Below are 56,011 nucleotides of genomic sequence, written 5' to 3'. Positions count from 1 at the left end.
CATCCGCTCAGCGCCGCGCCAGCAGACAGCGCGGCCGCCACGCCGACCTTGCCGCCTCCGCCGACGCCGGAGGCCGCGTCCTCGTCATTGACGCCCTCCTCGCCGCAGAAGATCGGCCTGCACTTCACCGAAACGATGGTCGGCACCTATACGCCGGTCGTGGCAGGCGAAGCGGCCACGAGCCCGATCGAGTTCACGCTGACCGTCGAATCGGAAGACCTCGCCGATATGATCAGCAATCCGCAGCATCTGGCGCAAACGGCTGGCACGCTGACCTGCCCCGCGCTCTCCGCGCAGCCGATGACGATCTCCAACGGCACCTTCAATCTGTTCGTGGTCAACGAGTCGGATGTGGACGAGCGCAACATGAATTACCGCATGACGCTCAACGCCACCGAAGGCAAGACGTACTTCCTGAGCGGCAAGAAGATCATCACGCGCACTTCGCCGATCAATCTGTGGGAGCAGACCAACACGCTCTATGCGGAGGTCCGCGAGTCGGCGCAAGCCGATGCGCCGCTGCTCGGCAAGGCGACGCTGATCATCACGCCGGAAAATTTCCTCAAGCAGCAGCGCACGCTCGAAGTCACCCACGCGCCCGATCTGAAGACGCGTCTCGAATGGACCCTGAAGTTCGGCAAGTTTTTCGCGGGCGTGCTGTTCACCGAATACGGCGGCGTGGCCGCACCCTTGCAGTATTTCGACCCGAAAGCGGAGCCGCGTCTGAAGCGCGCATTACGCGCGCCGGCGCCGCAAATCGTGTTCTTCGATACGCCCGACGGCACGAAGCTCAGGCTCACCCGCTATCACGACCCCGCGCGCAAAGCGGCGCGTCCGGTGCTGCTGATTCACGGCTCGGGCGTATCGAGCCGCATCTACTCCACCGACCTGATTGCGACCAACATGGTCGAGTACCTGTTCGCCGCCGGCTACGACGTGTGGCTCGTGGATCTGCGCGTCAGCATCGAAATGCCGAGCGTGTTCGTGCCGACCAACGTGGACAAAGTGGCGCGCGAGGACATTCCGTCCGCGGTCGCCAAAATCCGCGAATTGACCGGCGTGCCGGAGATTCAGGCGCTCGGGCATTGCATGGGCGGCGTGGCGCTGACCATGTCGCTGCTGTACGGACTCGAGGGCGTGCGGTCGGTATTCATTTCGCAGGTGTCGGCGCATCCGGTGCCGGGCACGCTGGAGAAGATCAAGGCCGGGTTGCATATTCCCGACTTCATGGAACATCTCGGCCTGCTGGACGTGACCGCGTATACGGAACACAAGTCGTGGCCACAGAACCTGCTCGATGAAGCGCTCAAGTTCTACCCGCTCAATCACAAGGAAGGTTGCGGCAATCCGATCTGCCATCGAGCGACTTTTCTGTATGGCCTGCTCTACGAACATGAGCAGTTGAACCAGACGCTTCACTCGAACCTGCAGGAAATTCTCGGTGTGCACGACGTCGGCGTATTCAAGCATCTGGCCACGATGGTGAGAGCACACAAGGTAGTCGATGCCGAAGGCAAGGATGTCTATCTCACGGGCACCGACGGCATGAAAGGACTGGAGGGCATGCGCCGGCCGATCGGGTTCATCCACGGCGATAAAAACGAAACCTATCTGCCGATCAGTACGCAACTCACCTTTGACATGCTGGTCAAGCATTTTCCCGAGCAGCCGTACGAGCGGACCATCATTCCCGGCTATGGACATATCGACTGCATCTTCGGGAAGAATGCCGCGGTGGACGTCTACCCCGTGATCGTGAAGTATCTGAACGCGCATTGACGCAGCACGTTGGCGGTACATGAAAGGCGCGTGCAGGTCTTGCGCGCCTTCCTTTCGTGTCGCTCAGAACAGCTTGCCCGGATTCAGAATGCCGTGCGGGTCGAGCGCATGTTTGATCGCCGCCATTGCCGCCAATTCCGCCGGCGAGCGCGAGATCGGCAGGAACTCGCGCTTGAGCAAACCAATACCGTGTTCCGCCGACACCGAACCGTGCAGCGGTCCCAGCATGTCATAGACAAACGCGTACACCGTATGATGATCGACGCCGGGAATGGAATGGCCGTCCACGGTGACATGCAGATTCGAATCGCCGATATGCCCGAAGAAATACGACGCGTTGCCCGGCCAGCGCCGATCGAGCGCCGCACGGCAGCGGTCCACGAAGACGCCGATCTCGCCGATCGGCAAGCTCACGTCGAAGTTGATCGCATCGAGCCGCACCGGAAACTCCGCGGTGCATTCGCGAATCGCCCAAAGCGCGCGCACATCGGCCACCGACTGCGCGATCACCGCGTCGCGGATCGCACCCGCGTCGAGCGCTTCGGTCAGCGCGGCGGAGAAACGCTCGCCGTCGTCGGCCGAATCGAAGCTGGCGTGTTCGATCAGTGCATAGAGCGGATGTGCGTCGGCGAACGGCGAGCGCGTGCCGGTCAGCTTCACGCCGAAGTCGTAGAAGTCCGGCCACATGATTTCGAACGCGCCGATATCGTTGCCGAAGCGCGTCGTCAAACGGCGCAGCAGGCTCACGGCGGCATCGTAGCCGTCGAGCGCGACCAGCGCCGTATGGCGCGCGGCGCGTTGCGGATGCAATCGCAATACCGCGCGCGTGATCACGCCGAGCGTGCCCTCCGAGCCGATGAACCAGTGCTTCAGGTCATAGCCGGTATTGTTCTTGACCATCTTGCCGAGCGACGTCAGCACGTCGCCATTGGCGAGCACGACTTCGAGGCCGAGCACCTGATCGCGTGCGGTGCCCGACTGGATCACCCGGTTGCCGCCCGCGTTGGTCGCGAGATTGCCGCCGATCTGGCAGGACCCGCGCGCGCCGAGATCGAGAGCGAGTTCGAAGCCGGCCTCAGCGGCGGCTTCCTGCGCGGTTTGCAACGTGGTGCCGGCGCGCACGGTCAGTGTGGCCGACGCACTATCGACCTCCTCCACACCGACGAGCCGTTCGAGCGACAACGCAATATCCGTCGCGCGCGCAATCGCGCCGCCTGCGAGGCCGGTCATGCCGCCTTGCGGCACTACCGGCTGACGAGCCGCGTGGCAAATAGCGAGCGCGCGCGAGACTTCTTCGGTGGTGCGCGGCAGCAACAGGGCGGCGGGTCGCGTCGGTTGATGGCGCGTCCAGTCCGTCATGGCGTGTTCGCCGATCTGCTCGCCCACGCGTACGCTGTCTTCACCGAGCGCGGCGCGCAACGCGTCGAGCGTCGCCGAAAGCGGCGCGGCTTGATTCGCCGTGCTGTTGTCTGTCATGCGGTGGTTCCTTGCGCGCCTTGAACGGCGTGTTTCTTCCGATAACCCATCGAGTCGTTGATACGCCCGAGAATATAGTCGCCCGCGGCGACCGGCTGATACTTGAGATCGGCGTCGCTGGTACCGAGATCACGCGGATCGACCAGTGCGCCGTAAGTCGGATCATAAAACGTCGCGATCGAATAGCGCTCGCGCCCCGATGCATTGATCACACGATGCAAGGTGGAGCGGAAGCGGTCGTTGGTCCAGCGCGCGAGCAGATCGCCGACGTTGACCACGAAGCTGCCATCGACCGGCGGCGCCTCCACCCACGTATCGTTTGCAATTTCTCGCACCTGCAGGCCGCCCACCTGATCCTGCCACAACAGCGTGATGCAGCCGTAGTCGGTATGCGGCGCGACGCCGAACTGATCGTCATCCGATTGGGGCGGCTGCGGCGGATAGTAGACCATCTGGGTGCGCTGCATCCGTTTGGTGTAACGCGGCGCGAAGAAGTGTTCGTCGACGCCGAGGCTCACCGCCACCGCGCGCAGCAGATCGGCGCCGCATGCCGCGACCGCCTCGTAGTAGCCATACAGCGCGGGACGCAGCTCCGGCATGAAGTCCGGCCAGTTGTTCGGTCCGCGCAGCGCCTGGCCGGCCAGCACGTCGGGGTCGTCTTCCGGCAATTCGAGGCCGATGCTGAAGAACTCCTTGTAGTCGGGACGTTTGGCCTGATACATGGTCGCGTCGCCGAGCGCATTGAAACCGCGATGCCGCTGATTGACCGCCGCGCGCCGCTTGGTCTCCACCGGAAACGCGAAGAAGCGCCGCGCGGCTTGCGCGGCTGCATCGATCGAGGCTTGCGGCACGCCGTGGTTGACGATGTAGAAGAAGCCGATCGTCGTGCACGCTTCACGGATTTCTTGCGCCACGCGCTGCAAAGCTTGCGGATCGCCCGCGCGAACGCCGGCGAGATCGATGATCGGAATGCGGGTCACGGGCATCGTGCTGCTCCTGGATGGGCGGCTCAATCGGCCGAATCGACTGAATCGGCTGATGAAAATGGCGGTTCAAGCGTTTGCGGGAAGACGCCTTCCCGTCTCGTGCATTGCAGTTGTATATACCGCCAAAAGCACACCTGCAAGGTGCTTCACAGCGCTTCGCGTAAGGGCTTCTCTCTACTCGCCTGTTTATTTATTTCGCACGAAAACTGCGGTATATACTGCCTCGCATGACTCGCGCCGAGTTCGCACCGGACTCGTTTCATGCAGCACTTTCGCGCGACACCGCTTTGCCAACCGGAGAATCTCATGAGCATCCTTGCAGGCTGGAAGTGTCGTTTGGTCATGCTGGCGTTGTGCGCGGCAAGCGTCACCGCCCACGCGGAAGACCAGCTCGCCAAAGTGAAGAAAGCCGGCGAACTGGTAGTCGGCACCGAGATGCAGTTCGCGCCCTTCGACTTCCTCGAAAACGGTCAGCAGGCAGGCTTCAACAAGGACCTGTTCGCCGAAGTCGGCAAGGAAATGGGCGTAAAGGTGCGCTTTATCGACTTGCCGTGGCCGAGCGTGCTGCCGGGTCTCGAAGCCGGCAAGTTCGACATGGTGGGCGGCCCGCTCACCGTCACCAAGGCGCGCATGGAGCGCTATACGTACACGCTGCCCGTCGCGGACGCCACCGACGCGCTGCTCAAACGCGCGAACGATACCTCCGTCAAGCAATCGTCGGATATCGTCGGCAAGACGGTCGGCGCGGGCAAGGGCTCGGCGCAACTCGACCAGTTGAAAGCCTACGTCGCCACGTTGCCGAAGCCGCCTGAAATCCGCGAATATGTCGACAACAATCAGGCTTACGCCGATCTTGCCGCCGGCCGGATCGCGGCGGTCGCGAACTCCATGACCAACATCGCGTACGTGGCCAAGCAGCGCCCGGAAACCTTCGCCGTGGTGCAGCCGCCGTTCGGCGCGAAGGTGTACTTCGCCTACTGCCTGCGTAAAGATGCGGACAGCAAGCCGCTCGCCGATGCGTTCAACGCCGCGCTCGTGAAAATGCATAACGACGGACGTCTCGCCACGTTGCAGAAGAAATGGTTCGGTGTGGCGATGGATGCGCCGACCACCATGCCCACGCCGAACTATTGATCGACGCTCTGATGTCGATGCACATGTCCTGATGCACGCGATGCGGGCGTCTCAACGGCCCGTATCGCCCTCCCCGTTCCAGCGAGTGCGACGCTTATGTTCAGCACGACCGTCTTCCTCCAGGGCTTGCCGCTGCTGCTGCACGCGGCGCTCGCCACCATCGGCATTTCGCTGACGGGTCTCCTGATCGGCTTCTTCGTTGCGATCGGCGTGTGCGCGGCGCGGCTCTCGCCGAACCGCGCGGCGCGCATGTTCGGCGGCGCCTATGTATTCTTCTTTCGCGGTGTGCCGATGCTGGTGCAGTTGCTGCTCGTGTATTACCTGTTGCCGTTCGCGGGCATCAACGTGTCGCCGATCGTGGCGGCGCTCAGCGCTGTGTCGTTATGCTCCGCCTCGTATATCGCCGAGATCCTGCGCGGCGGTTTTCTCAGCGTTCCGCCAGGCCATCTCGAAGCCGCGCGCATGCTCGGGCTTTCGCCGTTCGACATGCTGCGCCGCATTCTCGTGCCGCAAGCGTTCCGTTTGACCCTGCCCTCGCTTGTCAATGAAATGGTGCTGCTGATCAAGGCCTCGTCGCTGATCTCGGTGGTGGGCGTGGCCGAGTTGACGCGCACCGCGCAGAACATTGCGGCCAGCACGTATCGTCCGCTGGAAGCGTACGTCGCGGCCGGGCTGATCTACTTCGTGATCTGCGGCGCGCTCGCGCTCGTCGCGCACGCCGCCGAATACCGCTTGCAGCACGCCTGAGCCCGACATCGACATCACGCCATGCAAACGCTCGATCCCGCCGTCATCACCCACAACCTGCAGCCGATCGCCGCGGGCCTCGCCACGACGCTCGGCACGTGGGCCGCGGGTGTCGCGATCGGCATCCTGATCGGCTTTCTGATCGCCGTGCTGCAACTCTTTTGCGGACGCTGGGTGCGCGGCGTGTTGCGCGTCTATATCGAGCTGTTTCGCGGCACGCCGTTTCTCGTGCAACTCTTTTTGCTGTATTACGGCGGCCCGTCTTTCGGCCTCACGCTCGAGCCGATGACCGCCGGCGTGCTCGGTTTGGGCCTCTACGGCAGCGCGTATTTCGCCGAAGCCTTTCGCTCCGGCTTTCAATCGGTGCCGCCGGGTCATCTCGAAGCGGCGTCGTGTCTCGGCCTTACGCGCTGGCAAGCGGTCCTGCGCATTCAGGTGCCGCAAATGCTCGTGCTGATCGTGCCCGCGCTGACCAATCTGATCATCGTGTTGAGCAAGGAAACGGCCGTGCTGTCCATCGTCACCGTGCCCGAACTCACGTTCGTGCTGACCGGCATCGGCTCGGCCACTTTTGCTTTCGTCGAAACGCTGCTGGTGCTGTGCGTGTGCTATCTCGCGCTGGTCGAACTGACTTCGCGCGCGGGCATGTGGGCCGAAACACGCATCGCGCGCTTCATGGCATAAACGGAAAGAGGACTCTCTTATGAACGCTATCGCCGACATGCCCTCCTCCGCGTCCTCCGCGTCCTCCACCAGCGTCGGACTATCGTCCGGCGCGCCGCTGATCGAAGTGCGCGACCTGCGCAAACGCTTCGGCGAAGTCGAAGTGCTGCGCGGCGTCGATCTCGAGATTGCGCGCTCGGAAGTGGTGTGCATCATCGGGCCATCGGGCTCGGGCAAGAGCACGCTGCTGCGCTGTCTCGCCGCGCTCGAAACCTACGATCAGGGCGACGTGCGCATAGAAGGCGAACTGCTCGGCTACAGCGAGCGCAACGGCAAACGCGTGCGCGCGTCGCAAAGCGAAATCAATCGCGTGCGGCGCAACGTCGGCATGGTGTTTCAGCAGTTCAACTTGTGGCCGCATATGACGGCGCTCGGCAACGTGATGGAATCGCTGCTGCGTGTGCGCCATCTGTCGCGCGACGAAGCGCGCCGCCGCGCCAACGCGATGCTCGAAACAGTCGGCCTCGCGCACAAGGGCGACGCGTATCCGGCCAAACTTTCCGGCGGCCAGCAGCAGCGCGTGGCGATCGCACGAGCCCTGGCGATGGAACCGCATATCATGCTATTCGACGAGCCCACCTCGGCGCTCGATCCGGAACTGGTCGGCGAAGTGCTGCAAGTCATGAAGCAGCTCGCGCGCGACGGCATGACGATGGCGGTGGTCACACACGAAATGGGCTTCGCCGCGCAGGTCGCGGACAAAGTCATGTTCATCGATCAAGGCCGGATCGCCGTGCAAGGCAAACCGCGCGATGTCTTTCACGACGCGGGACAACCGCGCTTGCGGCAGTTCCTGCAAAACTACTTCGACCGCAACGCATTCTGGACGCGTGGTCCCAACGACGCACAGCCGCTATGAACGCGCGCCGCCGGCCTCTTCCTGTCTTATGCGGACACTGACGCAAGAGCCGCCATGTCCTCCACAGTCCGCAGCCGCGCCCACGACAAGCCGCTTTCCGCGCCGGCGCTGAAAGCCGCGCGCGGCGCGGCCGACGCGCCTGCCGCGCGCTACGAACAGGTCAAGAGCCATATCCGGCAGATCATCGAATCGGGCGAGCGCCGCGCGGGCGACCGTCTGCCGTCGGAACTCGATCTGGTCGCGACGCTTGGCGTGTCGCGCATGACGGTCAATCGCGCGCTGCGCGAACTTGCCGAAGAAGGACTTGTGACGCGCGTCTCGGGCGTCGGCACTTTTGTCGCGCAAAGCAAGCCGCAATCCACGCTGCTGATGATCGCCCATATCGGCGACGAGATCCGCTCGCGCGGCCATGAATACCGTTGCGACACGGTCCTGTCGCAACGCGAGACGGCGTCCGTGATGGTGTCGAATGCGTTAGGCCTCGCGCCGGGCGCTTCGGTATTTCATGTGATTTGCGTGCATCGCGAGAACGGCTTGCCCGTGCAGCTCGAGGATCGCTATGTGAATCCGGCTATCGCGCCGGATTTTCTGCTGCAGGATTTTTCGGCGATGCGGCCGTCGGAATATCTGTTCGAGATCGTACCGGCGCACGACGTCGAGCACGTGGTCGACGCCGGCCTGCCCACGCGCGCCGAAGCGGAACTGCTTGAAATTCGCGCGGAGGAACCCTGCCTCACGCTGATGCGCCGCACGTGGACAAGCGGCGTGGCGGTCACGTTCGCGCGTTTCGTGCACCCTGGGTCGCGCTACCGGCTCGGCTGCCGCTTCTCGCCGGAATTGTCGCAACGCCAGGGGTGAAATGCGTTGCGTGTTAAATCGCGTTAGACGTTCCCCGCCAAATGAAAACGCGACGCCGGATGCCATAACTGCACCGACGTCGCCACGTCGTCGCCCACCCACGTGCGGCGCCAGAGTTGCAGACACGGCTCGCCGATATCCATCAGCAGATGCCGGCGCACATAGGCGTCAGGCTTCTGCGCATAGATGCGAAACTCGGCGCGCTGAATCGGCGCCAGCCGCACCATGTAGTGATTCGGCGTCTCGATCGTGAAATCCTGGTTGAGATAATCGGGGAACACCTTCGGGTTGACGTAGCGGTCCTCGTACTGGATCGGCTCGCCCTCCTCGCTGTGCACGATGCACGAATGAAAGGCCGGCCCGCTGGCGAGACCGAGCGCTTCCAGCGCCTGCGGGTCGTCGCTCGGTTCGAGCGTCAGCACGCGTGCCGAATGGCGATGGCCGCGCGCGGCGATTTCATCGGCGATATTGCGGATTTCCAGCACCGTCGATTCGTAGCGCTGCGGCGCGACGAACGTGCCGGAACCTTGCACGCGTGTGAGCACGCGTTCGGTGGTCAATTCACGCAACGCGCGCGAGACTGTCATGCGTGCGACGCCGAACTCCTTCACCAGTTCGGTCTCGGACGGAATCAGTCCGCCGGGTTTCCAGTCCCCTTCGCTGATGCGCCTGATTACATAGCGCTTGATCTGCTCATAGGCCGGCATGGCTTTCGCCGGTGTCTCCTGGCTGCGATCAGGGCGGCCCTGCATCTCCGCGGTTCGCGTGCTTGTAGTTGTGTTCACTCCGACCTCGTGGGTGGTACGCCGGTTGTACCTGGTTGGTACACCATGGCCGGCTTGCCGGCGGATAGCCCGCTCACCGGCGTCGTCTGCGTCATGCGATGTGCGCGGCAGCCTGGCCGTCGTTGACGGCGACGCCCGCCGCCGCACGCACGTGACCCGCGGCCGCCAGATTCACAAGCGTGCCAGGTGCCGCCAGATCCGCGCCGTCGGCGGACCTGAGCGGCCGAGGGCCGATCTTACCAGGGTTCGGCAGCGGTGGCGGCGCCTCGTCGGCGATCATGCGAAAGGCAACGCTCATGTCGTCCGCGAGCGGACGGTCGTCGCGGTAAGTCGGCACGACGCGACGCACGCGCTGCCAGAGCGCGCCGGTGTGCGGCGCGCGTGGCGCGTCGATACTTTGCAGGTCGTAGGCTTGCGCGGCCGCCAGCAATTCGATCGCGACGATGCGTCCGGCGTTGTCGATGATTTCCAGCGCCTTCAACGCGGCGGGCGTCGCATGGCACAAATGATCTTCCTGCAAGGCCGAGGTGATGCCACCGTCGAGACTCGCGGGCAGCGCGAGCCGCCGGTTCTGCGCGACCAGCGACGCCGCCGTGTACTGCGCGATCATGAAGCCGGAACAGGTGCCGCCCGGCTCCGCGAGAAACGCCGGCAAGCCGCTCACCAGCGGATTGACCAGACGGTCGAGGCGGCGCTCGGCCATTGCGGCGACTTGTGCGATCGCGGTGGCGAGGCTGTCCATGGCCAGCGCGATCGAGGCGCCCACTGCGTGCGCCTGCGAATACACGCGCGGCTCCTCCGGCGTGCCGGCGACGATCGGGTTGTCGGTGATCGACGCGAGTTCGCGATTGACCACGTCGGCGGTCGCGGTGAGCACGTCGCGCGCGGCGCCGTGCACGTGTGGAATGGTCCGCATGCTCAGCGGGTCTTGCGTGCGTTGGCCGACCACCGCCGCGAGAATCCCGCTATCGGCCAGCGCGGCGCGCATCCGTCCGCCGACCAGGTTCAGGCCCGGCGAGATACGCAAGGCCAGCGACTCTTCGTCGAAAGCGGCAAGCTGACCGCGCAGATTCTCGAAGCTCATCGAGGCGACCATATCGGTCCAGTCGAGCAGGCGTTCGGCGCGCGCGAGCGCCAACGCGGCGAGGCCCGTGACGCACGGCGTGCCGTTGACGAGACTCAGTCCTTCCTTGGCTTCGAGCACGAGCGGTTCGAGCCCGAGGCGCTGCAGCGCGTCGCGTCCTTTGATCCGCTCGCCGCGATAGCGCGCGTAGCCCTCGCCGATGCAAACGAGCGCGATGTGCGCCATATGGCTCAGATACCCGACCGAGCCGAACGCCGGCACTTCCGGCAGGCAATCCGCGTTGAGCAGCGCCACCAGTTGGTCCGCGACTTCGAGGCGAATCCCCGAATGTCCGTGCGCGAAGTTGTTGACGGCCGCGGCCATGACCGCGCGCGTTTCGGCGGCGCCGAGCGGCGCGCCGACGCCGACCGCGTGGCTCATCAGAATGTTGCGCGACAGCGTGCGCTGCTCGCCCGGCGAGACGACGACATCGCACAGCGCGCCGACGCCGGTATTCACGCCATACGCGCGAATCCCGCGCTCGACGATCTGTTCGACCAGCACGCGCGCCGCCGCGATGCGCGCGCGGGCGTCGGCGGAAAGTTCGAGCGGCTCGCCGGCGGCAACCGCTGCCACCTGAGCCCAGTCGAGAGGACGATTGGAACGGATCACGGCCATGTCAGTGCTCTGCTTGGTAGATTACCTGGTGATGCTGATCAGTTGGTGGTGCGGTCCTGATGGCTCGAAACGAATTGCCGGAAGCGATCGGACTTGCATTCGACGAACACTTCGTCGGGCGTGCCGTCGGCTTCCACTTGCCCCTGATGCAGGAACATCACGCGATTCGATACATGGCGCGCGAAACCCATCTCGTGCGTCACCACCAGCATGGTGCGGCCCTCTTCGGCCAGCGAGCGCATCACGCGCAGCACTTCGCCCACCAGTTCGGGGTCGAGCGCCGAGGTCGGCTCGTCGAACAGCATCACTTTCGGATGCATGGCCAACGCGCGCGCAATCGCCACGCGTTGTTGCTGACCGCCCGACAGGTGCGCCGGATAGTGGCCGCGTTTTTCCGCGAGGCCGACTTTCGCCAGCAGCGCTTCCGCCTCTTCCACCGATTCGGCGCGGCTGCGCTTTTGCACTCGCATCGGCCCTTCGATCAGATTTTCCAGCACGGTCATGTGCGACCAGAGATTGAAGTTCTGAAACACCATGCCGAGTTGCGAGCGCACCCGGTCCACCTGACGGCGGTCGCTCGGTTGCAGTTTGCCGTCGCCGCGGCGCTTCATTTTCAACTCTTCGCCGGCGAGCGAGACCGAACCATCGTCGGGCGTTTCGAGCAGATTCAGACAGCGCAGGAACGTGCTCTTGCCCGAACCGCTCGCGCCGAGAATCGAGATCACGTCGCCCTGATGGGCGTCGAGCGAAATGCCTTTGAGCACGTGGTGATCGCCGAACGATTTGTGAATGTTCTTGACCGACAGTGCAACGGGTGCCGTAGCGTTCATGGGATTCTCCAGATTCATCCAGGATGGGCGGCCGTTCAGGGCGCGGCGCGGCGTGCTTCGGTGGTGGCGGAAACCGGACGGTTCGCCGCGGCCTGCGGACGCGCCGCGCGAAGATGGCGCGACAGACGCGTTTCGAGCATGCCGAGCAGTCGCACGATGACGAAATTCAGGAACAGATAGATCAGCGCGGCGCAGATGAAGACTTCCGTCGTGCGATAGGTTTGCTGAATGATCTGCTGCGCGACGCCGGTGACTTCCCACACGGTGACGAGACTCGCGAGCGCCGTCGATTTGACGAGCAGCACCGCTTCAGTCGAATACGCCGGCAAACACTGGCGCAAGGCAATCGGGCCGATCACGCGGCGCAGCAGCGCGAAGCCCGACAGGCCGATCGAATAACCTGCTTCGATCTGACCGACCGGCACGGCCATCAAACCGCCGCGAATAATCTCAGCGGTATAGCCCGCCGTGCATAGCGCGAGCGACAACACCGCGCACATGTAGGGCTCGCGCAGCACCGGCCACAGGAAGCTCTCGCGGATCACGCCGAACTGGCCCATGCCGTAGTACACGAGGAACATCTGGATCAGCAGCGGCGAGCCGCGAAACACGAGGATGTAAGCGCGTGCGAAGCGATTCGGCAGCCAGTGCGGCGACACGCGCATCGTGACGATCACGAGCGAAAGCAGGCCGCCGAGAATCAGCGAGCAGAAAAACAGGCCGAGCGTGGTCGGCACGGCCCCGAGCAATTGCTTGATCGTGTCGAACAGAAAGTCGAAGTCGAAATGCATGATGGCCGCCCTTGTCAGTTACGCGCGAAGTTGCGCTTGAAGGACCGGCCCACGTGCGCTTCGGCACGGTTGAAGACGCGGTTCGAGATGCTGGTCATGAGCAGATAGAGCGCGCCGCCCACGACGAAGAACGTGAAGTATTGATGCGTGGAACCCGCCGCCACCTGACTCGTGCGCAGCAATTCGGCGAGCCCCGTCACCGAGATCAGCGCCGAGTCCTTCAGGCTCAGTTGCCACACGTTGCCGATACCGGGCAACGCGAAACGCAGCACCTGCGGAATCAGGATGCGGCGCGCCATGGTCAGCGTCGGCATGCCGATCGAGCGCGCGGCTTCGAGTTCGCCGCGCGACACCGCCAGCACCGCCGAGCGGTACACCTCGGCCTGATAGGCGCCCGAAATCATGCCCACGGCGAGCGCGCCGACCACGAACGGCGGCACGCCGACGAAGCCTTCCGCGCCGAACCACTGGCCGACGGTCGTAACGAGCGTCGAGCCGCCGAAATAGAACAGATAGATGACGAGCAGTTCAGGCACGCCGCGAAACACCGTGGTGTAGATATCGCCGATCACGCGCAGCGTGCGAAAGCGCGACAGCTTGGCGGCCGCCACCAGCGCGCCGAACACCGCGCCGACCGCGAGCGCCGCGAGCGTGAGCGCCACCGTCATCAACGCCGCGAGCAGCAATACGCCGCCCCAGCCTTCCGGCCCGAAGCCGAGCATCTGTATCAGAGCCATTTCCTACCTCTTATCCGTTACGGCGGATCGAACCGGCCGGCGCGTGCAGGTTGTCGCCACGCGCCTGCCGTTACCTCTTAACGTGAAGGCGAATCAAGGCGTGACGTCGGTTTTGAACCACTTGTCGGAGAGCTTCTTGACGGTGCCGTCGGCGAGCGCGGCGCTGATCGCGGTGTCGAACTTCGCTTTCAGGTCGGCGTCCTGCTTGCGGAACGCGAGGCCTTCGCCCGGGCCCCAGATCGGGCCGCCGATCTTCGGGCCGGCCATCACGATCGACGCGGTTTCCTTCTTGTCGATGTTGGCGGCGTAGTACGTCACGTCGTCGAACGAGGCGTCGATGCGGCCGTTGGCCAGATCCAGATCGCGCTCGGGCGAGGTCTTGTAGACGCGGATCGTGGCGATGTCCTTGAAGCCGTCATTGATGAACTTGGTGTAGACCGTGCCCGACTGGATGCCGATGGTCTTGCCCTTCAACTGCTTGCGCAACGCGTCGACGGTCGGCTGGTCGGCCTTCGGGTCGCCCGACAGCTTGACGACGCCGGCGCCCGGCGCCGCCTTCGGCAGCACTTTCGCGTCGGCCACGGCGAACGTGGCGGGCGTGGCGGCGTACGGCTTCGAGAAGGCGATGATCTTTTCACGCTCCGGCGTAATCGAGATCGCGTCCATCAGGACGTCGAACTTGCCCGCTTGCAAACCGGGAATCATGCCGTCCCAGTCTTGCGCCACCAGATTGCATTGCAGCTTGATGCGCTCGCACAGGTTGGCGACCAGTTCGGGTTCGAAGCCGCCCAGCTTGCCGCCCGGCAAGGTCAGATTCCACGGCGCGTAGCCGCCTTCGAGCGCGATCGTCACCGTCTTCCAGTCTTTGGCCTGCACCGGTGCCGCGAAAATCGCCGCGGCGCCGAGCACGGCGCCGATCAATGCTTTTGCTGCCGTTGAGCGCTTCACTTTCACGTCGAAACTCCTTTGATTGAGGAAACCGTCGAACCGGATGTTTAATCACTGCTTAATTTGTATAGACAAGTCTGCATGAGTCAAAAAGCGGTCGCAAGAGAATTTGCGAGAAATTAGCGGAATCATCGGGTAAGCCCCTAGTCGACACTGCGCGGCGCGGCTTTGCGGGGAGTTTTTAATGCGGGAAAGATGAATGATGTGCGTTGCGGCGCGAGCGAGCGCGAGCCACTTTGTCTAGACAGGTTGATGCAAGCTGAGCCAATACGCGCGAGGGCGCCTCAGGCCCGTTGCGCCCTACCAGATGAACGGCACGAAGCGATAGCGCACGCGCGTCATGTAATCGGCGTAACCGTCGAGCTGCGCGGCCAATACGCGCTCTTCGCGCACCGCGCGCCAGCCGACGCCGATCACCATGACGGGCACGAAGGCCAGGCCCCACCACGAGCCGAGCAGCAAGGGCGTGCCGACGAACAGCAGCAGCGCCGCGGAATACATAGGGTGACGGACGTGCGCGTAAAGCCCGGTGTCGATCAACTTATGTCCGCGGCTCGCCTGGATCTTCACAACCGGCGCGGCGTAGCTATTGGCCTGGAATACGAAGCGGCACATGAAGAGGCAGAGCGCCACGCAAAGCGAGCCGAGACTGACCAGCGCGACGGGCAATGGTGCGGTCCAGTGAAAGCGCATCGCGTCGAACGCCATCAGGACCAGCCAGGCGCACCATGCCACTGAGACGCTCACCATGAAAATGCGGTCCCAGCGGCTTTGCTGCGCCTGCACGAATGGCGACAGCCGCTCGGCGAGCAGCCCGGGATCATGACGCGCCAGCCACAAACCGATCCACAGGCTCAGCACACCCAGCTCGATCACATACCACCACGCGGCCGGCCACGCAAAGGTGCCCGCCGCGCCGAACAGCAGCGCGCCCATGCCGACCAGCCAGACCACCGTTTGAAAGATGAGGCGCGCGACCATGGCGTTTTAGTTGCTACGTGATTTGCGCCGGCGTGCGCACGCGGTCGAATATCTCGGCGATGTCGAGGTCGCCGGTGTTGATGCCGAACTGATCGCGCAGACACGCCGCCAGTTCGCCGGCGCTCTTGAGTTGCCGTTCGCTGATGAGCCGCCCATCAGCGGCGCGCTCGCTCAGTTGGTCGTTGAGTAGCGCGAGCCGCGCTTGGGGCAACACGCGGCACACGATCAGCGTGCTCGCGAAAATCGCTTCCGGCGAAGTCGACGTGTACCAATTCGAGGTTTCGTAATCGATCCACTCGACCGGATGCAAATCGAAGCGATACACCCGCGCCCAGCTTTCGTCGCGCGCCTGGACTTCAAGATAAAGCGCCCCGCGCGATGCGTCGGCGAGACGGAACGTGCCGAGTTCCGTGGGCTGCGCGAGACCGGCGGTCAGGCGCAGCGGCGCCGTCAGCGTCACGCTGCCGAAGCCCACATCCGCGATCCAGGCTTCATTGTCGATGTCGAGGCGCAACACCATGTGCGTGCGCGGCGGCGGCGGTGTGTCCGATTCCCGGCCCCACAGCACGCGCGCAAGCAACGGCGTGACCGTGAAGCCTAACTGCATCAGCACGTCGGCGAACAGGGCATTCTGTTCGAAACAGTAGCCGCCGCGGTGTTCGGTGACGAGTTTGCGTTCGACCGATTCGAGGTCCAGTTTCACCGCGCGCCGCGTGAGCGGATTCAGGTTCTCGAACGGGATCGCGCGCGGGTGCAATCGGTGAAGCGCCTGAAGCACTTCCAGCGTTGCCGCGCGCGGCCCTTCGTAGCCGATGCGGGCGAAGTAGTTGTCCAGATTCACTGTGTGCGACATCGGCAGGGTTCCGGTGTGGGTTTGCGCGCGGGACGCTTGCTGGCCACGCGTGTCTGTGCGGTTTGGGAGTCGATCATAGCTGCTTTTGCGGTCAACTCGCAGCGGCGGCCTTGACCGGTTTTCGTAGTCGCTGTTCGACGCCGCCGACACCCCGCGTTTTGTCATATCGCCTCCCCTGCATGCCCGTCGTGGTTCGCTCGGCCGCTCTGGATATAACCGCTTCCATTCGTTTTCATTACGTCAATATTCACAGCAAATTACGTGCAAATGCCGCTTAGTACCAGTCCGTAAAGAGCAAAGTTATATGTCAGTAATATTGATGCGAATCGTTCTCATTTGTGTTGACTCACCAAGGTCGCATGCGTACGATCTCGCCATCTACCGTGCCGGGCATCGCGAACCGATACGGCACATCGCGGGCAGGCGGCGACGCGCCGCGATGGTTTAGATCAGTCGATACAACACTAATAAGGATTTCGATGAAGTTCGCCCATTTCAACGGACCTGGCGCAGCAGCGCGTCCGTTTCGCGATTTCGCGACGCGCGCCGATCTCACGCGCCGTTCGCGTTTGCCCTCGATGCGGCGTGCCGCGCTCTGCACGGCGTTCGCGTGGGCGTCGCTGACAGCCGGCGTCGCCATGGCCGAAGCCAATCCCGACGCTGCGCCGGAAGCGCCCGAGGCCGACCTGAAGATTCAGGCGACCCAGACGAACCAGTGGACCGGTTTCTGGAATCGCCAGCAGATGCTCGGCGACATCGGCGGCCTGCGCCCCTGGCTCGGCAAATACGGCGTGACCTTCACGCTCACCGAGACCAGCGAAGTGCTCGCCAATCTGCGCGGCGGTCTCGCGAAAGGCGCCGACTACGACGGCCTGACGACCGGCACCGTGCAATTGGACACGCAAAAAGCGTTCGGCCTGCCGGGCGGCCTGTTCAACGTCAGCGCGTTGCAGATTCACGGCGCCAATCTCAGCGCCAACAAGCTCGGCACGCTGAACACGGCGAGCGGCATCGAAGCGGACGACGCGACCCGTCTGTGGGAATTGTGGTATCAGCAATCGTTCCTGAACAAGCGCATCGACGTGAAGATCGGTCAGCAAAGTATCGACCAGGAATTCATCACGAGCCAGTACTCGGCGCTGTTCGTCAACACGATGTTCGGCTGGCCCGCCCTGCCTTCGTACGACATGCCGTCCGGCGGCCCGGCGTACCCGCTGTCGGACCTCGGCGTGCGCGTGCGCGGCCAGATCACGCCTTCATTGACGGCGCTGGCCGGCGTGTACGACGGCGACCCGCTCGGCAACAACCCGAACAACAAGAGCGGCACCAACTTCAACCTGCACAACGGCACGCTGTTCATCGGCGAGTTGCAGTACGCGATCAACCAGCCGGCCGACGGCGAAATGGTCGGCGCGGGCGGCGGCGGTTTGCCCGGCACCTACAAACTCGGCGTCTGGTACAACAACGGCAGCTTCGCGGACCAACGCTACGACAACACCGGTTTGTCGCTCGCGAATCCGGCTACGAGCGGCATCGCCCAGAATCACCACGGCGACTACAGCATTTACGCGGTGGCCGACCAGATGATCTGGCGCCCCGACCCTGACGAGCCGCGCAGCATCGGCGTATTCGCGCGCGTGATGGGCGCGCCCGGCGACCGCAACCTGGTGAACCTCGCCGCCAACCTCGGCGTGGTGATGAAGGCGCCGTTCGCCGGACGCGACAACGACAGCGTGGGCCTCGCCCTCACCTACATCAAGGTCGGCAACCACGTGAACGGGCTCGACGCCGATACCCGCGCATTCAGCAACGGCCCGTACGGCGTGCGCACCAGCGAAACCGCGCTCGAGGCGACCTATCAGTACCAGGTCAATCCGTGGTGGCAAGTGCAAGCCGACGCGCAATACACATTCAACGCCGGCGCCGGCCAGAATCCGAACGATCCGACGCAGCCGCTGCGCAACACGTTCGTCATCGGCGTGCGGACCACCATCAACTTCTGATGACGTTCGCGCCCAACTCACACGCTACCGACAATATCGAATCCCATGCTTTCGATCATGACCGCAACCACCGCTTTGTGCGCAGGCACGGAGGCTCAATCGTGAACACTCCCACGCGCAGGTTTTCGCCGCGCGCCGCGCGGGCCCTCGCATGGCCCCTGTTTGCCGCCGCCCTCGGTGCGGCCGCATTCGCGACGGCCGGCAGCGCGCAGGCCGAGCCGCAAGGTTTCCTTGAAACCGTCAAGCACCACACCACACTGATCAATACCGTGCCCAGCAACGGCGACCAGAATCCGTACGCGGTGGTGGTCGCGCCGGTCTCGGCCGGCACGGTCAAGCAAGGCGACGTGCTGGTCGGCAACTTCAATAACTCCACCAATCTGCAGGGCACCGGCAGCACGATCATCAACTATCACCCGGACACCAAAGAGATGTCGGTGTTCGCGACGGTGCCGCGCGATCTGAGGGAATGCCCGGGCGGCATCGGCCTGTCGACCGCGATGACGATGCTCAAGTCCGGCTATGTGATTATCGGCAGCACGCCGAGCAACGACGGCACCACCGGCACCAAGGGCGCCGGCTGTCTGATCGTGATCGATCCGCAAGGCAAGGTCGCCTCGACCATCAGCAGCCCGAACATCAACGATCCGTGGGGCAACATGGCGGTCGTCGACAACGGCAGCAGCGCGACGCTGTTCGTCAGCATGGCAGGCTTCGGCGTGGGCGGTGCGGACGGCAATCCGCCGGTGTTCAAGCAGGCCACCGTGTTGCGTCTGGACCTCGACGTGCCGGCCGGCAAGCCGCCGGTCGTGAAGAAAGAAACGGTGGTGGGCAGCGGCTTCGGCGCGCAGGCGGATAAGGGCGTGTTCCTCGTCGGCCCGACCGGACTCGCGCTCTCCGTCGATCAGAAACTGCTGTACGTGTCCGACGCGATCGGCAACCGCATCACCGAAATCGACGAACCGATGACGCGCGACACGAGCGCGGGCGTCGGCCGTCAACTGACCGCCGACGGCCTGCTGCACCGGCCGCTGGCGATGGTGACCGCACCCAACGGCCACCTGCTCGTGACCAACGCGCTGAACGGCCAGATCGTCGAAATCGATCCGGCCAGCGGCAAGCAGATTTACGCGCGCTGGATCGACACCGACAAGGCGCAATCGCCGCCGGGCAACGGCGATCTGTTCGGCCTCGCATTGACGCCTGAAGGCGACGGTTTCTACTACGTGCAGGACGACGTGAACACCCTGGTGCTCGCGAAATAAGCTGACTGTTCCAAAGCCGAACCAAGGTGAAGTAACCATGGCAAACGATCAACCCCCGCAGCCGTCACGGCGCGGGTTTCTCAAGGCCGGCGGCGCCGCGGTCGCGGCGGGCGCGAGCCTCGGCGCGGGTCTGGCGACATCGCAGAACACGCTCGGCAAAACCCAGCCGCATGCTCTTGCCGATCCGCAGATGGCCGTCGAGCCGTTCTACGGCGTGCATCAGGGCGGCATCGTCACGCCGCAGCAGAGTCATACCTATGTCGCCGCGCTCGACCTGACCACGGAGAAGCGCGAGGACGTGATCGCACTCCTGCGCGCCTGGACCGACGCCGCCGCGCGCCTCACGCAAGGCGGCACGGCCGCGCCGTTGCCGACCGGCGATGCGGACCAGAATAAAGCCGCGCCCGATTCCGGCGACGTGCTCGGTCTCGGCCCCAACGGACTGACGATCACGTTCGGCTTCGGCCCCGGTCTCTTCACGCATGAAGGCAAGGATCGCTACGGCCTCGCCGCGCGCCGCCCCGCCGCGCTCGTCGATCTGCCGCGCTTTAACGGCGACCAGTTGATCAAGGAAAAGACCGGCGGCGACCTGTACATCCAGGCCTGTGCGAACGACGCGCAAGTGGCGTTTCACGCGGTGCGTCAATTGTCGCGCATGGCGTACGGCACGGCGGCGATGCGCTGGGGCCAGGCCGGTTTCCTGTCCGGTCCGCGCGGTCAGACGCCGCGCAATCTGATGGGCTTCAAGGACGGCACCAACAATCCGTCCACTGCCAAACCGCCGTTGATGAACCAGTTCGTGTGGGCCGGCGCGAGCGCCGACGCGCCGTGGATGGAAGGCGGCACCTACACCGTCGTGCGGCGCATCCGCATCACACTGGAGCACTGGGACAACACCGAACTGGACTTCCAGGAACAGGTGTTCGGGCGCCATAAGTACAGCGGCGCGCCGATCGGCAAGAAGAACGAGTTCGACGCCGTCGACCTGAAGGAAGAAGACAAGGACGGCAATCCGGTGATTCCGGAAAACTCGCACGTGCGTCTGTCGAATCAGGCGAGCAACAACGGCGCGCAGATTCTGCGCCGTTCGTACTCGTATAACGACGGCACGAACTTCTACATCGAGCGCTGGCCGCCATGGCGCCAGGAAACCGAGTACGACGCGGGCTTGATTTTTATCGCGCATCAAAGCGACCCGCGTACCGGCTTCATCCCGATCAACGACAGGCTCGCCAAGTTCGACATGATGAACCAGTTCACCACGCACGTCGGCAGCGCGATTTTCGCCGTGCCGCCGGGCGCGAAGCCAGGTTCGTATATCGGCGCGGGCTTGTTCGAGACGTAAAGCAGACGCAGTCGACAAAACACAGATCAAAACAACATCACAACGGACTTCTGGATCATGGCTTACAACTCGTTTGGCACGCGTCTGCGTGTCCTGGCCAATACGCTAGGCAGCGCGGTCGCCCTCACGCTGGCCGCTGTCGCGACGGTGCCGTCCGCGGCCGAGGCCGCGTCGATCACGCTGTATAACGCGCAGCACGAGCAGGTCGTCAATCTGCTCGCCAAGGACTTCGAAAAGCAGTCGGGCATCGCCGTGAAGATCCGCAACGGCGAAGGCCCGGCCATGGCCGCGCAGATCGTCGCCGAAGGCGCCGCCACGCCCGCCGACGTGTACTTCACGGAAAACTCTCCGGAACTGATGCTGCTCGAAGAGAAGGGTCTGCTGAACAAGGTGGACCCCTCGACGCTCGCCACCGTGCCGACGCGTTTCAACTCGCCGAGCGGCGCATGGGTCGCGGTGACCGCGCGTGAAAACGTGCTCGCCTACAACACGACCAAGGTCCAGCCATCGCAACTGCCGCAATCGCTGTTCGATCTCGCCAAGCAGGAATGGAAAGGCAAGATCGGCATTGCCCCGAGCGATGGCGACTTCCTGCCGCTCGTGAGCGCCGTGCTCGCGCTGAAGGGCGAAGCGCAAACGGTGCAATGGCTCAAGGGCCTGAAAGCCAACGCGCAGATTTTCGACGACGACGAAGGCGTGATCGCCGCCGTGAACCGCGGCGGTGTCGCGACCGGTCTGGTCAACAACTACTACTGGGCGCGCCTGCATGCCGAACTCGGCGACGGCAAGACCCGCAGCGCGATCTACCACTTCGGCAACGGCGACGCCGGCGCTGCGGTGAACGTGTCGGGCGCAGCGGTGCTGAAGTCCGCGCACAACACGGACGGCGCGCAGAAGTTTCTCGCGTATCTGGTGAGCGACCGCGCGCAACAGTTGATGGCGAAGAGCCACGTGATGTTCGAGTATCCGCTGCACGCAGGCGTCGCACCGGACCCGATCCTCAAGCCGTTCGCCGAACTGAGCCCGCCGCCGCTGACGATCCAGCAACTCGGCGACGATAGCCAGGCCGGCAAACTGCTGCGCCAGGCAGGCCTGCTGTAATGAGCGAAGCTTTGTCAGCCGGGCCACCGGCTGTCCCCACCGTCCCGGCGCGCGTGCGTTCGCGCGCGCCGCGCGGTCTGTTCGCGGCGGCAGCACTCAGCGCTTTGCTGGTGTTGCTGCCGATTGCGTTTACGTTCTGGCGCGCCGCGAGCTTCGGCGCCGGCGAGGCGATCGACCTGATCTTCCGGCCGCTGGTCGGCGAACTGCTGGTCAACACGTTGATGATCACCGTCTCGACCACGCTGGTGTCGGCCGTGATCGGCACGGCGGCTGCGTGGTTCGTCGAACGCACGCATTTGCCGGGGCGCCGCGCGTGGGCGGTGTTGAGCGCCGCGCCGCTCGCCATGCCGGCGTTTATCTCGAGCTATGCGTGGGTCTCGCTAAGCCAGGACTTGCAGGACTTCAACGGCGCATTGCTGGTGCTGACGTGCGCGTATTTTCCGCTCGTCTATCTGCCGGTCGCCGCCGCGTTGCGCGGCATGGATCCCGCGCTCGAAGAAAGCGCGCGCGCACTGGGCTGCAACCGCTGGACCACGTTTATTCGCGTGGTGCTGCCGCAACTGCGCCCCGCGTTGCTCGGCGGCATGCTGCTGGTCGCGCTCGGTGTATTGTCCGAGTTCGGCGCGTTTACGCTGCTGCGCTTTCGCACGTTCACCACCCAGATCTACGCGGAATTCCGCACCAGTTTCGATGGCGGCGGCGCCTCGTTGTTCGCATGTCTGCTGATCGTGATCTGCCTGATCGTGCTGGCCTTCGAGTTTCGCGTGCGCGGTGCGGCGCGTTATGAACGCGTCGATCGCGGGACACGTCGCGCGGTTTTGCGCTACGAGTTGGGCGTATGGCGCTGGGTCGTCGTCGCCGGTTTTGCGTTGCTCTCGATCGCGACGCTCGGCGTGCCGCTCGCCATGATCGGCTACTGGCTCACGCAGCCTGGCGCCGCGGCCGTCACACCGGCTGACGTCTCACCTGAATTGCTGTTCAATGCCACGGTCTCGTCACTTGGCTTCGGCCTCGCCGCGGCGTTGCTGACCACCTTGCTGGTGGTGCCGCTCGCCTTTCTGCTCGTGCGCTATCCGACGCGTTTCGCGACCTTGTTCGAACGCACCGTATTTCTCGCGCAAGGCGTGCCGGGTCTGGTGATCGCGCTGGCGATCGTGTCGCTCGCCGTGCATGCGCTGCAACCGCTCTATCAGAGCGCGACGCTGCTGGTGATCGCCTACGCCATGCTGTTCATGCCGCTTGCGCTAGTCAGTGTGCGCGCCGCCTTCATGCAGGCGCAGCCGCGCCTCGAAGAGACCGCGCGCGCACTCGGCCTGAGCTGGTCGCAGACGCTGTTCCGCGTGGTCTTGCCGCTCGCCGGGCCTGGACTCGGCGCGGCCGCGGCGATGGTGTTCATCTCGGTCGTCACCGAACTGAACGCGACGCTGCTGCTCTCCCCGCTCGATACGCAAACGCTCGCCACCCAGGTTTGGGCCGACACCTCGACGATGGCGTTCGCCGCCGCGGCGCCCTATGCCGCGTTGCTCACCGGCATCTCGCTGTTCGCCTCGGGCCTTCTGTTCGCGTTGCTCGGTAAATCGGCACTACTCGGCGAACGCAGCTAATGCGCCGCGCTTTTACCATCGGATTTTCATGAGCGAACTTCGTATCCGCGGGCTGCAAAAATCATTCGACGGCACGCCTGTCCTGCACGGCATCGATCTGTCCGTCGAGCGCGGCACGCTGCTGGCGCTGCTGGGTCCGTCGGGCAGCGGCAAGACCACCTTATTGCGTTTGCTGTGCGGTTTCGAACGCGCCGATAGCGGCAGTGTGGAAATCGACGGCCGGCGCGTGGTCGGCGACGGTCTGCATGTGCCCTCCGAACAACGGCGCATTGGCTATGTGCCGCAGGAAGGCGCGCTGTTTCCGCATCTGTCGGTGGCGGACAACATTGTGTTCGGCTTGCCGCGCGCGCAGCGGCGCGCACGGCATCGCGTGGCCGAGTTGCTGGAGCTGGTCGGCTTGCCGGCGAACTTCGGCGAACGCGCGCCGCAGCAGTTGTCGGGCGGCCAGCAGCAACGCGTCGCGCTGGCGCGCGCGCTCGCGCCCTCGCCGACACTCGTCATGCTGGACGAACCCTTCTCGTCGCTCGACGCCGCGTTGCGGCTCGAAACGCGGCAAGCCGTGGCCAGCGCGCTGGCCGCGACCGGCGCGACGGCCGTGCTGGTCACGCATGATCAATCCGAGGCGTTGTCGCTTGGGCATGAAGTGGCGGTGTTGTGGAACGGCCGGCTGATCCAGACGGCGACGCCGGAGACGCTTTATCGCCGGCCCGTGACGCGCGAGCTGGCATCGTTCGTCGGCGAGGCGGTGTTGCTGCCGGGCATGGCCACGCGGAATCGCGTGAGTTGCGAACTGGGTGAATTGCCATTGTCCGGGCCGATTGGCCAGGGCGCTGTCGACGTGATGGTGCGGCCCGAGCAAATCCGTCTGCTGCGTGCCGGAGAAACGACGCCTAACGGCGCGGCATCCTACGACGCTGTTGTCACGGAAGTGATCTTTCAAGGGCAGGACGCGGGCGTCGCGCTGCAATTGCGTTCGGACACACGGACGATGGTCCGCGCGCGGGTGCCGGGCTATCTTTGCCCGCGGCCGGGCGAGCAGGTGCGGCTCGCGGTGGATGGCGAAGTGACGGCCTACGCGCGCGCCTGAGCCTGAGCCTGCGGCCGCTGCGACAGATCCTGCATCATCTGCGCGGCCAGATAGTCGCAGGTCGGACGATCCGACTTGGCGCTGCGCGCCACCACGATTTCGAGCGGCGCGATTTTCGGCAAGCCCTGCGCCTCGCCGAGAATCGCGAACCGCGGCGGCACGCTGCAACGCGTGAGCGCAATCACCGATAAACCCGCATCCACGGTCGCCACCAGTCCCATCAGGCTCGCGCTGCTGAACGCCGCGCGATAGCGAATGCGCGCGCCGTCGAGCGCGGCCAGCGTGTGCTGGCGCGCCACGCAGCCGGGCTCATAGAGTCCCACCGGCAGCGGCGAGGCCGCCAGAACCGGCGTATCCACCGACGCCCCCACCCACACCATCGGCTCGCTGCGCACGAATTCGCCGCGCAGCTTGCGGTCGCGCGTGACGAAGGCGAGATCGATCTTGTTGTCGGCGAGCATCGGCGCGAGCGACGTGCTCTGCGCGCAGACGATCTCGATCTCCACGTGCGGATACAGATTCGAAAAGCGCCGCAACACGGGAGACAGCAGCGACGACACGTAGTCGTCCGGCGCGCCGAGCACCACGCGTCCGGTCACCTCCGGCCGCACGATCGCCGACCACGCCTCCTCATGCAACGCCAGCACACGCCGCGCGTATTCGAGCAACGTATTGCCCGGCCGCGTGAGCGATAGATTGCGTGTGTTGCGGGCGAACAGCGTCGTGCCGAGCATGGTTTCGAGCCGCTTGATCTGCATGCTGACCGCCGCCTGCGAACGATGCACGGTCGTCGACGCCTTCGTGAAACTGCCCGTTTCCACCACCGCGACGAAGGTGCGCAGCAGATCGACGTCGAATTCGGGGTGCATGATTTATCAATCCAGCTTATGGAATTGCTAAATTTAATTCGTTTGTCCGCGCCATGCAAGACGCGCAATACTCGGGACATCACCTCATCGCATCCATTCACGGAGCCGTTGCGCATGTCCCTCACCCAACGTCAACAAGGCGCCATCACGCTGGCCAGCGGCGGGCTTCTGATGGGTACGCTCGGGATCTTCGTCGAGGAAGCGCGGCTCGGCGCGCTGACGCTGGTCTTCTTTCGCTGCCTGTTCGGCTTTCTCTCGCTCGCCGCGTATTGCGCGTGGAAAGGCTTCTTCACGCGCGCGCATTTCACGCGGCGCACCGTCACGCTGGCGCTGATCACGGGCGTGCTGATGGTTACGCAGTGGGTCGGTTTCTTCGATGCGATTCATCGCACCAGCATCGCGGTGGCCACCGTGGTGTTTCATGTGCAGCCGTTCTGGGTCGTGCTGATCGGCGCGGCGTTGTTCAACGAGCGGCTCGGCGTGGACCGGCTCGGCTGGATTGCGACCGCTTTCGTCGGGCTCGTGCTCGCGTCGGGCGTCGCGGCCACGGAGAATCTGCAGGGTCATACGAGCTATCTGATCGGCATCGGCGAAGCGCTGGTGGGGTCGGTGCTGTATGCGAGCGTCACGTTGATCGCCAAAGGGCTCGGTAATCTGCGGCCGCATCTGCTGACCCTCGCGCAGTGCGCGGTCGGCGTGGTGTGCCTGCCGTTCATCGCGCCGCTGACCGCCGTGCATATCGGGCCGATGCAGTGGTTCTGGCTGGTCGGCATGGGCGTATTGCATACGGGGCTCTCGTATGTGTTGATTTACGGCGCGCTGCCCAAGCTGAGCACGCCGATCATCGCCGTGTTGCTGTTCGTGTATCCGCTGACGGCGATCGTGGTCGATGCGCTCGTGTATGGACGCGCGCTGTCGATGCCGCAACTGGCGGGCATGGTGCTGATCGTGGTGGCGAGTCTTGGAGTGAATCTGGGGTGGCCGCTGCTTTCGTTGTTGTGGCCTGGCGGACGGGTGCGGCGGCAGGTGGATTGAGAGTCCGGCGCATCCGGCCGTCAGTCGAAACATTGAACAAAACCGGGCACATGCGCCCGGTTTCTCTCAGCGGTCGTAGTGGAAGCGACAGGCGATCACGTAGATCTTTCCTTCTCGCGGCAAGTAGACGAGGCGGTCGGCAAGTGTGATACGGCGCGACCACAATCCGCTCAAACTTCCAAGCAGCGCCTCCGGTTTCCCCGTGCCACGATAAGGATCGCGCCGGCATTCCTCCAGCAGCGTATTGATCTTGCGCAAAACCTGTCGGTGGGTCTCCTGCCAATACAGGTAGTCGTCCCACGCGTCGTCGGTGAACATAAAAATGCTGTCAGCCTTTGCGGCCTCCTCGTTGCGGCTTTTCTGTTTGTTCATCGTTCAGCAGTTCGCGAGCAGTCGCACTGCCGGCATTCAACTGGGCGATAGACCTGGCGAGCCGCTGGGCATTCTTCGACGAACTCAACAGATACAGGGTTTCCTGCATCGCATTGAAATCCTCGAGTGAAACCATGACCACGTTTTCGCCGGTCTGCCTCGTGATCAGCATGGGTGTGTGATCGCGGCAGACGTCGTCCATCGCTTGCTTAAAGCCGGCACGCGCCTCGCTGTAAGTAAGGACGTTCATTCGTTTCTCGACCTGAGAGGTTGCCCTCCAGTCGCTCCTGTCAAAAGTTAGGGACGATTCCACCGCCGAACGGATGGCCGCACTGCGGGACCGCGGGGTGAGCCGATGGCACGGAGCGGAAACGCCTCGAAGCCATCGGCAATCATTGTACGGAGTTCTGTACAAATCAGCAAACTCGGAACAGCGGAAAAATACGTCGTCTAACGGATGAAAAGGATGCCCGTTCGTCACCCCACCCGCCACTCAGCCAAACGGCCAACCTCACTGCGGCAACACCTCGCCCTTCGTCTCCGGCGCAAACGGAATCACGAACAGCCCGACGATAAACGCGATCGCCGTCAACGCCACCGGCACCCCGAGCGTGTGCATATGCAGCACCGCTGCGCCGAGCAGAAAGTTGACGCCCGCGCCGACGAACCGTCCGAACGACGTGCAGAACGCGAACGCCGTCGCCCGCACGCGGGTTTCGAACTGCTCCGGCAGCCACAAGCTGAACAGCGCGAAATTGCCGCCGAAGAAACCCAGCACGAAAAGCCACGCAATAAACGGCGCAAGCCCATTAGGCAAGTAAAACGCCCAGCCGAAACTGCCGACGATCGCCACGGCCATCCCGACAAAGTAAATCGCCAGCGTCTTCTTGCGGCCGATGCGCTCGGCAAGCGGCGGTAACGCGAGACAACCGAGGATCGTCGCGATCGACAACAACCCCGTGGCCAGCGAAGCGGTTTTGATCGCATCGTTCTTCGCCATGCCGGCTTTGGTCGCCAGTTGGATCACGGCGGACGGCTCGTACACCGCGCCCGCCCACAACCCGATGATGGCGATGGTCAGCAGAATGCACGCGACCCAGGTGCGGCGTCGATAAGCCGGTCCCATGATCTCGCGCAGCGGCTTGGTGCGCACGGTGCGCGCCTCGGCCTTCTCCCATTTCTCCGACTCCTTCACCCGCAGCAGGATCAGGATCGCGACCACCACCGGCACCGCGCCGGTCAGGAACATCGCGCGCCAGCCGTAATGCACGCCGACCGTGTAATTCAACGCCGCGGCGAGGAAGAACCCGGCGTAGTAGCCGGTTTGCAGATAACCGGCGCCCATCTTGCGGCGATCCTCCGGCCACGCTTCGGCCACATAGGTCCCGGCCAGCGCCCACTCGCCGCCAATGCCGACGCCCGCAATGAAGCGATAGATACCGAGTTCCCACACGTTATGCGAGGTCGCCGCGAGTCCCGTGAAAATGGCGAACGTAAAAATTGTGCCGGCCAATACCTTGGTGCGGCCGTAGCGGTCGGCGAGCGGCCCCCAGATGAACGACAGCCCCCACCCGACCAGGAACAGCGCAAACAGGATCGAGCCGGCCAGACCGACGTTCGCCGGCGTCGCCGCATAACCCGAGCGTGGCAGCAGTTCGGTCAGGGCCGGCGTCAACACGAGCGCGTAGATGAACGAGTCCATCCCGTCGAGCGTCCAGCCGGCCCACGCTCCCCAAAAACCTGCGATCTGCGAACGATTGAGCGGCGTGCGGCGCCGCGTGACCGACGTGCGGTCGGTGAGTGAATTCATCATGCTCCTCCGGTCCAACAGTTGGCGTACGTAACAGGAACGACGAGATAGCGCGTTAGTGATGAACCGGAGTGTCCTTGCACCACCGGTCAGCGGACTTCGCGGACAGAACGGGGAGTATTTTTTCCGGGTTTGTCCGCGTTTAATTCGCGTCTTTTCATATATAATATTTGATATCATGAACGACGCAATAGATGGTTTTCCCCTGGACGCCCCGGCGCGCACCCCGCTTTTACCCGCGGCGGCGCCGCGTGAAAGCACGTCCCGCGTGATCGCGGAGGCGTTGCGAGCGGCGATTGTCGACGGCACGCTGGCGCCCGGCGCGCCGCTGCGGCAGGACGCGATCGCGCGGCATTTTTCAGTCAGCGCAATTCCCGTGCGCGAAGCGCTGCGGCAACTGGAGAGCGAAGGCTGGGCCAAAGCCGCCGTGCATAAGGGCGCCACCGTCGCGCCCTTGTCGGCGGAAGAAGCGCGCGAAATCTACGAGATCCGTTCCGCGCTGGAGAGTCTCGCCATTGGCCTGGCCATACCCAGGCACACGGCCGCCACGTTGCGCGAGTCTGCCAGCCTGTGCCGCGCCGCCGAACGCGAGTCGAACCCGTCGCTGTATGTCGAGCGCAATGTCGCGTTTCACATGAGCCTGTACGCGCCCGCCGGTCGGCCGCAACTCGAGGACATGATCGGCACGCTGCACCGGCGCGGGGAGAGATATCTGCGTCTGAAATTCGGCTTGCCGTCGTACAAGGGCGAGTCCGACAATGAACACTCCGCGCTGCTCGACGCCGTGCAACGCCACGACATTCCCGCCGCACAGAAACTGGTCGTCGCGCATCTGCTGGGCACGGGCGAACTGCTTTATCGTTTCCTCACCGAACGCGCGCAGGCCGAAGCCGCGCTTGCGAATCAACCCAAGCCGCGCGGCAGACGCCCGCGCGCCACCACCGGGACCTGACTAAGCCGATGAACCGACCCGCCGAAGCCGCCGCGTCCGCAGTATCGACACCCACCGCCGCCCGTTCGTGGACCACGCGTCGCGACGAAAAGAACCGCCGCCTCGCCGCCATTGCCCCGTGGCTCAAAGATGGCGTGCTGCCGCCGGAGCGCATTGTCGACGCGCTCGAAACGCTGATTCAGCCGGGCGATCGCGTCGCTCTCGAAGGCGACAACCAGAAGCAGGCCGATTTCCTCTCCCGCTCGTTCGCCAACGTCGATCCGCAGAAGATTCACGACGTGCATCTGCTGATTTCGAGTATCGGCCGACCCGAGCATCTGACGCTGTTCGAGCGCGGCATCGCGCACAAGGTCGACTTTTCGTTTGCCGGCCCGCAGAGCCTGCGGGTCGCGCAACTGCTCGAAGACGGCCAGTTGGAAATCGGTGCGATCTATACCTACGTCGAGTTGTACGCGCGCATGTTCGTGGATCTGACGCCGCACGTCGCGCTGCTGTGCGCGGAAAAGGCGGACCGTCACGGCAATCTGTACACCGGCGCGAATACCGAAGACACGCCCACCATCGCCGAGGCCGCCGCGTTTCGTCATGGCATCGTGATCGTGCAGGTCAACGAGATCGTCGACGAACTGCCGCGCGTCGACATTCCGGGTTCATGGGTCGACGTGGTCGTGCAGGCGGACCGGCCGTTCGCCGTCGAGCCGCTATTCACCCGCGATCCGCGCCACATCGGCGACCTGCAGGTGTTGACCGCGATGATGGTGATTCGCGGCATCTACGAGCCCTATGGCGTGACATCGCTGAATCACGGCATTGGCTTCGATACGGCCGCGATCGAATTGCTGCTGCCCACGTACGGCGAGTCGCTCGGCCTGAAGGGCAAGATCTGCCGCAACTGGACGCTCAATCCGCATCCCACCATGATTCCGGCGATCGAATCGGGCTGGGTCGACAGCATCCATTGTTTCGGCAGCGAAGTCGGCATGGAGGCGTATATCGAGGCGCGTCCGGACGTGTTCTTCACCGGCAACGACGGCAGCCTGCGCTCGAACCGCGTGCTGTGCCAGCTGGCCGGGCAATACGGCGTCGATCTGTTCATCGGCTCGACTTTGCAGATCGATGCCGACGCGAATTCGTCGACGGTCACGCGCGGGCGCCTTGCCGGGTTCGGCGGCGCGCCGAACATGGGCCACGATCCGCGCGGCCGGCGTCATTCGAGCGAAGCGTGGCTCAAGCTGCTGCGCGACGAGGGCCCGGTGTCGCGTGGCCACAAGCTGGTCGTGCAGATGGCCGAGACCTACAAGAAAGGCGGCGAGCCGACCTTCGTCGATGAACTCGACGCCGTCGCGGTCGGCGCGAAAAGCGGCATGCCGGTTGCGCCCGTGATGATCTACGGCGACGACGTCAGCCATGTGGTCACCGAGGAAGGCATCGCGCATCTGCACAAGGCCGAGGGCATCGACGAACGGCGCGCGGCGATCGCCGCCGTGGCCGGCGTGACGCCGATCGGTCTGCGTGCGAAGCCGGAAAAAACGGCGGAGCTGCGCCGGCGCGGTATCGTCGCGTATCCCGAGGATCTCGGTATCCGGCGCGGCGAGGCCAAGCGCTCGCTGCTGGCGGCACGCAGCATCGACGATCTGGTGACGTGGTCGGGCGGCCTGTACGAACCGCCGGCACGCTTCAGGAGCTGGTGAGCATGGCGTCCGTTGCTTGGCTCGCGCGAGGAGAAGCGCAGGCGCCCTGCGCTAATGCTGTACCTCCACTTTCCGACGCGCAACTCGCCCATTACGCCATCACCGCGCTGATCGACGAAGCCCAACTCACGCCCAAGCCCGCGCTGGTCGACCGGCGCGGCAGCGGCGCGCATCGTGACCTCGATCTCGACACCATGCTGCGCTCGGCACATGCGCTCGAGCCGACGTTCGCGGCGCTCGCGCGCGCGGCGCGCCGCCGCGGGGAGCCGTCGGCGTTGCTGCGTGCCGAACTCGCGCAGATCGGCCGCGCCGGCGAACTCGACATGCTGCACGCCACGGGCGGCAGCAATGCGCATCGCGGCGCGATCTGGATCGTCGGCCTGCTGGTCGCGGGGGCGTCGCTGCCCGCCGGCACCAGGCGCGCGAACCCATCGCAGATCTGCACGCGCGCCGCGCAGATCGCCTGCTTCCCGGATCGCTTCGCCGCGCCTTCCGACAGCCACGGCGAACGCGCGCGTCAGCGCTACCAGGTCGGTGGCGCACGCCGTGAAGCGCAAGACGGCTTCCCGCATGTGATCGACGTAGGCCTGCCCGCGTTGCTCGCGGCGCGTCAGCGAAGCATCGACGAAAACGCCGCGCGCGTCGACGCCCTGCTCTCGATCATGGCCACACTGGACGACACCTGCCTGCTGCATCGCGCGGGCTTGCCCGGTTTGCATGCCGGACAACACGGCGCGCAACGCGTGCTGGACGCGGGAGGCAGTTCGACGCCCGCGGGCAGCGCCGCGCTCGCCGCGCTCGAACACGACTTGCTGACGCTCAACGCATCGCCCGGCGGCGCAGCCGATCTGCTCGCCGCCACCCTCTTTCTCGACATGCTGACGCATCACGACGCCGACAGGAGCCCCGACTCATGGAACATCTGACCTTCGACTATCCGGCGCAACGCGCCGTCACGACCCGCGCGCATGTCGGCGTGGTGGGCTCGGGCGATCTGGAAGTGCTGCTCTCGCCCGCCGACCAGGCTGGCGCGCTGAGCGCACGCGTGGTCGTGCGCACCAGCGTCGATGGTTACAGCCACATCTGGAAGAGCGTGTTCGATCGCTTCTTCACGCGCTATGACGGCGCCGCGCAAATCGAAATCAACGACTTCGGGGCGACGCCCGGCGTGGTCGCGTTGCGCCTCGCGGAAGCGGTCGAAGCCGCCGAAGCCGCCGAACGGGGAGACGACGCATGACTACGGTTGCGACCGCTCATCCCGCGCCGATGCTGCGCGAGAGTTTCATCGAACTGCCGGCGCGTGAGCGCGCCCGCTCGCTGCTGGATGCGGGCACCTTCCGCGAACTGCTCGGCCCGTTCGACAAGATCGAATCGCCGTGGCTGCCGTTGCAGGGCGTCGTCTGCCAGGCGGATGACGGTTGCGTGATCGCGCGCGGCACCATCGGCGGCGAGCCCGCCGTGGTCGCCGCGATCGAATCCGCGTTCCAAGGCGGCAGCATCGGCGAAGTGTCGGGCAGCAAGATCGCCGCGGCGCTCGAGCTGGCCTTGCGCGACTGCGAACGCGGCAAGACCGTGCGGCCGGTCGTGCTGTTCGAAACCGGCGGCGTGCGGCTTCAGGAAGCCAACCTCGGCCTCGCGGTGATCGCGGAGATTCAGGCGGCGATCGTCGCACTGCGGCGGCATGTGCCAGTGGTGGGCGTGATCGCGGGCATGGTGGGCTGCTTCGGCGGCATGTCGCTGGCGGCTGCCTTGTGCTCGTACCTGGTTGTCACGAAGCAAGGGCGGCTCGGCATGAATGGGCCCGAAGTGATCGAACAGGAAGCCGGCATCGACGAACTCGACGCCAGCGATCGCCGCCGCGTATGGCAACTGATCGGCGGCGAACAGCGCACGGCGACGGCGCTCGCCGATCAACTGGTCGACGACGACTCCGACGCGGTGCGCACCGCCGTGCGTTCCACCTTCGAGCAAGGCGTGCCCGCCGCGCATCGCAGCGAACAAGTCGACATGTTCCTCGACCGGCTCGCGCGGATCGATCCCGCCAGCGTCACGCCCGAAACCATGCGTGACGTGTTCAACCGTCAAACGCAAAACGATTCGCGCAAGGAGCAAGCATGAGCGACGCAAAACTCAGCCGCGGCGCGCGCTGGTTCCAGGCACTGGCCGGCGAATCGGCCAGCCAGGCGCCTGTGTTGAGCGGCGACGCACCGCTCGGCGAAGAGACCGCGCACTTCTTCTCAGTCGTGCCGGACCCCGCCAACCGCTTTCCGCGCGCGACCGACAACGTGGTCGGACTCGAACAGGGCTGGCGGCTCGCGCGCGCCGTGCGCGACGCCATTGCGCGCGACGAAGCGAGCGGCACGCACCGCCCGATCGTCGCGATCGTCGACGTGAAAAGCCAGGCGTACGGCTATCGCGAGGAGATGCTCGGCATTCACCTGGCGTGCGCCGCGCCGGTCGACGCCTACGCCGCCGCGCGCGATGCCGGTCATCCGGTGATCGCGCTGATCGTCGGGCCGGCCATGTCGGGCGCGTTCCTCGCGCACGGCTATCAAGGCAACCGCATCGTCGCGCTCGACGCGCCCGGCACGATGGTTCATGCGATGGGCAAGGAAGCCGCCGCGCGCGTCACGCGCCGCACGGTCGAAGAACTCGACGCGCTCGGCGAAACCATCGTGCCGATGTCGTACTCGATGGCGTCGTTCGCCAAGCTCGGCTTGCTCGATCAGTTGATCGACGGCGTCGATGCCGATGCGCCAGACGCCGCGCAGATCGAGCGCGTGCGCCAGGTGTTGGCCGAGCAGATCCGGAGCGTGCGCGACGATGGCCGCCGCAATCTCGCGCATCGGCTGGAATCCGAGGCGGCGCGGAAGAATCGCGCGGCGTCGATCGAAGTGCGCCGGCGTCTCGCCGAACAGTGGGATGCGGTGTGATGCAAATCTGTGCCGCACCGCCGTTTGCAATCGAGCACGCGCTCTCGTGCGATGTGCGATGGCGGCCGCACGACTTGCTGCGTCTGCAGCGTCTGGAAGCGTTTGACGATGAACCGTCGTGGGTGCGCGAGGCTTTCGGGCGTGCACCGTATGCGGTCGTACGACGCGCGCTGGCGGCGAATGGGTTCGTCGCGATCGGGATGCGCGGTATTGGACGTTCGGAGCGTTATGGCACGTGGGCATCGTCGGCGGATGTGGTGAGCGCCGTGTCGCCGGAAGCTCTTTCACGCCCACCGCTCACCGGGCGTGATGCATTGCCCGCCTTCGCCGCACTCGCCGCATTGCAAAACGACGCGACGGGTCCGCTGAATGCATTCGTCTGGGGACCGACCGGCAGCGCGGGTTTCGAACTGGCCACACACGTGCCGACGGTGACGGCATCAAGCGATCTCGATCTGCTCATCCGAACGCACGATAAACCGCTCACGTCAGACATTGCGGGCGAATTGCTGCACTATCTGCAAGCGCTCGCACAACGCATCGGCGTTCGCGTGGACGCGCAACTCGATACACCCGCCGGCGGTGTGGCGCTGGCCGAATGGGCCGCGGGCAAACCACGTGTGCTGGCACGCCACGCGCGCGGCCCGCAACTGGTCGCCGATCCGTGGGGCTCCGCGTCTCATGGCGACGACGCCTGATGCTCGCGCTGCTTTTTCCCGGGCAGGGCGCGCAGAGCGATGGCTTCCTGCATTGTTTGCCGGAGCATCATGCGGTGCGCGACACGCTCGACGAAGCGTCACACGTGCTCGGCGTCGATGTGCTCACACTGGACACGCCGGACGCCTTGCGCTCGACCGTCGCCGTGCAGATCGGCCTGACGGTCGCGGGCGTGGCGCTTACACGCGCGCTGGCTGCCGAACGTTTCGTGCCGGAGATCAGCGCGGGCTTGTCGGTCGGCGCGTACCCGGCGGCAGTGAGCTGCGGCGCGATTCACTTCGAAGACGCGTTGAAAATGGTTCGCCGCCGGGCGGAGCTAATGGAGACAGCATACCCATCCGGCTACGGGCTCGCCGCCATAGCGGGCTTGACCGAGTATCAAGTGGAAACGCTCGCTGCGCGACATGCGGATGAAGTCCAGCAACATGTCTACATCGGCAATGTCAACGCGCCGCGCCAGATCGTCATAGCGGGCGCAAATGATGCACTTGACGCCTTCATCACACGCGCGCTGGCTGCGGGCGCGCGCAAGGCCACTCGCCTCGCGGTGAGCGTGCCGTCGCATTGCGAATTGCTCGCGCAAGCCACGGACGAACTGATCGCCTATGCGAAGGACGTGCCGTTTCACACGCCGCAAAGCATCTATGTCGGCAATCTCGGCGGCCGTCCGTTGTATACGGCGGACGCGATCCGCGACGACCTCGCCACCAATATGCGCTACACCGTGCGCTGGTTCGACGCGCTCACGGTGATGCAGGAAATGGGCGCGCATGTGCTGATCGAAGCGCCGCCGGGCCAGGTCTTGACCGATATCGCGCGCGAATACTTGCCGGAGACCGCCGCGCTCGCCGCCAGCACTTTCTCGTTCGATCGACTCGTGGCCACCGCACGACGGCGTCTCGACGCGCATTGAATGATGGGCGGCATGTTCTTCATGCATGCCTCAGCGTTTCTCGATCAACTGCCGCCCCATCGCCTTCGCATACTGATCGAGCGCGTTTCGCGCGACACGTGATGCCGCGAGCACGCCGACATCGGCGTCGTCGCGGTAATACATCGCGACGTCGATCGGCGGCGGCAGCGGACGCACCTGCAATTGCCCCAGTTCGCCGCTGCTCAGATAAGGCTCGACAAATAGCGCGGGCACCGCGGCAATCCCATAGCCGTCGCGCAGCAGTTTCACGATCACCGCGACCGATGGCATGCAGGTCACCTGAGTCTGCACGAGCGGCACGCCGGCGCGTTTGGCGAGCGCCTGCACGATCGCCTCGACGGCGACTTGCGGCGCGGTGCCACGGCCGAACGTCAGCACGGGCTTGCTCAACACGGTCTGCACATGTTTCGCGCGGCTGGCTGGAATCAGATCGCTGCGCGCGATCCAGCGCACGGGGTAGCTCGCCAATAAGGTCGACACGATCGACGCTTCAGGCTCCGCGGTTTCTTCCACTTGAATCACCAGATCCAGTTCGCCCGCGCGCAAGCGCGGCCCGAGTATCGCGCTCGAATCGACCGTGAGATCCACGACGATACGGTTGTACTCGAGGTTCAGCAGGCGGATGTAGTCCGGCAGCCAGCTATGCACCACCGTCTCGATCACGCCGAGGCGCAAACGCGTCGCCACTTGTGTCTCGTCCTGCGCGGCCAATTGCAGCGAGCGCGTGGCCTGCACCACCGAGCGCGCATGCGCGAGCAGCCGCTCGCCATTCTCTGTGAGCTGAAATTCGGCCGCATCGCGCTCGATCAACTCGACGCCCAACTCCGCTTCGAGCGTTTTGATGCGCAGCGAAATCGCCGCGGGCGTCGCATGCATGGCGGCGGCCGTCGCGCGAAAACTGCCCAGACGGGCGAGCGTCAGAAACGTTTCGACAAAGCGGGTATTCATGGCGGAGCTCTCTTAACAGCGGCGGGTTGCACGCGATCATCGCCGTGAACGGGCCACGGCGCTGTTAAGTTTAATTTAACGAAACCCAATAAAAACTCGCTGGATGGATATTTTTGACGTTACTAATCTGGGTTGCATCCGCGACAGTTTTTCAGCCACGCGATCTACCTGGAGTCGAGCAGTCCATGTCCTACACGCCGTCCGAGTTTCGTCAGCAGATACGCAGCCGTCGCCTGTCCGGCCCCACCGCAGGTTATTGCGGCGACTATGCGCAAGCCAATCTCGCCATCCTGCCCAAACAGCACGCCGACGATTTCCTGCGCTTCTGTACGCTGAATCCGAAAGCGTGTCCGCTGCTGGGCATCGGTGAACCAGGCGACTGGCGGGTGCCCGCGCTCGGCGCCGATCTCGACATCCGCAACGACGTGCCGGCGTTTTACGTGTACCGGCATGGCGAGCGCGCCGAAGAAGTGCGCAGCCTCGACGAATTGTGGCGCGACGATCTGGTGGTGTTCGCGATCGGCTGCTCGTTTTCCTTCGAAGAGATGTTGCGGCGTGAAGGCATCGCGCTGCGTCATATCGAACAGCAGGTCAACGTGCCGATGTATCGCACCCGCGAGCGTAACGTGGCGGCCGGCGTGTTCGGCGGCAATCGCGTCGTGTCGATGCGGCCGATGAAAGCCGCCGACGCCATCCGCGCGATCCAGATCACCAGCCGCTTTCCCGCCGTGCACGGCGCGCCGGTTCATATCGGCGATCCGTCGCTGATCGGCATTCGCGATCTGGCGCGTCCCGATTTCGGCGACGCCGTCGAAGTACGCGGCGACGAGCTGCCCGTGTTCTGGGCTTGCGGAGTCACACCGCAAGCCGCCATCGAAAGCGCGCGTCTGCCGTTCGCGATCGCTCACAAGCCGGGGCACATGCTCGTTACCGATATTCCCAACACCACGCTGGCGGTGCTGTAGCCGCAGCCTTTGTGCCCTCACCCGCCGTGCGACGAGACACGGCCAACGACGACCGGAGTACAAGCATGGAAACCGAAGCGCAGTTGACCGCCGACGCCGAGCATTATGGCGAGTCCGGTGCAGGACAAGGCCCGTTCGCGTGGTATCGGCAGATCTCCGCCAGCGAGAAGCGCGCCTTCTGGAGTTGCAAGATCGGCTACGTGCTCGACGCCATGGACACGCAGTTCCTGAGCTTCGTGATTCCGACACTCATAGCGACGTGGGGCATCACGCGCGGCGACGCCGGTCTGATCGGCACCGTCACGCTGCTGAGTTCAGCGCTCGGCGGCTGGGGTGCCGGCGTGCTGTCGGATCGCATCGGCCGGGTGAAGACCTTGCAGATCACGATTCTCTGGTTCGCGGTCTTCACGCTGGCTTGCGCGCTGGCGCAAAATTTCTCGCAGCTGTTGTGGGCGCGCGGGCTCATGGGCCTCGGCTTCGGCGGCGAGTGGACGGCCGGCGCGGTGCTGATCGGCGAAGTGATCCGCGCGCGCGATCGCGGCAAGGCGGTCGGACTCGTGCAGGCGGGCTGGGCGATCGGCTGGGGTATCTCGACGCTGCTCTTCATGGCCGTGTTCTCGCTGGTGCCGGCCGATTACGCGTGGCGCGTGCTGTTCGCGATCGGCATTGCGCCGGCGCCGTTCGTGATCTGGATCCGCCGCTTTGTCGACGAGCCCGAGGTGCATCGGCAGCAGAAAGCGGCGCAGGCCGCCACGCAAACGCGCACTTCGCTGCTCGATATTTTCCGTGGCGAGATCGTCTGGACGACGCTGCGCGCGTCCGTGCTGGCAACCGGCGTGCAAGGCGGCTACTACGCGGTGACCACGTGGCTGCCGACGTATCTGAAGACCGAACGGCATCTGAGTGTGATAGGCACTGGCAGCTATCTGGGCGTAGTGATCGTCGGTTCGTATTGCGGCTACCTGACGGGCGCTTATGTCAGCGACAGAATCGGCCGCAGGCGCGCCTTCATCGCGTTCGCTCTGGCGTCGTGCGCGATTGCGCTGATCTATACGCAACTGCCGCTCGATAACCTTTCGATGCTCGCGCTCGGTTTCCCGCTCGGCTTCTGCGCGTCCGGCATTTTCTCGGGCATGGGCGCGTTCCTCACTGAGCTGTTTCCCACGCGGATTCGCGGCTCCGGTCAGGGCTTCTGCTACAACTTCGGGCGGGCGGTCGGCGCGACGTTTCCGTTCCTGATCGGCTACGTGTCGCAAACGACGACGCTCGGCCATGCGATTGGCGTGTTCGCTGCGGCGGCGTACGGCATAGTGATCCTCGCCGCGTTGACGCTGCCTGAAACCAGAGGACGGCAACTCAGCGCGTGAGCCGCCGCGGCGCACGCGTTCACGCCTGTTCCGGCGCGCGCCCGATCACATGCGAATCCGACGCCGCCGAGCCGTCCGCATGCCCGCGCTCGCGTCCCGCGGTCACGACCGCGCCGGTGCCGCCCGGCCGGCCCACCGACTTCGCATGACGCTCGATCAGCCGTTGCAATAAGCAGAACGCGCACAGCAAGGCGCCGATCACGATGCGGGTCCACCACGAACTGAGCGTGCCGTCGAACGTGATCAGCGTCTGGATCGTGCCGAGAATGCCGACGCCGAACAGCGAGCCGATCACATAGCCGACGCCGCCCGTCAGCAGCGTGCCGCCGATCACCGTCGCGGCGATCGCATCGAGCTCCATGCCCTGCCCTTGCAAGCCGTAACCCGACAGCACATAGAATGTGAAGACCGCGCCGCCGAGCGCCGAACAGAAACCGCTCAGCGCACACACGCCGATGCGCGTGTGCGCCACCGGCAAGCCCATCAGCAAAGCCGAACGCGCGTTGCCGCCGATCGCGTAGACGTTACGTCCGAAGCGCGTGAAATGCGCCACGTAAATCGCGGCCAGCAGCGTGACGAATGCGATCAGCACATTCGCCGTCACCGAGCCGATGCCGATGTCGAGGCGAAACGCCGAGATCTTCTGGAACGTCGGATCGGTGATAGTGATCGACTGTGTCGTGATCAGAAAGCACAAGCCGCGCGCGAAGAACATGCCTGCCAGCGTCACGATAAAGGCCTGCAAGCGGAAGAAGTGAATCAACGCGCCCTGCACCGCGCCGAACACCGTACCCATCAACAGCACGATCGGCAGGATCACCCAGACTGGCCAATGCAGATGTTCGGACAGCACCGCCTCGACGATGGTCGTCAGCGCGACGACCGAACCCACCGACAGGTCGATGCCGCCGGACACGATCACGAACGTCATGCCGATCGCCACGATCAGCAGGAACGCGTTATCGACCAGCAGATCGAGCAGCACTTGCCACGAGAAGAATCCCGTGTACATGACCGAGCCGAATCCGAACAGCGCGCAGAACAACAGGATCGTCACGGCGATCGGCAGCGTGCGCGGATCGACAATATGAGCCCAGGCTTCGAGGATGCGTCTCATCGCGCCACTCTCCGTTGCGTGACAAGCGCCATGCCGAGCGCGCGCGCCGACGGCGACTGGATCACGCTCACCGCGAGCACGACGGCCGCCTTGACGACGAGCGTGGCTTCCGGCGGTACGCCGATCGAATAGGTGGTGTACGTGAGCGTCTGAATGATGAGCGCGCCCAGCACCGTGCCCGCGAGACTGAAGCGGCCGCCGAGCAGCGACGTGCCGCCGAGCGTCACCGCGAGGATCGCATCCAGTTCGAGCAGCAGGCCGGCATTGTTGCCGTCGGCGCTGCGTACGTTCGAGCTGATCAGAATGCCCGCCATCGCCGCGGTTAGTCCAGAGAAGCCGTACACCGCGAAAACGAGCGCCTTGGAGCGCAAGCCGACCAGACGCGTGGCGACCGGATTGACGCCGATCGCGCGAATGAACAGCCCGAGCGCGGTGCCTTCGACGAGCGCGGCGGTTGCCAGCACCGACACCGTAGCGATCCACACCGAACACGGGACGCCGAGCCAGTAACCGCCGCCTACAAACAGATAGCCCGGCGCGCCGATCGGGATGATCTGCCCCGCCGTCAGCAATTGCGCGATGCCGCGCCCGGCGACCATCAGGATCAAGGTGGCGATGATCGGCTGCATCCCGACGAACGACACCAGCAAGCCGTTCCACATGCCGCTCAGCACGCCGACGATCAAAGCCGCCAGCAGTGCCTGCGCGATCAGTCCGCCAGTCGGCACCGGCTGCGTTGCGAGTATCGTGGCCGCGGCGGCGCCCGCGATCGCCACCACCGCGCCGACCGAAATATCGATGCCGCGCGTCGCGATCACCAGCGTCATGCCGGTCGCGACGAGCACCAGCGGCGCGGCACGATTCAGCACATCGATCGGCGCGCCGAACAGATGGCCGTCGAGCATGCGCAGCGACAGAAAATGCGGATTGACCCACAGGTTCAGCCCGCACAACAACACCAGCGTGACGCACGGCCAGATCAAAGGACGCTCGGCGCCGTCGCGTACGAACCAGTTAGATAGCTTCATTCGCCGCTCCCCGCGATGAGTCGATAGATATTGTCTTCGTTCGACGCCTTGCCGGCCACTTCGGCGATCTTGCGACGGTCGCGCAACACCACCACGCGATGGCTCACGCGCAGCACCTCGCTGATCTCCGACGAAATGAACAGGATGCTCAGACCGCTCGCGCATAGCGCCAGCAGACGATCCATGATGTCGAACTTGGCCGCAACGTCGATGCCGCGCGTGGGTTCGTCGAGGATCAGCAGTTTGGGATCGGTGGCGAGCCAGCGCGCCAGCAGCGCTTTCTGCTGATTGCCGCCGGACAGCAGGCCGATCGGCTGTTCCGCATCCGCGGCCTTAATGCCGAGCCGCTCGATCCATAGATCGGCCAGTTCGCGCGCGCGCTGCCGGCTGATCTTGCGCCACCAGCCGCGCCGCGCCTGCAAGGCCAGCAGAATGTTTTCGCGGATCGACAGTTCCGCGACGATGCCTTCTTTCTTGCGGTCTTCCGCGCAATAGCCGATGCCGTGGCGCACCGCGTCGCGCGGCGAACGCAGCCGCACCGGGCGCCCTTTCACCAGAATCGTGCCGCTGTCGGCGCGGTCCGCACCGAACAGCAGCCGCGCGGTTTCCGTGCGGCCTGAGCCGAGCAAACCAGCGAGACCGAGGATCTGGCCGGGCTGCACGTCGAGATCGATCGGCTGCAGCGTGCCGCGCCGTCCCACGCCGCGCAACTCGACGAACGGCTGGCCGGTCTGCGCGGCCTGTTTTTCTTCCGCGTCGTGCCCTTCCTGCGCGGCTTCGCGCAAACGTGCGCTCATCCGCTCGTGGCCGACCATCTTCGATACCAATTGATCGGCCGGCAGATCGCGCGCGAGATATTCACCTTCGCGCTCGCCGTTGCGCATTACCGTGATGCGATCGGAGATGGCGTACGTCTGTTCGATGAAATGCGTGACGAACAGAATTGCAATGCCAGATTGCTTAAGATGCCGAAGTATTTTGAAAAGCTGGCTGACCTCACCGTCATCGAGGCTCGAGGTCGGTTCGTCGAGGATCAGCACGCGCGCGTCGACCGAAAGCGCTCGCGCGATGGCCACCATCTGCTGCACGGCGATCGGATACGCGTCGAGCGATCGCGTGACGTCGAGACTCACGTCGAGGCGCGCCAGCGCGGCTTGGGCGCGCCGCTTGATGTCGGGCCAATCTATCGCGCCGAAGCGCCGTGGCTGCCGCCCCGCAAAAATGTTCTCCGCAACGGAGAGGTTCGGGCAGAGATTCACTTCCTGGTACAGCGTGCGCACGCCGGCCGCTTCAGCTTCCTGTGGCGAGGCGAACGCCACTACCTGGCCACCGAGGCTGATCGTGCCGGCGTCCGGCGCTAACACACCGGTAAGCACGTTGATCAAAGTGGATTTGCCCGCGCCGTTCTGCCCCATCAACGTGTGGATCTCGCCGGGGAACAGGCGGAAATCGACCCGCTGCAGCGCCTTCACGCCAGGAAATGTCTTGCTGATGCCGGCGGTCGCGAGAATCGGCTCGACGCGGTTCGTGGCGCCGTCGGCATGGGTTGCGGCGGCGCCGATGATGCCGGCCGGCGGGTTCGGTTCAGATGCGGGATGCGTCATAGGCCTCGCTCGATCGGCGGTGCGTGGTTCGGCGGCCTCCAGCGGCCTCAAGCCGGCAGTGCGCGGAAAAGAGGCCGCCGCTGCCCAAGCAGTCGGACGGCCAGGCACCACTGGAGAAACCTTTTTTCGTGTGTCGGTACCGCGCTTCCCGGTTGCGCTTTGGTCCGCGTTTCTATGCCCGCTTTTGACAGTCAGGAAGCCTTATCAATTGCCGTCAGTACTTGCGCGTCGGCAGTGTCTGCGCGGCGACACTCATCGGGAAGACCGTCTCTTCCGTCAGGATGCGCTTAGGCAGCTGCTTGCCGGCCACTACGTCTTTCACCGCCGACATCAATTGCGGACCCAGCAGCGGACTGCACTCCACATCGACATTCATCTTGCCCGCGGCCATGGCCTGGAAGCCGCCCTTGGTCGCATCGAACGAAACGACGATGATGTCCTTGCCCGGATGCATGCCGGCCTCTTCCATCGCCTGGATGGCGCCGAGCGCCATATCGTCGTTATGCGCATAAACTACATTTATTTTATTTCCATATGTCTTTATAAACGCTTCCATGACCTGCTTGCCGCCGGCGAGCGTGAAGTCGCCGCTTTGCGACGCAATGATCTTGTACTTGGGATCGTTCTTGATCACTTCGAGGAGACCCGAGTGCCGGTCGTTGGCGGGCGCCGATCCGACCGTGCCCTGAAGTTCAGCGATGTTGACCGGGCCTTGGTCGTTCTTGTAGTGATCCGCGAGCCAATGACCACCGCGCCGGCCTTCTTCCAGGAAGTCCGATCCGATCATCGTCACATAGAGCGAGGGGTCTTTCGTATCGATGTTGCGATCGGTGAGAATCACCGGAATTTTCGCGGCTTTAGCCTCGCGCAGTACTGGTTCCCAGCCCGACTCGACGACCGGCGAAAACGCAATCACGTCGACTTTTTGCGCGATGTAGGAGCGGATCGCCTTGATCTGGTTTTCCTGCTTCTGCTGGGCGTCGGAGAATTTGAGCTTGATCTTCGCGTCGGCCGCCGCGGACTTGACCGACTCCGTGTTGGCGGTGCGCCATGCGCTTTCCGCGCCGACCTGCGCAAAACCCAGCGTGATCTGTTTGTCCTGCGCGTAAGCGCCCGGCGTGGCCAGCGTCAGCGCACCGAAGCCCGCGCAAAGTGCGAGCGCGCCCAACGCACGACATGCGGCGCGTCGTGTATTCGCCATGACTGTCTCCTGATCGTTGTTGTGTAGGCGACCCATCGAATCCGCCCAGCCGTTGCGGCCCTCACGGTGCGTGGATCGTGATGTAGCGTAGTGTGTAGGGCGTTAACCGTCCAATCATATGATTCGCGTCGGCGATATCAATTTTGGTATAGCGCGTCTGGCGGTTGTGGGTGGTCGCGGGGCGTGATGTTGATGTGGCTTGGACGCGTTGCCTGGCGTTACCGCGTTTGCGCTTTTTTATGCGCTTACGTGTTCCGTGACCTGGTGGCTTCGGGTTTGGTCGGCTTGGTCGGCTCCGCGGCGCAACCGCACTCGCCCAATGCACGCCACGCATTAGCGAACATCCGCACGCGGCGTCACCCATCGAAACGTCAGGTTGATGCGTTCGCCCGCCACTCGCGGCTCTTTGGGCACCCGGTGCCGCCACTCGGCCTGCGTGTCGCCCTTCATCACCAGCAAGCTGCCGCCTTTCAGCGAAAAAGACTGCACGACGCCGGTCTTGTTGTGCCGCAGATCGAACGTGCGAGCGACACCCAGGCTCACCGAGGCAATCACCGGATGCGTGCCGAGTTCGGGCTCGCGATCCGCATGCCAGCCCATGCTGTCCGTGCCGCTTCGGTAGCGGTTGATCAGCACGCTATTAAAATGCGCGTCGCAAATCGACTCCACAGCGGACTTCAGTTCGGCGACGGTCGGCGTCCAGGCCTGTGGCACGTTGCGAATACCCGAGTAGACATAGACGGCGTCAGGCTCGCCTTGCCAGGCGGTCAGCCGTGGCAACGGCACACGCCCGGCAGGCGTGCCCATCATGTCCTGACGCCATTCGACCTCGTCGATGAGGTGCGTCAAGGCCCGTGCCGCCGCTTCAGACGACAGCCAATCGGGATACCAGTCGACGTGGGGCGTCGGCAGAGCATCAGAAAAATCCGCAAAAAGATCCGTCATGAGAATGCCTGAGTACAATCGCGCGCACAAAGCGCGACTGGATGAGAACCTTGGCTATTATGGCGGCAACGATAACGACGCTACTCGCGTAGCTTGCGGTTTGATCCGGCGCCGTCCTTTTCATTTCGCACACGTCACCTTCAAGGAACCCTCAAATGCTTCTTTCCGACCAGGCGCTCAATCAGCTTTTCCGCGAAGCGCGCACGCATAACGGCTGGCAGCAAAAACCGGTCGACGACGCCGTGCTCAAGCAACTCATCGAACTCGTGCTGCTCGGCCCGACATCGGCCAATTCGAGTCCGGGCCGCTTCGTCTTTGTCAGAACGCAGGAGGGCAAGGAAAAACTGCGCCCGGCTTTGTCGCCAGGCAATCTCGAGAAGACGATGGCAGCGCCGGTCACGGCGATCGTCGGCATGGATATGGCGTTTTACGAGCACCTGCCGAAGCTGTTTCCGCATGCCGATGCACGCAGCTGGTTTGCCGGTAACGAGAAGGCGATCGCCGACACGGCATTTCGCAATTCGACGCTGCAAGGCGGCTATCTGATTCTCGCCGCGCGCGCGCTCGGCCTGGACACGGGCCCAATGTCAGGGTTTGATGCCGCCAAGGTTGACGAAGCGTTCTTTGCCGGCACCACCGTGAAGTCGAACTTTCTGATTAATCTGGGCTACGGCGACCTGTCGAAACTGTTCCCGCGCAGCCCGCGCTTCGCTTTCGACGAGGCCGCGCGGATCGTCTGACACAGGGTGCCCGGCACGTCCTTGCGCGGTCAAGTCAAGATCGCCACGTAGAAAACCACGGCGCCGATCAACGCGCCGATGAAGCAGAAGCCCTCTTCGGCTTCGTCGCCGTTGGACCGCACCCAGGCCCCCACGACGCCGAACAATCCCGCGATGCCGAGAGCGACGCTAAGCATGACGACATAGAACAGCGCGCTTTTGCCCAACTCGGAAAAATCGATGTTGCGCACGCCGAAGTACAAGCCGATCGCCATTACCGAAATGACCACGAGTGGCAGCATGACGTGGCTGCCCTCATATCCGACGTGATGCGCGTGGCGGAACGGGTTGCCTGATCTGATCAGCTTCATATGTGCCTCCCTGCTTTGCCCTCTGCCGGCGACAGTACGAACCGCGAGCGGACTGCGCGGGCCCTCGCTGTGGCCTTTGCCCTGACTGCGATACAAGCCGGTTCTATTTGAGAATAGTCCACGCCCGACCACAATTCAAAGCCCATTTAATTCGAACATATCGGCAGCCTGAACGGCCTACCCTCAGCCGCTTGGGTTGCTGCAATGCAATACCGTGCGCGTGCCTGTTAGCCTTTGACGTTTTGCCATAGCGGCGTCAATTTGGCGCGACCGGCAGGCCGTTGCACATCTCGGTAGAATGGATCGGCTCGTTCGCCACGGCATTGCCGCGGTCGACGAGCCGCCGCGGCTCCGCCGTGTGCCGGCCCCTTCCCGCCCTGATCCTCTCTATGCGCCGCTCATCGTTTCTTGTTCGTTTCATCCTGATTGGCATTCTCCTGCATATCTACGTGGGCTTGCGTCTGATACCGGACATGCCGATCGACATGACCGGCCGCTGGCTGTGCGCGCTGTGGCTCGTGCTGTCGATCTTTCTGATTCCGCTCGGCATGCTGGCGCGCACGATCAAACAACAACCACTGGGCGACCGGCTCGCATGGGTCGGCCTGCTGGCGATGGGCTTCTTCTCGTCGCTGCTGGTCCTGACATTCGCGCGCGACCTCGTGCTCGCTTCGCTCCTTACCGTCGATGCAATCTGGCCGAACACCATTGCCATCCCGCACTGGCGAACCAGCTCCGCCGCGGCTGTGCCGCTGCTCGCGCTGCTTTCCACGCTCGTCGGCCTGTTCAACGCTCGCCGCCGCGCCAAGGTGGTGACGATCGAAGTGCCCATCGACGATTTGCCCGCCGCGCTCGACGGCTTCACGATCGTGCAGATCAGCGATATTCACGTCGGCCCGACTATCAAACGACGCTATGTCGATGCAATCGTCGACGCGGTGAATCGCCTCAAGCCGGATCTGATCGCTGTCACCGGCGATGTCGTGGACGGCAGCGTGCCGCAACTGACCAACCATACGCAGCCGCTGTCACGGTTGAGCGCACGCCATGGCGCTTTTCTCGTTACCGGCAATCACGAGTATTACGCCGGCGCCAACGCGTGGATCGACGAATTCCGGCGCCTGGGATTGAACGTCCTGCTGAACGAGCACGTGATCGTGGATCACGACGGCGCACGTGCCGTGATCGCCGGCGTGACCGATTATTCAGCGGGCCATCACGATCCAGCGCACCGCAGTGATCCAGTCGCGGCGCTGGCCGGCGCACCCGGCGACGTACTGATCAAGGTGCTGCTCGCCCACCAGCCGCGCTCAGCCGAAGCCGCCGCCGCAGCCGGCTTCACGCTGCAGCTATCCGGCCACACGCATGGCGGCCAGTTCTTTCCGTGGAATTTCTTCGTGCGCCTTCAGCAGCCGTTCACCGCCGGCCTCGCGCGGCTGAATGGACTGTGGGTGTACACGAGCCGCGGCACGGGCTACTGGGGACCGCCGAAGCGCCTGGGCGCACCTTCCGAAATCACGCGCTTGCGCCTCATACCCGGCGAGCCCGATTAAGGCCCGACAGGTCCGATCAAGGCGCCCGTTACTGCGCGGGCGCCACAGCCACGCTCACTTGCGGTGCGAACGCCACCACCACTTGCATACCCGGTGTCACGCCGGTGATCTTGGCGGGATCGCGGCCCTGGATATGAAACAGGGATCCATTCGGGTCTTTGAGCGCCATGATGCCGGAAACGTGGTCGATGGACTCGACCCGGGCGTGCACGCTCTGCACCGTGTTCGACTGGGCAATCTGAGCCGCTGCCGCTTGACCGTTCGCGCTCTGCGTGACGCTGATCACGGCATTGCGCATCATGCGGATGTGCACCTTGCCGCCTTGCCTGATCTGCCCGAGATTGCGCGTGTCGGTAATGGTGAATGACGCTTCACCGCCTTGCGCGTCGAGCACAGTGACCGAATGGTTAGCCTGATCGACCGACTTCACGACACCGTCTGCCTGCAGCGTGCTGCTGCCTTCGAACGGCGCCGGCAGAGCTGCGGCTGACGACACGAGCGGAGCGGCAGCGATCAACGCGCCGGCGATGACGCCAAGAGCTTTAACTTTCATAGATTCCTCGATTCGGATGAGCGGCGGAAATAACGACGTCGTGCGGATCACGGCGCAACGCTGCAAGAGCGAAAACCCCGACAAATAAGACTGCGCATTTGAGCGCCAAGGCCGCGCGACGTGTTCCGGATGATGCAGACAGTGTGTTTTCCGGGACGGCTACCGTCAATATTCGGAGTCCGTATTTATGTAGGAATAGCTCTCCCATGCATGCGGAAACTTCCCCAAAGATGGCATGCAATTCATTCGCCGCCTCGCTCCGTCGCGACTTGACTTACCTTTGCAGAGATGCCTAAAATCCGCCCAGTTTATTTACCCGGAATCCCGATCTTGGACAGTAGCAGTAGTACCCGTCGAGCTTCGATTCGCCCGATCGCCTGATCGGCAAGATTTCCGCGCCAGTCTTTGCCTGTCGCCGTCTTGCCTTCGGGCCGGCGGTGCACGTCGTTGATACCCACTTTTTACCAGCGAAATTGCCAGTAAGTTGCAGTGAAGTGCCGCACGGCTCCATGCCGTGCCGACCTTGCTCGACTGTCGGCGCCGTGAACCGTTCGTTCGCGCTGCGCCACGCCTGAACGCGCCCGCGTCCCATGGAGACGGACGTGCTGCTGTCACGTGTACGGTTCACACTGTGCAGTTTTGCGCCTCAACCTTGCTTACCGATGACCATTGAATTCGTCTGGCGGCTTCTCGCCGCCTTCGCCTGCGGCGTCGCGATCGGCCTCGAACGGCAAATACGTCAGCGCAATGCCGGCCTGCGCACCATCACGCTGGTCGCGAGCGGCGCGTGCCTGTTCGTCACGCTCGGCGTACTGACCGGCAACGGCACGGCCGGCATCACCCAGATCGCCGCCTATGTGGTCTCGGGCGTCGGCTTTCTCGGCGGCGGCGTGATCATGCGCGACAAGGGTTCTATCCAGGGAATCAACACTGCGGCAACCTTGTGGTGCTCGGCCGCGGTGGGCGTTTTGTGCGGCGCGGGTCATTACGGGCCGGCGCTCGCCGGCACCCTCGTCGTGCTGTTGACCAATACCGTGCTGCGCGAAGTCAGCCGCACGATCAACGCGACGCCGGTATCGAACGCCGACCTCGTACGCGAATATGTGTTGACGATCGTCTGCCGGGAAGCCGACGAGATCCACATTCGTACCGCCGTCTCCAACTCCATGTATTCGACGCCGCTGTCGTTTCAAAGCCTGACGAGCGAGGACGTTGAAAACGACCCAGGACGCATTCGCGTTACGGCAACGTTGAAGATGCATCCCAAGGATCAGTCGAAGCTCGAACAGATGGCCAGCCGCCTCAGCATGGAAAAGAGCGTTTCCAGCGTCAGTTGGACGGCCAGAGAAGCGGAGCCGACGCCGGAGTAAGCGTGACGTGTAAGTTCCCTATCTGCGCGCGCATCGTCTACACTTGTTCTGCAATAGATTTAGACAATGTTAATTCCGCGTCCTGAATATGGACTGTCCCATAACCATCGACTAAGCTCTGTCACCGTGAATTTTTCACACTCAACTAGGGAGTCTCGATTATGGAACACGGCATCATTGCATGGCTCATCATCGGCGCGATCGCTGGCTGGCTGGCAGGCGTGCTCGTCAAGGGCGGCGGCTTCGGCCTGATCGTCGACATCATCGTCGGGATTGTCGGCGCGTTTATCGGCGGCTGGCTCGCCGGCGTTCTGCACATTTCGCTGGGCGGCGGCTGGATCGGCTCGATCATCACGGCGGTGATCGGCGCGGTCATTCTATTGTTTCTTATCCGCCTCATTCGACGAGGCACCTGAGCGTAGCACCTGATGTCTTTCGGCGTCAGAGGCGAATGCCACCTGACGCCGGTTTGATCCGACAACCCGCGTTTAAAGCCTTGTCTCCACCGCCGGCAACATCGAGCCGGTGTCCCGCAGCCGCGTATGCCAGGCGAAAGCCTGATCCAACTGATGCGGCGTTTGCCCGCCTCCCTTCAATGCTTCCCTATAGTAGTCGCGCAACAGATCGCGATACAGCGGATGCACGCAATTGTCGATGATCAACGTTGCGCGTTCCCGCGGCGCGAGACCGCGCAAGTCGGCGAGTCCCTGCTCCGTCACGACCACGTCCACGTCGTGTTCGTTGTGATCGCAATGCGGCACCATCGGCACGATGCTCGAAATGCGGCCGCCCTTCGCCATCGACTTGGTCGCGAAGATCGCGCACGACGCGTTGCGCGCAAAGTCGCCCGAACCGCCGATGCCGTTCATCATGTGCGTGCCGCCCACGTGTGTCGAATTCACGTTGCCATAGATGTCGAATTCGAGCGCGGTATTCAACGCGATTAATCCGAGCCGGCGGATCACTTCAGGATGGTTGCTGACTTCTTGCGGCCGCAGAACAAGTCGATCGCGATAGCGTTCGAGTTCGCTGAACACCTGCACCTGGCGCGCGGCCGACAACGTGATCGACGCGCCGGAGGCGAACGTCACCTTGCCGGCATCCATCAGATCGAAAGTCGAATCCTGCAGTACCTCTGAGTAAATTTCGAAGGCGTCGAACGGTGAATCGACGAAACCAGCCAGCACGGCATTGGCAATCGTGCCGATGCCGGCCTGCAACGGCGGCAAGCGTTTGGGCATGCGCCCGCGCGATACTTCGTGCTGGAAAAACTCTATCAGATGACCCGCGATCGATTCGGTCTCGGCATCCGCCGGCAACACGGTGGACGAACTGTCGGCCATATTGGTGATGACGATCGCCGCGATTTTCTCGCGCGGAATCTCGATAGCCGGCGTGCCGACCCGGTCTTGCGGACGGACGATCGGCAGCGGCTCGCGGTTCGGCCTGGGGCCCGGAATCCAGATGTCGTGCAGTCCCTCGAGCGCGAGCGGTTGCGCAAGATTGATCTCGACGATCACCTTGTCGGCGAGAATCGCGAAGCTCGCCGAGTTGCCCACCGAGGTGGTCGGCACGATGCCGCCGGTCTCGGTGATCGCGGTGGCTTCGATAATGGCGATATCGAGTTTGCCGAGCTGGTTCGCGCGCAGCATCTCGACCGTTTCAGACAAATGTTGATCGACGAACATGACTTCGCCGCGATTGATCGCGTCGCGCAGCGTCTTGTCCACCTGAAACGGCAAGCGGCGCGCCAACACTTGCGCCTCGGTGAGCGTGCGGTCCACGTCGTGACCCAGCGACGCACCGGTCATCAACGTAATGCGCAGCGGCTTGCCTTCCTGACGGGCGCGCTCGGCAAGCGCAACGGGGACTGCTTTGGCATCGCCAGCGCGCGTGAAGCCGCTCGCGCCGACACACATACCGTCCTGAATCAGAAGCGCCGCCTCGGCGGCTGAAGTGATTTTTGCGCGCAACTCAGCGCAGCGAATCCGGTCTTGGTACATGAAACTGGGTCTCTCCATAGTCACCCGTCCAGACTACCAGTGCGCACGTCTGCGGTGTGCTTCGCTCGGTAGCCGGATTGTCGCACCCGCCGCGGCGTCACGATCGGACGCGGTCGCGGTCAAGTGATTCGTCGCGCGTCGAACGTTCGCGACAGGTCTTGCACATACGTCAGATATAACGAGTGGCGCGGCCTAGCTGCCAAAGTAGATGTTGCAGAAGCTCACAGGCCCGACGCACTCGTCAGCTTTGATTGCCGGTGTGGTGCTGCGGCTTTGCGTTTCGGCATTCTTCGCGCGCTGCGCATTCGCTTGGGCAACCTGTTGTTCCGGGGCGGCCGGCGCCGTTTGCGCGTGAGCGACGACGGCGGACAAAGAGCAGGCAATCAGGGCAATCTTCAACGCATTCATTTCGTTCTCCAGGACTTACGGTGCTGCCTCGCGGGAAACCCGTTGGGGAAACCGTGGGGCAGTGATGAAACTATATGGCTGCCTGTCCCGCGGATAAATGGGGCGGTCCGGAAGTGATCCTTCCATCTTGCAGAAGGATCGCTGCACAGAATCCGTCGCCGCGTGCATCGGTCAATGCGGGTTGAACGGCGCGTCCTTGTCGAGCAACGCCGTGCGGATGAAGTGCAGGCAACTCAGGATGCGCTGCAGGTCGTGACGCTTGTCGCGATCGGCATGAACCATTTGCAGCACGTCCTGCGCAAGCCACGTGGCCGCGCGCACGGACAGCAGCGCTTGCTCGAGACCACGCGCGTCGGGCCGCTCGAACAGCCGCGCGAGATCGTCGCGCGTATGCTCCACGGTGCTGGTCCAGCGCGGATGAAGAGCCTGCACGTAGTCGGCGCGCGCCATTTCGTTGCGCAGGTCGATCACGGCGTGGCCGACTTCGAGCGTCGCGAGTGTCCAGCGCAACGCATCGCGGCGGCGGCGGGAGCGTCGCGTCAATAGCATGCGCAACTGTGAAGTCAGGTCGTGCGTGCTCGACTGAAAGCGTTGATTGAGACCCGGCAGTGCGTCCTTGCACGCGAATACGACTTGCGCGCGTAAATCGCCCATGATTTTCCCGATGAGCCAGGGCATGTCGGCCGGAAAAACCACCGCGAAAACGAGCGCCGCCAACAGCATCGACGCGCTCAACGCGATGCCGTTGTTGATCAGCAGATCCGGCGCGTAAGTGACGACGTTGTCGGGTCCGGCGAGCAGGCAGAAGAACACCGAGAAACCGATCCCGTATCTGGCCGCCAGCTTGCGCGTGGCGATGAATGCGCCGAGCGCGAGCACCGGCGCCAGCGTCGCGCACAGCAGCGGAAAGCCGTCGATATTCGGATATACGTAGCACGTGAACACGTAGCCGGTCACGGTGGCCAGCACCGCGCCGACGGCCATCTGCACGGCCATCTTCGACGGGTTCGGCGCAGTCGATGTCAGCGCGCATGCCAGCGCCGCGCCGATCACCGCAAGGCCGCCGCTCGGCCAGTCGGTCATGAACCAGAACCAGCCCGCGATCGCCATCACCACAGCCGAGCGGATAAACGTCAGCGCAACGACAAAGGTGTTGGTTTTGCTCACATAGCGGCTTTTCGTTCGCGGATGGCTGTCGTCACACTTTCGCTGCGTCACGGATGCGTAGGTCCGCGAGTAGCGGATCCATTCGTCGACGAACCGGTACAGCAGTTCCGCCGCCGTATCGAAGTCCGCCAGCGATTCGGCGGGCGCGGCTTCCAGCGGCCGTCTCGTTTCACGCACACGCCTCGGCAGGCTCGCCTGGAAATGTTGCAAACGGGCGGCCATGCGCGATGCATCCACCGCGGCCTCGAACTGCGGCGCCATGAGCGCGGCCAGCTCGTCGAAATACGGCTTGATCGCCGCGACGATCGGCGCCGAGCCGTTCGCATGTAGCCGCTTGAGCAGTTGATGCAGCGCATGCAGCCGCGCACAGGCATCCATGAACTCGCCGTTCAGACGACCGAGATGCTGACTGCGTGAACGCATGGCCGGGTCTTCGAAGGCGGCAAAAGTACGCGTCGCCTCGAACCCGACGATCTCGTCGACGAGATTCGCGAAGCGCCGCTCGAACTGGCCCCGCTTGATGCCGCGAGCCAACACGTCGGCAGCGAACGCAGTAAAATTTCCGTACCGGATTTGTAGCGCGCGCCGCAGTGCGAGGCTGGACCGCTGCGGCACGATCAGCGCACTCACCGCGCTCGAAGACACGATGCCGACCGCCACTTCCGCCGCGCGCGTGAGCGCCGCCAGGAACAGGTCGTGAGGCACTGTGACGTTCGGGATGCCGATCAGCGCAGCGGTATAACCCGCGAGCACAAAGCCGTACCATCTGAAATGCCGATACCGGACCGCTGCCGCAATGCAGGCGCTCACCCAGCCGATCATGCCGAGCATATACAACTCGGGCTGCTGGACGAACAGCGCGCCGAGCACCAGCGCGGCGACCGTGCCCGCCGCAGTCCCGAGAATCCGGTAGAAACTCTTGGCCAGCACCATGCCGCTGAACGGCTGCATCAGCACGAACACGGTGGTCATCGCAATGCGCGGCTGCGGCAGATCCAGCAGCATCGCAATGCCCAGCGCCAGCAAGCCCGCTGTAACGGTTTTCAGCAGATGCGGCCAGATCAGACTCTCGCCGGCCGCCCAGTCCCGGACGGCCGGGCTTAGCATTTGCAACATGCGGCCCCACTGCCGGCGGGAATCCGCCGTCGGTTCGATCGCATGTTCGCGTTTCATCTGAAATCTGGGCGCCCCGGTTGGTCGCTTAAGGAAGCACCGGCGGGAATACTGCGGACACCGGCACGCAAGCCGCCGATTGTAGGAGCATGCTATGTGCGCATTAAGAGGACGGCTGCGGAACGTCCGTTCCAGAATGAACAACAATGCGCATCCGGGACAGGCGGACAATACGGCATAAGCCGTGAAATGGAAGGATCGATGGATACGTTACAAAATATGCGAGTGTTCGTGCGCGTGGTCGAAGCCGGTAGTTTTACCGCCGCCGCTCAGTCGCTCAATTCAACGACCGGCGCCATGTCCCGCGCGGTCTCGGAACTCGAAGCTCATTTGCGCACGCGGCTGCTCAACCGCTCGACGCGACGACTTGCGCTCACCACGGCAGGCGAGCGTTATCTGAAACGATGTCAGCAGATACTGGCAGATGTCGACACGGCGGAAGAAGAAGCCAGTTGTGCGCATGAGCGGCCAAGCGGCGCTTTGCGGATGCACAGCTTTGCCAGCATCGGCCAGCACTACGTTTTGCCGGCTGTTTCGCGTTATCGCGCACTGTATCCGGAAGTCACGGTCGAGCTGACATTGTCGCAGCGCATGCCGGATCTTTTCGAAGGTAGCGCCGATGTCGCGGTGATCGGCGCTTCCACCTTGCCTGATTCGGAGCTTGTGTCGCTTCCGCTGGGGACGACTTTTAGCATCATGTGCGCGTCGCCCGCGTATGTGCGCGCACACGGCGCGCCGCAGCAGCCCGCCGATCTGGCGCACCACGAATGTCTGATCCTCCACACACCGGCGTTTCCGCCGCACGAGTGGGTGCTCGATGGGCCGAACGGCAGCGAAATGATGGAGGTGAATGGGCCGGTGCACGTGAACATCGCCGAATCGCTGATTGTCGCAATTCGCGAAGGGATGGGCATTGGCATGGTGCCGCTGTACGCCGCCATTTCCGGATTGCGTGACGGCACGCTAGTGCGCGTGTTGCCGGACTATACCGCGCAGAAGATGCATGTTTACGCGCTGTATCCGTCGCGTAAGTTCATCGACGCGAAGACGCGGACCTGGGTTGAGTTCCTGCGCACCCATCTGCCGAAAGTCATCGCACGCGATGAGGCGCTGCTCGCGGAAGTCGGAGAAGCGCAGGCCGACGGGCCGGCTCCGATGAAAACCGGACATGAGGTGGCGCATAAACTTTGAGTAGTCTTACGCCTATGTTTAAGCCCTGCTCTGACGTGGAGTCCGTTGAAGTTCCGACCCAGCCTGAACTGGTCTGGACCCGGTTCGTGGAGATCTATCCTTTTGAGCAGGGTGCGCCGCCCATGGCGAAGCATCGCATCCTGTACCCGGCCAATCGACGGGCGCGGTGTACTGGGAAGGCGCAGTGCGGGTGAACCGCGAAGGTGTGGATGTGGGCCGGGCGTATCTGGAACTGACGGGCTACGCGAAAGCGCGTAAGCGTTGCGCGAGCACCGTCTAGACCGACGGCGCCAAAGTGGACACAGTGGGCCCCACCAAACGAGTGGTGGAGACTACTTTGTCACCTGAGATAGCGACAGTAGCGAGACGGACGCGTAAGGGC

53 protein-coding genes and 1 pseudogene (1 of these 54 cut by a window edge) are annotated in these 56,011 nt (G+C 63.9%); 29 read left to right on the top strand and 25 right to left on the bottom strand.

From position 1 onward, the window contains the following. Positions 1 to 1,779: the 3' portion of an alpha/beta fold hydrolase gene (locus tag B0G73_RS10880; protein ID WP_106280551.1), read on the top strand. It extends 1,680 nt beyond the left edge of the window; the window shows 1,779 of its 3,459 coding nt (coding positions 1,681-3,459); the start codon falls outside the window, past its left edge; its stop codon occupies positions 1,777 to 1,779. Positions 1,780 to 1,842: 63 nt separating this feature from the next. Here B0G73_RS10880 and B0G73_RS10875 read toward each other — a convergent pair whose 3' ends face one another. Both B0G73_RS10875 and B0G73_RS10870 read right to left on the bottom strand, forming a co-directional pair. Further along, a complete protein-coding gene (locus B0G73_RS10875; RefSeq protein ID WP_106280549.1) occupies positions 1,843 to 3,255 on the bottom strand; it encodes an FAD-binding oxidoreductase in 1,413 nt (470 codons plus the stop codon). Beyond that, positions 3,252 to 4,241 carry an isopenicillin N synthase family oxygenase gene (locus tag B0G73_RS10870; protein ID WP_106280547.1) on the bottom strand — a complete coding sequence of 330 codons (990 nt, stop codon included), beginning with the start codon at positions 4,239 to 4,241 and terminating at the stop codon, positions 3,252 to 3,254. The genes B0G73_RS10875 and B0G73_RS10870 overlap by 4 nt, the downstream gene beginning before the upstream one ends. A 306-nt stretch (positions 4,242 to 4,547) precedes the next feature. On the opposite strand from B0G73_RS10870, the gene B0G73_RS10865 reads away from it, so the two are divergent. The 5 genes from B0G73_RS10865 (at position 4,548) to hutC (B0G73_RS10845) (ending at position 8,562) form a co-directional block, all read left to right on the top strand. Beyond that, positions 4,548 to 5,375 (top strand): transporter substrate-binding domain-containing protein, encoded by an 828-nt coding sequence (locus B0G73_RS10865; protein ID WP_106280546.1) that lies wholly within the window; start codon positions 4,548 to 4,550, stop codon positions 5,373 to 5,375. Between the two features lie 96 nt (positions 5,376 to 5,471). Then, positions 5,472 to 6,122, top strand: coding sequence for an amino acid ABC transporter permease (locus tag B0G73_RS10860; RefSeq protein WP_106280544.1), 651 nt, complete (start codon positions 5,472 to 5,474; stop codon positions 6,120 to 6,122). 21 nt (positions 6,123 to 6,143) lie between these two features. After that, positions 6,144 to 6,806, top strand: coding sequence for an amino acid ABC transporter permease (locus B0G73_RS10855; RefSeq protein WP_106280542.1), 663 nt, complete (start codon positions 6,144 to 6,146; stop codon positions 6,804 to 6,806). Between the two features lie 19 nt (positions 6,807 to 6,825). Beyond that, positions 6,826 to 7,704, top strand: a complete 879-nt coding sequence (locus tag B0G73_RS10850) for an amino acid ABC transporter ATP-binding protein (RefSeq protein WP_106280541.1) — start codon at positions 6,826 to 6,828, stop codon at positions 7,702 to 7,704. 54 nt (positions 7,705 to 7,758) lie between these two features. Further along, on the top strand, positions 7,759 to 8,562 hold the full coding sequence (gene hutC / locus B0G73_RS10845) for a histidine utilization repressor (RefSeq protein WP_106280539.1): 804 nt from the start codon (positions 7,759 to 7,761) through the stop codon (positions 8,560 to 8,562). 23 nt (positions 8,563 to 8,585) lie between these two features. Here the strand turns inward: hutC (B0G73_RS10845) and hutC (B0G73_RS10840) are convergent, their stop codons facing one another. The 8 genes from hutC (B0G73_RS10840) to B0G73_RS10805 all read right to left on the bottom strand — a co-directional run bounded on the left by hutC (B0G73_RS10840) (position 8,586) and on the right by B0G73_RS10805 (position 16,228). After that, entirely contained in the window at positions 8,586 to 9,314 is a 729-nt protein-coding gene (hutC, locus tag B0G73_RS10840) for a histidine utilization repressor (RefSeq protein WP_181196532.1), read from the bottom strand. 124 nt (positions 9,315 to 9,438) lie between these two features. Then, positions 9,439 to 11,088, bottom strand: a complete 1,650-nt coding sequence (gene hutH / locus B0G73_RS10835) for a histidine ammonia-lyase (protein WP_106280535.1) — start codon at positions 11,086 to 11,088, stop codon at positions 9,439 to 9,441. Between the two features lie 38 nt (positions 11,089 to 11,126). Further along, a complete protein-coding gene (locus B0G73_RS10830; protein WP_012426714.1) occupies positions 11,127 to 11,918 on the bottom strand; it encodes an ABC transporter ATP-binding protein in 792 nt (263 codons plus the stop codon). A gap of 35 nt (positions 11,919 to 11,953) precedes the next feature. After that, the gene (locus B0G73_RS10825; protein ID WP_106280534.1) at positions 11,954 to 12,709 is read right to left on the bottom strand and encodes an ABC transporter permease; all 756 of its coding nucleotides are present in this window, start codon (positions 12,707 to 12,709) and stop codon (positions 11,954 to 11,956) included. Positions 12,710 to 12,723: 14 nt separating this feature from the next. Continuing rightward, entirely contained in the window at positions 12,724 to 13,446 is a 723-nt protein-coding gene (locus B0G73_RS10820; protein ID WP_106280532.1) for an ABC transporter permease, read from the bottom strand. A 93-nt stretch (positions 13,447 to 13,539) separates the two neighbouring features. Further along, complete coding sequence (locus tag B0G73_RS10815; RefSeq protein ID WP_106280530.1) at positions 13,540 to 14,400, bottom strand: transporter substrate-binding domain-containing protein; 861 nt, start codon at positions 14,398 to 14,400, stop codon at positions 13,540 to 13,542. A 294-nt stretch (positions 14,401 to 14,694) separates the two neighbouring features. Beyond that, positions 14,695 to 15,375, bottom strand: a complete 681-nt coding sequence (locus B0G73_RS10810; protein WP_106280528.1) for an isoprenylcysteine carboxylmethyltransferase family protein — start codon at positions 15,373 to 15,375, stop codon at positions 14,695 to 14,697. 13 nt (positions 15,376 to 15,388) lie between these two features. Then, complete coding sequence (locus B0G73_RS10805; protein WP_106280526.1) at positions 15,389 to 16,228, bottom strand: arylamine N-acetyltransferase; 840 nt, start codon at positions 16,226 to 16,228, stop codon at positions 15,389 to 15,391. Positions 16,229 to 16,707: 479 nt separating this feature from the next. Here B0G73_RS10805 and B0G73_RS10800 point away from each other — a divergent pair, with 479 nt between their 5' ends. From B0G73_RS10800 to B0G73_RS10775, 6 genes are all read left to right on the top strand, one after another. Beyond that, positions 16,708 to 18,231 (top strand): carbohydrate porin, encoded by a 1,524-nt coding sequence (locus tag B0G73_RS10800; protein WP_106280524.1) that lies wholly within the window; start codon positions 16,708 to 16,710, stop codon positions 18,229 to 18,231. Positions 18,232 to 18,332: 101 nt separating this feature from the next. Next, positions 18,333 to 19,496 carry a hypothetical protein gene (locus tag B0G73_RS10795; RefSeq protein ID WP_106280909.1) on the top strand — a complete coding sequence of 388 codons (1,164 nt, stop codon included), beginning with the start codon at positions 18,333 to 18,335 and terminating at the stop codon, positions 19,494 to 19,496. Between the two features lie 37 nt (positions 19,497 to 19,533). After that, complete coding sequence (gene efeB / locus B0G73_RS10790; RefSeq protein WP_106280522.1) at positions 19,534 to 20,841, top strand: iron uptake transporter deferrochelatase/peroxidase subunit; 1,308 nt, start codon at positions 19,534 to 19,536, stop codon at positions 20,839 to 20,841. A gap of 57 nt (positions 20,842 to 20,898) precedes the next feature. After that, positions 20,899 to 21,942, top strand: a complete 1,044-nt coding sequence (locus B0G73_RS10785) for an iron ABC transporter substrate-binding protein (RefSeq protein WP_106280521.1) — start codon at positions 20,899 to 20,901, stop codon at positions 21,940 to 21,942. Next, positions 21,942 to 23,546 (top strand): iron ABC transporter permease, encoded by a 1,605-nt coding sequence (locus tag B0G73_RS10780; protein ID WP_106280519.1) that lies wholly within the window; start codon positions 21,942 to 21,944, stop codon positions 23,544 to 23,546. The genes B0G73_RS10785 and B0G73_RS10780 overlap by 1 nt, the downstream gene beginning before the upstream one ends. Before the next feature lie 28 nt (positions 23,547 to 23,574). Then, complete coding sequence (locus B0G73_RS10775; RefSeq protein ID WP_106280517.1) at positions 23,575 to 24,633, top strand: ABC transporter ATP-binding protein; 1,059 nt, start codon at positions 23,575 to 23,577, stop codon at positions 24,631 to 24,633. On the opposite strand, the gene B0G73_RS10770 is transcribed toward B0G73_RS10775, so the two are convergent. Further along, positions 24,618 to 25,502: a LysR substrate-binding domain-containing protein gene (locus B0G73_RS10770; protein ID WP_106280515.1), complete on the bottom strand. Its 885-nt coding sequence runs from the start codon at positions 25,500 to 25,502 to the stop codon at positions 24,618 to 24,620. The two genes, B0G73_RS10775 and B0G73_RS10770, sit on opposite strands and share 16 nt — an antisense overlap. Before the next feature lie 114 nt (positions 25,503 to 25,616). Here B0G73_RS10770 and B0G73_RS10765 point away from each other — a divergent pair, with 114 nt between their 5' ends. After that, positions 25,617 to 26,537, top strand: coding sequence for a DMT family transporter (locus B0G73_RS10765; protein WP_106280513.1), 921 nt, complete (start codon positions 25,617 to 25,619; stop codon positions 26,535 to 26,537). A 66-nt stretch (positions 26,538 to 26,603) separates the two neighbouring features. Here the strand turns inward: B0G73_RS10765 and B0G73_RS10760 are convergent, their stop codons facing one another. The 3 genes from B0G73_RS10760 to B0G73_RS10750 all read right to left on the bottom strand — a co-directional run bounded on the left by B0G73_RS10760 (position 26,604) and on the right by B0G73_RS10750 (position 28,719). Continuing rightward, a complete protein-coding gene (locus B0G73_RS10760; protein ID WP_374957002.1) occupies positions 26,604 to 26,909 on the bottom strand; it encodes a Txe/YoeB family addiction module toxin in 306 nt (101 codons plus the stop codon). Further along, positions 26,866 to 27,159, bottom strand: a complete 294-nt coding sequence (locus tag B0G73_RS10755) for a type II toxin-antitoxin system Phd/YefM family antitoxin (RefSeq protein WP_106280509.1) — start codon at positions 27,157 to 27,159, stop codon at positions 26,866 to 26,868. Before B0G73_RS10755 ends, B0G73_RS10760 begins: the two co-directional genes overlap by 44 nt. A gap of 261 nt (positions 27,160 to 27,420) precedes the next feature. Further along, complete coding sequence (locus tag B0G73_RS10750) at positions 27,421 to 28,719, bottom strand: MFS transporter (RefSeq protein ID WP_181196531.1); 1,299 nt, start codon at positions 28,717 to 28,719, stop codon at positions 27,421 to 27,423. Between the two features lie 178 nt (positions 28,720 to 28,897). Between B0G73_RS10750 and B0G73_RS10745 the strand changes: the two genes are divergently transcribed. The 8 genes from B0G73_RS10745 to mdcH are packed head-to-tail and all read left to right on the top strand — an operon-like array spanning position 28,898 to position 35,925. Beyond that, positions 28,898 to 29,671, top strand: coding sequence for a GntR family transcriptional regulator (locus B0G73_RS10745; protein WP_106280504.1), 774 nt, complete (start codon positions 28,898 to 28,900; stop codon positions 29,669 to 29,671). Between the two features lie 8 nt (positions 29,672 to 29,679). Further along, on the top strand, positions 29,680 to 31,362 hold the full coding sequence (gene mdcA / locus B0G73_RS10740; protein WP_106280502.1) for a malonate decarboxylase subunit alpha: 1,683 nt from the start codon (positions 29,680 to 29,682) through the stop codon (positions 31,360 to 31,362). A 2-nt stretch (positions 31,363 to 31,364) separates the two neighbouring features. After that, on the top strand, positions 31,365 to 32,288 hold the full coding sequence (locus B0G73_RS10735; RefSeq protein ID WP_106280500.1) for a triphosphoribosyl-dephospho-CoA synthase: 924 nt from the start codon (positions 31,365 to 31,367) through the stop codon (positions 32,286 to 32,288). Beyond that, on the top strand, positions 32,276 to 32,599 hold the full coding sequence (locus B0G73_RS10730) for a malonate decarboxylase subunit delta (RefSeq protein ID WP_106280498.1): 324 nt from the start codon (positions 32,276 to 32,278) through the stop codon (positions 32,597 to 32,599). Before B0G73_RS10735 ends, B0G73_RS10730 begins: the two co-directional genes overlap by 13 nt. Further along, complete coding sequence (locus B0G73_RS10725; protein WP_106280496.1) at positions 32,596 to 33,480, top strand: biotin-independent malonate decarboxylase subunit beta; 885 nt, start codon at positions 32,596 to 32,598, stop codon at positions 33,478 to 33,480. The genes B0G73_RS10730 and B0G73_RS10725 overlap by 4 nt, the downstream gene beginning before the upstream one ends. Continuing rightward, on the top strand, positions 33,477 to 34,295 hold the full coding sequence (gene mdcE, locus B0G73_RS10720) for a biotin-independent malonate decarboxylase subunit gamma (RefSeq protein WP_106280494.1): 819 nt from the start codon (positions 33,477 to 33,479) through the stop codon (positions 34,293 to 34,295). The genes B0G73_RS10725 and mdcE overlap by 4 nt, the downstream gene beginning before the upstream one ends. Beyond that, on the top strand, positions 34,295 to 34,993 hold the full coding sequence (locus B0G73_RS10715; protein ID WP_106280493.1) for a malonate decarboxylase holo-ACP synthase: 699 nt from the start codon (positions 34,295 to 34,297) through the stop codon (positions 34,991 to 34,993). The genes mdcE and B0G73_RS10715 overlap by 1 nt, the downstream gene beginning before the upstream one ends. Then, positions 34,993 to 35,925 (top strand): malonate decarboxylase subunit epsilon, encoded by a 933-nt coding sequence (gene mdcH, locus B0G73_RS10710; protein ID WP_106280491.1) that lies wholly within the window; start codon positions 34,993 to 34,995, stop codon positions 35,923 to 35,925. The genes B0G73_RS10715 and mdcH overlap by 1 nt, the downstream gene beginning before the upstream one ends. A 30-nt stretch (positions 35,926 to 35,955) precedes the next feature. Here mdcH and B0G73_RS10705 read toward each other — a convergent pair whose 3' ends face one another. Then, positions 35,956 to 36,894 carry a LysR family transcriptional regulator gene (locus B0G73_RS10705; RefSeq protein ID WP_106280490.1) on the bottom strand — a complete coding sequence of 313 codons (939 nt, stop codon included), beginning with the start codon at positions 36,892 to 36,894 and terminating at the stop codon, positions 35,956 to 35,958. Between the two features lie 185 nt (positions 36,895 to 37,079). On the opposite strand from B0G73_RS10705, the gene B0G73_RS10700 reads away from it, so the two are divergent. Then, positions 37,080 to 37,859, top strand: a complete 780-nt coding sequence (locus B0G73_RS10700) for a putative hydro-lyase (RefSeq protein ID WP_106280488.1) — start codon at positions 37,080 to 37,082, stop codon at positions 37,857 to 37,859. A 65-nt stretch (positions 37,860 to 37,924) separates the two neighbouring features. Further along, positions 37,925 to 39,226, top strand: coding sequence for an MFS transporter (locus B0G73_RS10695; protein WP_106280487.1), 1,302 nt, complete (start codon positions 37,925 to 37,927; stop codon positions 39,224 to 39,226). 19 nt (positions 39,227 to 39,245) lie between these two features. Here the strand turns inward: B0G73_RS10695 and yjfF are convergent, their stop codons facing one another. From yjfF to B0G73_RS10670, 5 genes are all read right to left on the bottom strand, one after another. Beyond that, positions 39,246 to 40,343 carry a galactofuranose ABC transporter, permease protein YjfF gene (yjfF, locus tag B0G73_RS10690; protein WP_106280485.1) on the bottom strand — a complete coding sequence of 366 codons (1,098 nt, stop codon included), beginning with the start codon at positions 40,341 to 40,343 and terminating at the stop codon, positions 39,246 to 39,248. Then, positions 40,340 to 41,371 carry an ABC transporter permease gene (locus tag B0G73_RS10685; protein WP_106280483.1) on the bottom strand — a complete coding sequence of 344 codons (1,032 nt, stop codon included), beginning with the start codon at positions 41,369 to 41,371 and terminating at the stop codon, positions 40,340 to 40,342. The genes yjfF and B0G73_RS10685 overlap by 4 nt, the downstream gene beginning before the upstream one ends. Beyond that, the gene (locus B0G73_RS10680; RefSeq protein ID WP_106280482.1) at positions 41,368 to 42,975 is read right to left on the bottom strand and encodes a sugar ABC transporter ATP-binding protein; all 1,608 of its coding nucleotides are present in this window, start codon (positions 42,973 to 42,975) and stop codon (positions 41,368 to 41,370) included. Before B0G73_RS10680 ends, B0G73_RS10685 begins: the two co-directional genes overlap by 4 nt. A gap of 214 nt (positions 42,976 to 43,189) precedes the next feature. Beyond that, entirely contained in the window at positions 43,190 to 44,176 is a 987-nt protein-coding gene (locus B0G73_RS10675) for an ABC transporter substrate-binding protein (protein WP_106280480.1), read from the bottom strand. Positions 44,177 to 44,509: 333 nt separating this feature from the next. Continuing rightward, positions 44,510 to 45,121 (bottom strand): alpha-ketoglutarate-dependent dioxygenase AlkB, encoded by a 612-nt coding sequence (locus B0G73_RS10670; RefSeq protein ID WP_106280479.1) that lies wholly within the window; start codon positions 45,119 to 45,121, stop codon positions 44,510 to 44,512. A 155-nt stretch (positions 45,122 to 45,276) separates the two neighbouring features. Between B0G73_RS10670 and B0G73_RS10665 the strand changes: the two genes are divergently transcribed. Further along, positions 45,277 to 45,861, top strand: coding sequence for a malonic semialdehyde reductase (locus tag B0G73_RS10665; RefSeq protein ID WP_106280477.1), 585 nt, complete (start codon positions 45,277 to 45,279; stop codon positions 45,859 to 45,861). A 29-nt stretch (positions 45,862 to 45,890) separates the two neighbouring features. On the opposite strand, the gene B0G73_RS10660 is transcribed toward B0G73_RS10665, so the two are convergent. Continuing rightward, entirely contained in the window at positions 45,891 to 46,211 is a 321-nt protein-coding gene (locus B0G73_RS10660) for a hypothetical protein (RefSeq protein WP_106280475.1), read from the bottom strand. A gap of 389 nt (positions 46,212 to 46,600) precedes the next feature. Between B0G73_RS10660 and B0G73_RS10655 the strand changes: the two genes are divergently transcribed. After that, a complete protein-coding gene (locus tag B0G73_RS10655; protein ID WP_106280474.1) occupies positions 46,601 to 47,764 on the top strand; it encodes a metallophosphoesterase in 1,164 nt (387 codons plus the stop codon). Between the two features lie 28 nt (positions 47,765 to 47,792). Here B0G73_RS10655 and B0G73_RS10650 read toward each other — a convergent pair whose 3' ends face one another. Then, a complete protein-coding gene (locus tag B0G73_RS10650; RefSeq protein WP_106280472.1) occupies positions 47,793 to 48,317 on the bottom strand; it encodes a hypothetical protein in 525 nt (174 codons plus the stop codon). 662 nt (positions 48,318 to 48,979) lie between these two features. On the opposite strand from B0G73_RS10650, the gene B0G73_RS10645 reads away from it, so the two are divergent. Both B0G73_RS10645 and B0G73_RS10640 read left to right on the top strand, forming a co-directional pair. Continuing rightward, positions 48,980 to 49,687 carry an MgtC/SapB family protein gene (locus B0G73_RS10645; protein ID WP_106280470.1) on the top strand — a complete coding sequence of 236 codons (708 nt, stop codon included), beginning with the start codon at positions 48,980 to 48,982 and terminating at the stop codon, positions 49,685 to 49,687. Positions 49,688 to 49,848: 161 nt separating this feature from the next. Next, entirely contained in the window at positions 49,849 to 50,103 is a 255-nt protein-coding gene (locus tag B0G73_RS10640; protein ID WP_007176844.1) for a GlsB/YeaQ/YmgE family stress response membrane protein, read from the top strand. 72 nt (positions 50,104 to 50,175) lie between these two features. Here the strand turns inward: B0G73_RS10640 and B0G73_RS10635 are convergent, their stop codons facing one another. The 3 genes from B0G73_RS10635 to B0G73_RS10625 form a co-directional block, all read right to left on the bottom strand. Next, a complete protein-coding gene (locus B0G73_RS10635; protein WP_106280468.1) occupies positions 50,176 to 51,690 on the bottom strand; it encodes an acetyl-CoA hydrolase/transferase family protein in 1,515 nt (504 codons plus the stop codon). 192 nt (positions 51,691 to 51,882) lie between these two features. Further along, complete coding sequence (locus B0G73_RS10630) at positions 51,883 to 52,098, bottom strand: hypothetical protein (RefSeq protein WP_106280467.1); 216 nt, start codon at positions 52,096 to 52,098, stop codon at positions 51,883 to 51,885. A gap of 171 nt (positions 52,099 to 52,269) precedes the next feature. Continuing rightward, a complete protein-coding gene (locus B0G73_RS10625) occupies positions 52,270 to 54,438 on the bottom strand; it encodes an FUSC family protein (protein ID WP_106280465.1) in 2,169 nt (722 codons plus the stop codon). A 201-nt stretch (positions 54,439 to 54,639) separates the two neighbouring features. On the opposite strand from B0G73_RS10625, the gene B0G73_RS10620 reads away from it, so the two are divergent. Together B0G73_RS10620 and B0G73_RS10615 are read left to right on the top strand one after the other, a co-directional pair. Next, entirely contained in the window at positions 54,640 to 55,629 is a 990-nt protein-coding gene (locus tag B0G73_RS10620) for a LysR family transcriptional regulator (protein WP_106280463.1), read from the top strand. Between the two features lie 151 nt (positions 55,630 to 55,780). After that, positions 55,781 to 55,909: pseudogene (locus tag B0G73_RS10615) on the top strand (lipocalin family protein); the annotation flags it as partial. Positions 55,910 to 56,011: the final 102 nt, after the last annotated feature.

Source organism: Paraburkholderia sp. BL25I1N1, from assembly GCF_003002025.1.
Lineage (GTDB): Bacteria > Pseudomonadota > Gammaproteobacteria > Burkholderiales > Burkholderiaceae > Paraburkholderia.
The sequence above is the reverse complement of the archived record's forward strand: the minus strand, read 5'-3'. Positions and strand labels throughout refer to the sequence as shown.

What these genes read in the sequence shown, in the direction of transcription:
- B0G73_RS10875 (WP_106280549.1), bottom strand. Translation starts at nt 3,255, where the DNA reads ATGACAGACAACAGCACGGCGAATCAAGCCGCGCCGCTTTCGGCGACG.
- B0G73_RS10870 (WP_106280547.1), bottom strand. Translation starts at nt 4,241, where the DNA reads ATGCCCGTGACCCGCATTCCGATCATCGATCTCGCCGGCGTTCGCGCG.
- B0G73_RS10865 (WP_106280546.1), top strand. Translation starts at nt 4,548, where the DNA reads ATGAGCATCCTTGCAGGCTGGAAGTGTCGTTTGGTCATGCTGGCGTTG.
- B0G73_RS10860 (WP_106280544.1), top strand. Translation starts at nt 5,472, where the DNA reads ATGTTCAGCACGACCGTCTTCCTCCAGGGCTTGCCGCTGCTGCTGCAC.
- B0G73_RS10855 (WP_106280542.1), top strand. Translation starts at nt 6,144, where the DNA reads ATGCAAACGCTCGATCCCGCCGTCATCACCCACAACCTGCAGCCGATC.
- B0G73_RS10850 (WP_106280541.1), top strand. Translation starts at nt 6,826, where the DNA reads ATGAACGCTATCGCCGACATGCCCTCCTCCGCGTCCTCCGCGTCCTCC.
- hutC (WP_106280539.1), top strand. Translation starts at nt 7,759, where the DNA reads ATGTCCTCCACAGTCCGCAGCCGCGCCCACGACAAGCCGCTTTCCGCG.
- hutC (WP_181196532.1), bottom strand. Translation starts at nt 9,314, where the DNA reads ATGCAGGGCCGCCCTGATCGCAGCCAGGAGACACCGGCGAAAGCCATG.
- hutH (WP_106280535.1), bottom strand. Translation starts at nt 11,088, where the DNA reads ATGGCCGTGATCCGTTCCAATCGTCCTCTCGACTGGGCTCAGGTGGCA.
- B0G73_RS10830 (WP_012426714.1), bottom strand. Translation starts at nt 11,918, where the DNA reads ATGAACGCTACGGCACCCGTTGCACTGTCGGTCAAGAACATTCACAAA.
- B0G73_RS10825 (WP_106280534.1), bottom strand. Translation starts at nt 12,709, where the DNA reads ATGCATTTCGACTTCGACTTTCTGTTCGACACGATCAAGCAATTGCTC.
- B0G73_RS10820 (WP_106280532.1), bottom strand. Translation starts at nt 13,446, where the DNA reads ATGGCTCTGATACAGATGCTCGGCTTCGGGCCGGAAGGCTGGGGCGGC.
- B0G73_RS10810 (WP_106280528.1), bottom strand. Translation starts at nt 15,375, where the DNA reads ATGGTCGCGCGCCTCATCTTTCAAACGGTGGTCTGGCTGGTCGGCATG.
- B0G73_RS10805 (WP_106280526.1), bottom strand. Translation starts at nt 16,228, where the DNA reads ATGTCGCACACAGTGAATCTGGACAACTACTTCGCCCGCATCGGCTAC.
- B0G73_RS10800 (WP_106280524.1), top strand. Translation starts at nt 16,708, where the DNA reads ATGAAGTTCGCCCATTTCAACGGACCTGGCGCAGCAGCGCGTCCGTTT.
- efeB (WP_106280522.1), top strand. Translation starts at nt 19,534, where the DNA reads ATGGCAAACGATCAACCCCCGCAGCCGTCACGGCGCGGGTTTCTCAAG.
- B0G73_RS10785 (WP_106280521.1), top strand. Translation starts at nt 20,899, where the DNA reads ATGGCTTACAACTCGTTTGGCACGCGTCTGCGTGTCCTGGCCAATACG.
- B0G73_RS10780 (WP_106280519.1), top strand. Translation starts at nt 21,942, where the DNA reads ATGAGCGAAGCTTTGTCAGCCGGGCCACCGGCTGTCCCCACCGTCCCG.
- B0G73_RS10775 (WP_106280517.1), top strand. Translation starts at nt 23,575, where the DNA reads ATGAGCGAACTTCGTATCCGCGGGCTGCAAAAATCATTCGACGGCACG.
- B0G73_RS10770 (WP_106280515.1), bottom strand. Translation starts at nt 25,502, where the DNA reads ATGCACCCCGAATTCGACGTCGATCTGCTGCGCACCTTCGTCGCGGTG.
- B0G73_RS10765 (WP_106280513.1), top strand. Translation starts at nt 25,617, where the DNA reads ATGTCCCTCACCCAACGTCAACAAGGCGCCATCACGCTGGCCAGCGGC.
- B0G73_RS10760 (WP_374957002.1), bottom strand. Translation starts at nt 26,909, where the DNA reads ATGAACAAACAGAAAAGCCGCAACGAGGAGGCCGCAAAGGCTGACAGC.
- B0G73_RS10755 (WP_106280509.1), bottom strand. Translation starts at nt 27,159, where the DNA reads ATGAACGTCCTTACTTACAGCGAGGCGCGTGCCGGCTTTAAGCAAGCG.
- B0G73_RS10750 (WP_181196531.1), bottom strand. Translation starts at nt 28,719, where the DNA reads ATGAATTCACTCACCGACCGCACGTCGGTCACGCGGCGCCGCACGCCG.
- B0G73_RS10745 (WP_106280504.1), top strand. Translation starts at nt 28,898, where the DNA reads ATGAACGACGCAATAGATGGTTTTCCCCTGGACGCCCCGGCGCGCACC.
- mdcA (WP_106280502.1), top strand. Translation starts at nt 29,680, where the DNA reads ATGAACCGACCCGCCGAAGCCGCCGCGTCCGCAGTATCGACACCCACC.
- B0G73_RS10735 (WP_106280500.1), top strand. Translation starts at nt 31,365, where the DNA reads ATGGCGTCCGTTGCTTGGCTCGCGCGAGGAGAAGCGCAGGCGCCCTGC.
- B0G73_RS10730 (WP_106280498.1), top strand. Translation starts at nt 32,276, where the DNA reads ATGGAACATCTGACCTTCGACTATCCGGCGCAACGCGCCGTCACGACC.
- B0G73_RS10725 (WP_106280496.1), top strand. Translation starts at nt 32,596, where the DNA reads ATGACTACGGTTGCGACCGCTCATCCCGCGCCGATGCTGCGCGAGAGT.
- mdcE (WP_106280494.1), top strand. Translation starts at nt 33,477, where the DNA reads ATGAGCGACGCAAAACTCAGCCGCGGCGCGCGCTGGTTCCAGGCACTG.
- B0G73_RS10715 (WP_106280493.1), top strand. Translation starts at nt 34,295, where the DNA reads ATGCAAATCTGTGCCGCACCGCCGTTTGCAATCGAGCACGCGCTCTCG.
- mdcH (WP_106280491.1), top strand. Translation starts at nt 34,993, where the DNA reads ATGCTCGCGCTGCTTTTTCCCGGGCAGGGCGCGCAGAGCGATGGCTTC.
- B0G73_RS10705 (WP_106280490.1), bottom strand. Translation starts at nt 36,894, where the DNA reads ATGAATACCCGCTTTGTCGAAACGTTTCTGACGCTCGCCCGTCTGGGC.
- B0G73_RS10700 (WP_106280488.1), top strand. Translation starts at nt 37,080, where the DNA reads ATGTCCTACACGCCGTCCGAGTTTCGTCAGCAGATACGCAGCCGTCGC.
- B0G73_RS10695 (WP_106280487.1), top strand. Translation starts at nt 37,925, where the DNA reads ATGGAAACCGAAGCGCAGTTGACCGCCGACGCCGAGCATTATGGCGAG.
- yjfF (WP_106280485.1), bottom strand. Translation starts at nt 40,343, where the DNA reads ATGAGACGCATCCTCGAAGCCTGGGCTCATATTGTCGATCCGCGCACG.
- B0G73_RS10685 (WP_106280483.1), bottom strand. Translation starts at nt 41,371, where the DNA reads ATGAAGCTATCTAACTGGTTCGTACGCGACGGCGCCGAGCGTCCTTTG.
- B0G73_RS10680 (WP_106280482.1), bottom strand. Translation starts at nt 42,975, where the DNA reads ATGACGCATCCCGCATCTGAACCGAACCCGCCGGCCGGCATCATCGGC.
- B0G73_RS10675 (WP_106280480.1), bottom strand. Translation starts at nt 44,176, where the DNA reads ATGGCGAATACACGACGCGCCGCATGTCGTGCGTTGGGCGCGCTCGCA.
- B0G73_RS10670 (WP_106280479.1), bottom strand. Translation starts at nt 45,121, where the DNA reads ATGACGGATCTTTTTGCGGATTTTTCTGATGCTCTGCCGACGCCCCAC.
- B0G73_RS10665 (WP_106280477.1), top strand. Translation starts at nt 45,277, where the DNA reads ATGCTTCTTTCCGACCAGGCGCTCAATCAGCTTTTCCGCGAAGCGCGC.
- B0G73_RS10660 (WP_106280475.1), bottom strand. Translation starts at nt 46,211, where the DNA reads ATGAAGCTGATCAGATCAGGCAACCCGTTCCGCCACGCGCATCACGTC.
- B0G73_RS10655 (WP_106280474.1), top strand. Translation starts at nt 46,601, where the DNA reads ATGCGCCGCTCATCGTTTCTTGTTCGTTTCATCCTGATTGGCATTCTC.
- B0G73_RS10650 (WP_106280472.1), bottom strand. Translation starts at nt 48,317, where the DNA reads ATGAAAGTTAAAGCTCTTGGCGTCATCGCCGGCGCGTTGATCGCTGCC.
- B0G73_RS10645 (WP_106280470.1), top strand. Translation starts at nt 48,980, where the DNA reads ATGACCATTGAATTCGTCTGGCGGCTTCTCGCCGCCTTCGCCTGCGGC.
- B0G73_RS10640 (WP_007176844.1), top strand. Translation starts at nt 49,849, where the DNA reads ATGGAACACGGCATCATTGCATGGCTCATCATCGGCGCGATCGCTGGC.
- B0G73_RS10635 (WP_106280468.1), bottom strand. Translation starts at nt 51,690, where the DNA reads ATGTACCAAGACCGGATTCGCTGCGCTGAGTTGCGCGCAAAAATCACT.
- B0G73_RS10630 (WP_106280467.1), bottom strand. Translation starts at nt 52,098, where the DNA reads ATGAATGCGTTGAAGATTGCCCTGATTGCCTGCTCTTTGTCCGCCGTC.
- B0G73_RS10625 (WP_106280465.1), bottom strand. Translation starts at nt 54,438, where the DNA reads ATGAAACGCGAACATGCGATCGAACCGACGGCGGATTCCCGCCGGCAG.
- B0G73_RS10620 (WP_106280463.1), top strand. Translation starts at nt 54,640, where the DNA reads ATGGATACGTTACAAAATATGCGAGTGTTCGTGCGCGTGGTCGAAGCC.